The 55,805-nt window shown below is 71.0% G+C and carries 61 protein-coding genes, 1 other RNA gene and 1 pseudogene; 41 read left to right on the top strand and 22 right to left on the bottom strand.

The genetic code is table 11. The annotated features are described in order from the left end of the window. Positions 1-271: 271 nt before the first annotated feature. Positions 272-1,144, top strand: a complete 873-nt coding sequence (locus H7X46_RS00310; protein WP_186357482.1) for a thermonuclease family protein — start codon at positions 272-274, stop codon at positions 1,142-1,144. A 567-nt stretch (positions 1,145-1,711) separates the two neighbouring features. On the opposite strand, the gene H7X46_RS00305 is transcribed toward H7X46_RS00310, so the two are convergent. The 4 genes from H7X46_RS00305 to H7X46_RS00290 form a co-directional block, all read right to left on the bottom strand. Beyond that, positions 1,712-2,098, bottom strand: a complete 387-nt coding sequence (locus tag H7X46_RS00305; protein ID WP_186357481.1) for a hypothetical protein — start codon at positions 2,096-2,098, stop codon at positions 1,712-1,714. A gap of 78 nt (positions 2,099-2,176) precedes the next feature. After that, positions 2,177-3,238 carry a site-specific integrase gene (locus H7X46_RS00300; RefSeq protein WP_186357480.1) on the bottom strand — a complete coding sequence of 354 codons (1,062 nt, stop codon included), beginning with the start codon at positions 3,236-3,238 and terminating at the stop codon, positions 2,177-2,179. A 298-nt stretch (positions 3,239-3,536) separates the two neighbouring features. Beyond that, a complete protein-coding gene (locus H7X46_RS00295; protein ID WP_186357479.1) occupies positions 3,537-3,926 on the bottom strand; it encodes a type II toxin-antitoxin system VapC family toxin in 390 nt (129 codons plus the stop codon). A gap of 47 nt (positions 3,927-3,973) precedes the next feature. Further along, positions 3,974-4,261, bottom strand: coding sequence for an AbrB/MazE/SpoVT family DNA-binding domain-containing protein (locus H7X46_RS00290; RefSeq protein ID WP_186357478.1), 288 nt, complete (start codon positions 4,259-4,261; stop codon positions 3,974-3,976). A gap of 237 nt (positions 4,262-4,498) precedes the next feature. Here H7X46_RS00290 and H7X46_RS00285 point away from each other — a divergent pair, with 237 nt between their 5' ends. Next, complete coding sequence (locus H7X46_RS00285; protein ID WP_186357477.1) at positions 4,499-5,074, top strand: hypothetical protein; 576 nt, start codon at positions 4,499-4,501, stop codon at positions 5,072-5,074. Between the two features lie 391 nt (positions 5,075-5,465). Here the strand turns inward: H7X46_RS00285 and H7X46_RS00280 are convergent, their stop codons facing one another. Beyond that, the gene (locus H7X46_RS00280) at positions 5,466-5,678 is read right to left on the bottom strand and encodes a hypothetical protein (RefSeq protein ID WP_186357476.1); all 213 of its coding nucleotides are present in this window, start codon (positions 5,676-5,678) and stop codon (positions 5,466-5,468) included. A 32-nt stretch (positions 5,679-5,710) separates the two neighbouring features. Between H7X46_RS00280 and H7X46_RS00275 the strand changes: the two genes are divergently transcribed. After that, the gene (locus H7X46_RS00275) at positions 5,711-5,911 is read left to right on the top strand and encodes a hypothetical protein (RefSeq protein ID WP_186357475.1); all 201 of its coding nucleotides are present in this window, start codon (positions 5,711-5,713) and stop codon (positions 5,909-5,911) included. Positions 5,912-6,190: 279 nt separating this feature from the next. Here H7X46_RS00275 and H7X46_RS00270 read toward each other — a convergent pair whose 3' ends face one another. The 6 genes from H7X46_RS00270 to H7X46_RS00245 all read right to left on the bottom strand — a co-directional run bounded on the left by H7X46_RS00270 (position 6,191) and on the right by H7X46_RS00245 (position 14,097). Then, positions 6,191-7,030: an ATP-binding protein gene (locus H7X46_RS00270; RefSeq protein ID WP_186357474.1), complete on the bottom strand. Its 840-nt coding sequence runs from the start codon at positions 7,028-7,030 to the stop codon at positions 6,191-6,193. Then, complete coding sequence (gene istA / locus H7X46_RS00265; RefSeq protein WP_186357473.1) at positions 7,027-8,643, bottom strand: IS21 family transposase; 1,617 nt, start codon at positions 8,641-8,643, stop codon at positions 7,027-7,029. The genes H7X46_RS00270 and istA overlap by 4 nt, the downstream gene beginning before the upstream one ends. Before the next feature lie 1,767 nt (positions 8,644-10,410). Next, the gene (locus H7X46_RS00260) at positions 10,411-11,697 is read right to left on the bottom strand and encodes a cytochrome P450 (RefSeq protein WP_222131137.1); all 1,287 of its coding nucleotides are present in this window, start codon (positions 11,695-11,697) and stop codon (positions 10,411-10,413) included. A gap of 154 nt (positions 11,698-11,851) precedes the next feature. Beyond that, positions 11,852-13,162: an NAD(P)/FAD-dependent oxidoreductase gene (locus H7X46_RS00255; protein ID WP_186357472.1), complete on the bottom strand. Its 1,311-nt coding sequence runs from the start codon at positions 13,160-13,162 to the stop codon at positions 11,852-11,854. Beyond that, the gene (locus H7X46_RS00250) at positions 13,159-13,395 is read right to left on the bottom strand and encodes a ferredoxin (RefSeq protein ID WP_186357471.1); all 237 of its coding nucleotides are present in this window, start codon (positions 13,393-13,395) and stop codon (positions 13,159-13,161) included. The genes H7X46_RS00255 and H7X46_RS00250 overlap by 4 nt, the downstream gene beginning before the upstream one ends. Positions 13,396-13,443: 48 nt before the next feature. Then, positions 13,444-14,097 (bottom strand): TetR/AcrR family transcriptional regulator, encoded by a 654-nt coding sequence (locus H7X46_RS00245; protein ID WP_186357470.1) that lies wholly within the window; start codon positions 14,095-14,097, stop codon positions 13,444-13,446. A gap of 434 nt (positions 14,098-14,531) precedes the next feature. On the opposite strand from H7X46_RS00245, the gene H7X46_RS00240 reads away from it, so the two are divergent. The 7 genes from H7X46_RS00240 (at position 14,532) to H7X46_RS00210 (ending at position 20,186) form a co-directional block, all read left to right on the top strand. Beyond that, positions 14,532-14,687 (top strand): hypothetical protein, encoded by a 156-nt coding sequence (locus H7X46_RS00240; RefSeq protein WP_186357469.1) that lies wholly within the window; start codon positions 14,532-14,534, stop codon positions 14,685-14,687. Then, a complete protein-coding gene (locus H7X46_RS00235) occupies positions 14,684-14,905 on the top strand; it encodes a hypothetical protein (RefSeq protein ID WP_186357468.1) in 222 nt (73 codons plus the stop codon). The genes H7X46_RS00240 and H7X46_RS00235 overlap by 4 nt, the downstream gene beginning before the upstream one ends. A 156-nt stretch (positions 14,906-15,061) precedes the next feature. Further along, entirely contained in the window at positions 15,062-15,265 is a 204-nt protein-coding gene (locus tag H7X46_RS00230; protein ID WP_186357467.1) for a hypothetical protein, read from the top strand. 561 nt (positions 15,266-15,826) lie between these two features. After that, positions 15,827-16,852 (top strand): hypothetical protein, encoded by a 1,026-nt coding sequence (locus H7X46_RS00225; RefSeq protein WP_186357466.1) that lies wholly within the window; start codon positions 15,827-15,829, stop codon positions 16,850-16,852. Continuing rightward, positions 16,849-17,871 carry a non-homologous end-joining DNA ligase gene (gene ligD, locus H7X46_RS00220; protein WP_255426038.1) on the top strand — a complete coding sequence of 341 codons (1,023 nt, stop codon included), beginning with the start codon at positions 16,849-16,851 and terminating at the stop codon, positions 17,869-17,871. Before H7X46_RS00225 ends, ligD begins: the two co-directional genes overlap by 4 nt. Positions 17,872-18,069: 198 nt before the next feature. After that, positions 18,070-19,299 carry a hypothetical protein gene (locus H7X46_RS00215; protein ID WP_186357465.1) on the top strand — a complete coding sequence of 410 codons (1,230 nt, stop codon included), beginning with the start codon at positions 18,070-18,072 and terminating at the stop codon, positions 19,297-19,299. 431 nt (positions 19,300-19,730) lie between these two features. Beyond that, positions 19,731-20,186 (top strand): hypothetical protein, encoded by a 456-nt coding sequence (locus tag H7X46_RS00210; protein WP_186357464.1) that lies wholly within the window; start codon positions 19,731-19,733, stop codon positions 20,184-20,186. A 364-nt stretch (positions 20,187-20,550) separates the two neighbouring features. Here H7X46_RS00210 and H7X46_RS00205 read toward each other — a convergent pair whose 3' ends face one another. From H7X46_RS00205 to H7X46_RS00190, 4 genes are read right to left on the bottom strand one after another with little or no spacing between them, the layout of a single operon-like run. After that, on the bottom strand, positions 20,551-21,465 hold the full coding sequence (locus tag H7X46_RS00205; protein ID WP_186357463.1) for a hypothetical protein: 915 nt from the start codon (positions 21,463-21,465) through the stop codon (positions 20,551-20,553). 50 nt (positions 21,466-21,515) lie between these two features. Then, positions 21,516-23,600: a TraM recognition domain-containing protein gene (locus H7X46_RS30320; RefSeq protein ID WP_186357462.1), complete on the bottom strand. Its 2,085-nt coding sequence runs from the start codon at positions 23,598-23,600 to the stop codon at positions 21,516-21,518. Then, the gene (locus tag H7X46_RS00195; RefSeq protein ID WP_186357461.1) at positions 23,597-24,577 is read right to left on the bottom strand and encodes a hypothetical protein; all 981 of its coding nucleotides are present in this window, start codon (positions 24,575-24,577) and stop codon (positions 23,597-23,599) included. Before H7X46_RS00195 ends, H7X46_RS30320 begins: the two co-directional genes overlap by 4 nt. Next, on the bottom strand, positions 24,564-24,836 hold the full coding sequence (locus H7X46_RS00190) for a hypothetical protein (RefSeq protein WP_186357460.1): 273 nt from the start codon (positions 24,834-24,836) through the stop codon (positions 24,564-24,566). The genes H7X46_RS00195 and H7X46_RS00190 overlap by 14 nt, the downstream gene beginning before the upstream one ends. 402 nt (positions 24,837-25,238) lie before the next feature. On the opposite strand from H7X46_RS00190, the gene H7X46_RS00185 reads away from it, so the two are divergent. The 7 genes from H7X46_RS00185 (at position 25,239) to H7X46_RS00155 (ending at position 31,488) form a co-directional block, all read left to right on the top strand. After that, on the top strand, positions 25,239-25,646 hold the full coding sequence (locus H7X46_RS00185) for a hypothetical protein (RefSeq protein WP_186357459.1): 408 nt from the start codon (positions 25,239-25,241) through the stop codon (positions 25,644-25,646). Beyond that, complete coding sequence (locus H7X46_RS00180) at positions 25,643-26,212, top strand: DUF6879 family protein (RefSeq protein WP_186357458.1); 570 nt, start codon at positions 25,643-25,645, stop codon at positions 26,210-26,212. The genes H7X46_RS00185 and H7X46_RS00180 overlap by 4 nt, the downstream gene beginning before the upstream one ends. A 4-nt stretch (positions 26,213-26,216) precedes the next feature. Next, a complete protein-coding gene (locus tag H7X46_RS00175) occupies positions 26,217-27,089 on the top strand; it encodes a helix-turn-helix transcriptional regulator (RefSeq protein ID WP_186357457.1) in 873 nt (290 codons plus the stop codon). Positions 27,090-27,742: 653 nt separating this feature from the next. Continuing rightward, positions 27,743-28,354 (top strand): hypothetical protein, encoded by a 612-nt coding sequence (locus H7X46_RS00170; RefSeq protein WP_186357456.1) that lies wholly within the window; start codon positions 27,743-27,745, stop codon positions 28,352-28,354. Between the two features lie 84 nt (positions 28,355-28,438). Next, positions 28,439-29,581: a pentapeptide repeat-containing protein gene (locus tag H7X46_RS00165; RefSeq protein ID WP_186357455.1), complete on the top strand. Its 1,143-nt coding sequence runs from the start codon at positions 28,439-28,441 to the stop codon at positions 29,579-29,581. 1,167 nt (positions 29,582-30,748) lie between these two features. Continuing rightward, positions 30,749-30,958, top strand: a complete 210-nt coding sequence (locus H7X46_RS30455; protein ID WP_222131147.1) for an amidase family protein — start codon at positions 30,749-30,751, stop codon at positions 30,956-30,958. A gap of 5 nt (positions 30,959-30,963) precedes the next feature. Then, positions 30,964-31,488 carry a hypothetical protein gene (locus H7X46_RS00155; protein ID WP_186357454.1) on the top strand — a complete coding sequence of 175 codons (525 nt, stop codon included), beginning with the start codon at positions 30,964-30,966 and terminating at the stop codon, positions 31,486-31,488. 64 nt (positions 31,489-31,552) lie between these two features. Here H7X46_RS00155 and H7X46_RS29255 read toward each other — a convergent pair whose 3' ends face one another. Then, positions 31,553-32,149, bottom strand: a complete 597-nt coding sequence (locus H7X46_RS29255; RefSeq protein WP_255426036.1) for a hypothetical protein — start codon at positions 32,147-32,149, stop codon at positions 31,553-31,555. Positions 32,150-32,277: 128 nt separating this feature from the next. On the opposite strand from H7X46_RS29255, the gene H7X46_RS00145 reads away from it, so the two are divergent. Next, positions 32,278-32,526 carry a hypothetical protein gene (locus tag H7X46_RS00145; protein ID WP_186357536.1) on the top strand — a complete coding sequence of 83 codons (249 nt, stop codon included), beginning with the start codon at positions 32,278-32,280 and terminating at the stop codon, positions 32,524-32,526. 168 nt (positions 32,527-32,694) lie between these two features. On the opposite strand, the gene H7X46_RS00140 is transcribed toward H7X46_RS00145, so the two are convergent. From H7X46_RS00140 to H7X46_RS00120, 5 genes are all read right to left on the bottom strand, one after another. Continuing rightward, positions 32,695-33,087 (bottom strand): hypothetical protein, encoded by a 393-nt coding sequence (locus H7X46_RS00140; RefSeq protein ID WP_186357452.1) that lies wholly within the window; start codon positions 33,085-33,087, stop codon positions 32,695-32,697. A 147-nt stretch (positions 33,088-33,234) separates the two neighbouring features. Continuing rightward, positions 33,235-34,038 (bottom strand): thermonuclease family protein, encoded by an 804-nt coding sequence (locus H7X46_RS00135; RefSeq protein ID WP_222131135.1) that lies wholly within the window; start codon positions 34,036-34,038, stop codon positions 33,235-33,237. A gap of 914 nt (positions 34,039-34,952) precedes the next feature. Then, on the bottom strand, positions 34,953-35,243 hold the full coding sequence (locus tag H7X46_RS00130) for a hypothetical protein (protein ID WP_186357450.1): 291 nt from the start codon (positions 35,241-35,243) through the stop codon (positions 34,953-34,955). Beyond that, on the bottom strand, positions 35,243-35,527 hold the full coding sequence (locus H7X46_RS00125; protein ID WP_186357449.1) for a hypothetical protein: 285 nt from the start codon (positions 35,525-35,527) through the stop codon (positions 35,243-35,245). Before H7X46_RS00125 ends, H7X46_RS00130 begins: the two co-directional genes overlap by 1 nt. A gap of 169 nt (positions 35,528-35,696) precedes the next feature. Further along, positions 35,697-35,945, bottom strand: a complete 249-nt coding sequence (locus tag H7X46_RS00120) for a hypothetical protein (protein WP_186357448.1) — start codon at positions 35,943-35,945, stop codon at positions 35,697-35,699. 129 nt (positions 35,946-36,074) lie between these two features. Between H7X46_RS00120 and H7X46_RS00115 the strand changes: the two genes are divergently transcribed. From H7X46_RS00115 to H7X46_RS00010, 23 genes and pseudogenes are all read left to right on the top strand, one after another. After that, positions 36,075-36,221, top strand: a complete 147-nt coding sequence (locus tag H7X46_RS00115) for a hypothetical protein (RefSeq protein WP_186357447.1) — start codon at positions 36,075-36,077, stop codon at positions 36,219-36,221. Positions 36,222-36,586: 365 nt separating this feature from the next. Beyond that, positions 36,587-37,717: a hypothetical protein gene (locus tag H7X46_RS00110; protein WP_186357446.1), complete on the top strand. Its 1,131-nt coding sequence runs from the start codon at positions 36,587-36,589 to the stop codon at positions 37,715-37,717. After that, a complete protein-coding gene (locus H7X46_RS00105; RefSeq protein ID WP_186357445.1) occupies positions 37,714-38,367 on the top strand; it encodes a hypothetical protein in 654 nt (217 codons plus the stop codon). The genes H7X46_RS00110 and H7X46_RS00105 overlap by 4 nt, the downstream gene beginning before the upstream one ends. 204 nt (positions 38,368-38,571) lie before the next feature. After that, complete coding sequence (locus H7X46_RS00100; RefSeq protein WP_186357444.1) at positions 38,572-39,342, top strand: hypothetical protein; 771 nt, start codon at positions 38,572-38,574, stop codon at positions 39,340-39,342. Then, positions 39,339-39,800 (top strand): hypothetical protein, encoded by a 462-nt coding sequence (locus H7X46_RS00095; protein WP_186357443.1) that lies wholly within the window; start codon positions 39,339-39,341, stop codon positions 39,798-39,800. The genes H7X46_RS00100 and H7X46_RS00095 overlap by 4 nt, the downstream gene beginning before the upstream one ends. A gap of 610 nt (positions 39,801-40,410) precedes the next feature. Next, entirely contained in the window at positions 40,411-42,114 is a 1,704-nt protein-coding gene (locus H7X46_RS00090) for a ParB/RepB/Spo0J family partition protein (protein WP_186357442.1), read from the top strand. An 85-nt stretch (positions 42,115-42,199) separates the two neighbouring features. Next, entirely contained in the window at positions 42,200-42,736 is a 537-nt protein-coding gene (locus H7X46_RS00085) for a hypothetical protein (protein ID WP_186357441.1), read from the top strand. A gap of 62 nt (positions 42,737-42,798) precedes the next feature. Then, a complete protein-coding gene (locus H7X46_RS00080) occupies positions 42,799-43,371 on the top strand; it encodes a hypothetical protein (RefSeq protein WP_186357528.1) in 573 nt (190 codons plus the stop codon). 479 nt (positions 43,372-43,850) lie between these two features. Next, positions 43,851-44,258 carry a single-stranded DNA-binding protein gene (locus tag H7X46_RS00075; protein ID WP_186357440.1) on the top strand — a complete coding sequence of 136 codons (408 nt, stop codon included), beginning with the start codon at positions 43,851-43,853 and terminating at the stop codon, positions 44,256-44,258. A 121-nt stretch (positions 44,259-44,379) separates the two neighbouring features. Then, positions 44,380-44,641 (top strand): annotated as a pseudogene (locus H7X46_RS29250) (WhiB family transcriptional regulator); the annotation flags it as partial. Positions 44,642-44,656: 15 nt separating this feature from the next. Further along, complete coding sequence (locus H7X46_RS30315) at positions 44,657-44,755, top strand: helix-turn-helix domain-containing protein (RefSeq protein WP_370588546.1); 99 nt, start codon at positions 44,657-44,659, stop codon at positions 44,753-44,755. Positions 44,756-44,817: 62 nt separating this feature from the next. Then, an RNA gene (locus tag H7X46_RS00065) (hammerhead ribozyme type II) lies at positions 44,818-44,884 on the top strand. A gap of 18 nt (positions 44,885-44,902) precedes the next feature. Beyond that, entirely contained in the window at positions 44,903-45,514 is a 612-nt protein-coding gene (locus H7X46_RS00060; RefSeq protein ID WP_186357439.1) for a hypothetical protein, read from the top strand. A 393-nt stretch (positions 45,515-45,907) separates the two neighbouring features. Further along, complete coding sequence (locus H7X46_RS00055; protein ID WP_186357438.1) at positions 45,908-46,015, top strand: albusnodin family lasso peptide; 108 nt, start codon at positions 45,908-45,910, stop codon at positions 46,013-46,015. Positions 46,016-46,119: 104 nt separating this feature from the next. Next, entirely contained in the window at positions 46,120-47,880 is a 1,761-nt protein-coding gene (locus H7X46_RS00050) for an albusnodin/ikarugamycin family macrolactam cyclase (RefSeq protein WP_186357437.1), read from the top strand. A 56-nt stretch (positions 47,881-47,936) separates the two neighbouring features. Next, positions 47,937-48,641, top strand: coding sequence for a lasso peptide biosynthesis B2 protein (locus H7X46_RS00045; RefSeq protein WP_222131134.1), 705 nt, complete (start codon positions 47,937-47,939; stop codon positions 48,639-48,641). Next, the gene (locus H7X46_RS00040; protein ID WP_186357435.1) at positions 48,638-49,243 is read left to right on the top strand and encodes a GNAT family N-acetyltransferase; all 606 of its coding nucleotides are present in this window, start codon (positions 48,638-48,640) and stop codon (positions 49,241-49,243) included. Before H7X46_RS00045 ends, H7X46_RS00040 begins: the two co-directional genes overlap by 4 nt. Positions 49,244-49,646: 403 nt before the next feature. Beyond that, positions 49,647-50,681, top strand: a complete 1,035-nt coding sequence (locus tag H7X46_RS00035) for a bifunctional DNA primase/polymerase (RefSeq protein WP_186357434.1) — start codon at positions 49,647-49,649, stop codon at positions 50,679-50,681. A 46-nt stretch (positions 50,682-50,727) separates the two neighbouring features. Next, positions 50,728-51,831, top strand: coding sequence for a hypothetical protein (locus H7X46_RS00030; protein WP_255426035.1), 1,104 nt, complete (start codon positions 50,728-50,730; stop codon positions 51,829-51,831). Between the two features lie 303 nt (positions 51,832-52,134). After that, positions 52,135-52,386: a hypothetical protein gene (locus tag H7X46_RS00025; RefSeq protein ID WP_186357433.1), complete on the top strand. Its 252-nt coding sequence runs from the start codon at positions 52,135-52,137 to the stop codon at positions 52,384-52,386. A gap of 381 nt (positions 52,387-52,767) precedes the next feature. Further along, positions 52,768-52,956, top strand: coding sequence for a hypothetical protein (locus H7X46_RS00020; RefSeq protein WP_186357432.1), 189 nt, complete (start codon positions 52,768-52,770; stop codon positions 52,954-52,956). A 149-nt stretch (positions 52,957-53,105) separates the two neighbouring features. Continuing rightward, the gene (locus H7X46_RS00015) at positions 53,106-53,456 is read left to right on the top strand and encodes a hypothetical protein (RefSeq protein WP_186357431.1); all 351 of its coding nucleotides are present in this window, start codon (positions 53,106-53,108) and stop codon (positions 53,454-53,456) included. Positions 53,457-53,825: 369 nt separating this feature from the next. Further along, positions 53,826-54,644, top strand: a complete 819-nt coding sequence (locus tag H7X46_RS00010) for a hypothetical protein (protein WP_186357430.1) — start codon at positions 53,826-53,828, stop codon at positions 54,642-54,644. A 258-nt stretch (positions 54,645-54,902) separates the two neighbouring features. Here H7X46_RS00010 and H7X46_RS00005 read toward each other — a convergent pair whose 3' ends face one another. Then, complete coding sequence (locus H7X46_RS00005; protein ID WP_186357429.1) at positions 54,903-55,409, bottom strand: translation initiation factor IF-2; 507 nt, start codon at positions 55,407-55,409, stop codon at positions 54,903-54,905. Positions 55,410-55,805: the final 396 nt, after the last annotated feature.

Here is a 55,805-nt window from a genome sequence, read left to right as displayed (position 1 = left end):
GCCAGCGACCCGGCCAGCGACCCGGCCAGCGACACTGCAGAGCAGGCGAGTCACCCCCAACTATCCCGGCGTCGAGCGCCTGACCCTGACGATCACGCGGACGCCGTCACACACCACGCCACGGGCCTTGACCGGGAACGGTCGCGCGCTTGGCCAAGTCCCGCAGGCGGCGATCAACAGTTGTGACGACGCACACGAGCTCACGGTTCTCTACGTTGGTCGCGGCTGACCCGCACGAACCTGGCGCTCGGACGCGGAAGACGGTGCCCCCATGGCTGAGATCGCGTTCGGTTTCCGGCCCGTCACCCGGCGGGTCTACGACGCGCCCCTGCTGCGCGGTATCGACGGCGACACGGTCAACATTGACCAGTCGGTGCGGATGGTCTCGATCGATACCCCCGAGACCCATGTCGGTGGCAGCGCGCCGACCGCACAGGCGACCTTGGATCGGTGCCGGCAGCGGCTCGCCGACGGCGTCTACGACGCGATCGAGCCGGGCCTGCGCGCGCATCTGCTCGACCGGCTCACCCCGGACGCGGCGGCCCGACACCTGAGTGCCGGGGCCCGGGCCGGGCAGGAGTTCGCCCGGATGCGCGCCGAACGCCTGGTCGTCGACCCGGCCACCGGTGTGGGGAAGGTCGGGATCGTGGTGACCGGTGAGGTCATCGAGGAGAACGGGCGGCTGCTGGCCTATGTCACCCCATGGCTCACGGCGCCGCTTCCTGCGCCGGATGACCCGCGGCGGCGGACGTTCAACCTGCAGCTGGTCGAAACCGGCTGGGCGGTGCTGTTCCCGATCTACCCGTCGCTGCCGCGCGACGCGGACCTCGCCCGCGCCGTCCACGCCGCCGAGTCCGCGTGGGAGAACAAGCTCGGCGCGTGGGCCGAGTTCGGCGCGGATCTGCTGCTCGGCTACGAGTACCGCGCCTGTATCAAGCTCGGCGCCGCCGACCGGCCGAACGAGGCCCCGGTCCCGCCGGGCGCGCGGATTGATCAAGCCTTCCGGCGGGTCTGTATCGACGTCCGTACCCGGACGATCCTCGGGCGCTTCGGCTACCACCAGATCGAACCGCCGTACCGGCTCTGGGTCTGGCAGGACGACCTCGACGACGCCCGCAAAGTCCTGCAGCTCGTCGAGCCCTGAGCCGGGCCGAAGTGTCGAGCAGCGGTGGTTCGTCGGCGCCCACTCCGGCGCCGGTGGCGGAGAGCGATCGCGCGAGCGCGCCCCGCTCGGCGCTCGCCCACGAGTGGATCGCGGACGAGGCCCAAGAGGCGGGTCCGGGTGTCCACGCAGCGTCGACGCGGCTCACCTGCGACGAGCCGGGGTCCGGAGGAAAGTGGCGCGGCGAGGGAATGCGGCCTGGACGGCCGGGGGTCGGAGCCGAGCTCGACGGGTCCCGCCGCGCCGCGAGCCTGCCCAAAGTGTGCTCGCAGGTGAGCCGCTACTCCCGGCGACGAGCTGTACCGCGCACGGGGCGTGTTGTCCCGACTCGGCTCGCCGCGATGAGACAAAACCATGGATTGGGCGGTCATTGCGGTCACTGGCTGGCCGCCACGTGGATCCGTGTTCCACTCGGCGCCGGTGTCTCAAGGTCGGTCACAACCTCACCGTCGAGCCGGAGCGTGCCCCGCTCCAGGTGCTCGACGAGTCGCCCTTCGGGCACACCGCTGGCGAGCGCGCGGCTACGAACGGTCGGGGCGGGGTCGTCCGTCACGGAACCAGTCCTTCCTCTGCTTCGGTGTGGGCAGCAGCCCAGCGAAGCGCTTTCGCATGTAACTCCCTGGCCTCCCGGCCGAGCGCCAGCGGCTTCGGCTGGGTGTACGGCCGAGCAGAGCGGGCCGCCTGCTCGTTTCTGCGTCTCTCGTCCCGCACTGCCTGGTCACGCGGCAACATCCGCCGCGGTGCGTCGAGCCGGTCGACGTGCTGCTCGCAGGCGAACGACAACCAGACCTCTTGTCGACGCTCGGTGGCAAACATGACCAGCCCGGCGTACGTCGCACCCCCGGTGCAGCGGCTCGGGGGCCCTCCGGACCCGCTGACCATCGCCCCGCACCCGGAGCCGCCGGCATAGAACGGCTCGCGCCGTTGCTGGTTCATGTCGACCCCCTCCCCGGGCGAGACCAGCGGTCAGATCGCCCGGCCAGCCGAGAGAATCGTACAACTGTTCGAGGCTGCTTACAGTCCCAGGTCAGTCGCGGCGTTCTTGTCCCAGGCCGTGGCGACCCGCACGTATCCGCCGACAGAGGCCAGGGACCGATGCCGGGTCTGCGCAGCGATCTCCCGATCCGAGGCTCCGCGGAGATGAGCCCAGGTGACGAAACCCGCGCGCAGCGAGTGCGGGCTGTAGTTCGGCTTCTTCGGGAGCTGGTCGAGCCCGGCAGCCGACACGAGCGCGGTGATCCGCCGGTGCACTGAGGCCCGATGCAGACCGCCCGGAGTGGCCCGGTTCCCCGTGGAGACGCGTCGCAGCACCGGCCCGTCGGTGACGCCGGCCAGCTCGAGCCAGGTGTCAAGAGCCCTCACCGGACACGCCTCGGGATGCGTGGCGTAGGGCAGGATCACGAGCTCGGCCTGATCGCCACGCTGATTGGTCTTCGACCGCGGGACGACCAGAGTTCGGCCCCGGTCATGCGGCAGCACATCGTCCACGGTGAGGGCACACAGCTCCGAGCAGCGCAGCGCCGAGAAGAACCCGATCAGCAGCAGGGCACGGTCCCGAGCACCGGCCAGATCCGGCTCGTCCGGGCGGGTTCGGAAGCTACGGGTGGTCGCGGTCGCGGCGACCAGGTCGAACAGGTGCGGCGGCATCAGCGGGTCGGCCTGATCCGGTGGGGCGCCGTGCTTGCGGCGGATCCCTTCCCACACTGCCGCGACCCGGGCCGGGCTGGTCGGATCGGGCAGGTCCCCCAGGCCGTGAAAGAACCGGATCGCGGCCATGCGCCGGCTCATGGTCGAGACCTTCGCCCCCGCGCGGGCCAACGTCGTCAGGTAACCGGACACCGCGGCCGGGGGAGCGGGCAGCTGCCGGTGACCCTCGCGGGTGCACCAGTCACCGAACTCCGCCCAGTCCGACCGGTACGCCGCTACCGTCGCCGGCGCCTTGGAAGCTCCCACATAGGCCGCCTCGTCGTCCGGCAGCGGCCCGTCGCCCGCGCCGACGTCGAGCAGTCCGTTCTCGCCCGGAGCGAGCGGCGCGACGCCACCAGTGGCACGCGCAACGGCAGGGCTGTCGGTCACGGTCTCCGACGCTAGTCCGTCGCACCGACCGGACCCGGGATCTACACGGCTGCCGTCACGTTGCCACGATTCAGGACCGCCCACGACAGTCGGTGAGGCGTGTGCTTCCGACGTCACGCAGAGGATTTGTACAAGTTGGACGGTCGGGCGCCGGAGCGCAGCTCAACAGGTCCCGACCGCACCAGGAGAATATCCGCGTCCGCCACGAGGCGGGGCACACTCTGAGGTTTCCGCACGAGCCTATGCGGCGCTCGTTCCTCATCCATCGCCGTCTGCGGCCAGTTCGTGGGTTCATGCTCTACCGGACGGGTACGACACTCACGCCGACGTCGAGCGCGGTCCACGCTTTGTCGGCGGTGACGGCGGGGGCGTCCAGCCGGGCGGCCAGAGCCAGGCAACACCGGTCGCCGAGTGACAGGCCGGCGGGGCGGGTGGCCGGCCAGAGCCGGGAGGCGGCGAGCGCGTCGGCGGTATCAAAGGGTCGGACGCCGACGCCGAGGCTGCGCAGCTGGCGGATGGTGCGGTCGGCGTCGACGCCGTGCTGGGCGAGCTTCTGGTGGACCTCGGAGAGGTTCACCGCCGAGATCACCGCGGCGTCGAGGTAGTCGGTGACCACCGCGGCGCCCGGTTCGTCGCGCAGCCAGGCCAGCACCGCGGACGCATCGAGCACCGCGGACGCTTCGCGCACCGCCGGACGGTCACCGCCGGCCGCGGGCGTATCGGGGGTCGGGTGGCTCACTGCTGCTGGTCCTCGGCGGCGGCTTCGGCTCGCCGGTCGGCGATCAGCTCGTCCGCGGCGGAGGTGTCGGCGGACCCGGTCCAGGACTCGGCCACTTCGCGTCGGATCCGGGCCATCAGCTGCTCCCGACTCTCCATCACCACACGCCCGTCCTCCACCGACAACACCAGCGTCGACCCAGGGGTCAGGCGGAGATCCCGACGGACCTGCGCAGGGATCAGCACTCGGCCGTCCCGATTGACGACTACCTCCGCATGTTCGGACTCTCCCACATCATCCGGCATGGTGAGAGACTACCCGCAGTTCGGCCCATAGGTCTGTCAGATTGCTCCTCAGATGGCGGATAGTGTCGCTCTCTAGCAGGTACGAGCTACGCAACATAAGTGTGCTTCTGTTGCGTAGCACGACCACGCCGACAGGCCGGTAGTCGCGCGTTACACGGTTACTGCCAATCCCGGGAACGCAGTGTTAGACTCGTACCAGTCGGTGCCGGGTACGCCACCGTAGGTTGGAGACTCGTCATGGCCCTCGTCGTGCGCATCGGCTCCTACAAGGCCCTCGACGTGCCGGACGCGCTGGGCCGGAACTGGCACGGCTGGTTCCCCCGCATGACCGAGACCGAGGCCTACGAAGCCGGCCGCGGGGCCTGGAAGCTCGGCCCCCGCGCCGACACCGAGACCTTCGCCCTCGTCGTCGCCGGCACCGGCGACCCCCACCGCACCGTCCTGGCCGTGATCGAGATCGACGCCCTCACCGGGCCCGCCCCGGACGGGCGTCGCAGCTTCACCGGCCGAGTCCTCGAACCCGGCCATCCCGTCCGCGACACCTACCTCGGCCGCCCCGCCCCCCTCGAAACCGTCTCCCGCAACCCCGTCGGCTACGTCGACCTGCCCGAAGAAGAGCCCTACCGGATCCGAGCCTGCGCCTGCGGCTGCGGCACCCAGACCCGCCGCGACTTCGCCCCCGGCCACGACCAGAAGGCCATCCACGACCGCATCCGGCGCCACTTTGACGGCTCTACCGTGGAGTTCCTGCACTGGATCGACCAGCACGGCCCTGGAGCCGAGGCTGCCGCAGGCGAACTTCCATCTGCCTGACTGGGTCCCCGTGCCGGCCTCGAAGTGCGTGTTGCCGAACTCGCGCCAGCGGCCTGAGTCCGTCCACTAGCGGTCTCGGTCCCTCGTGGCGATCTCCCCCGTCGGGCGACAGCTTCGACGTGGCCATGACCGCCCAGGGGTGCCCTCGGCACGAGGCCGTATCGCGGAGCTTCGGAGCGCTCGGCGCAGCTTTGGCGGCAGGGCTAGATGGGTGGGGATATATGACCGAGCTTCCGGCGGATCCTCAACTTTGATGAAACGACCGAGGGGGCGCCGACAAGTAGGGACGCGACGAGCGCGGCTCCTGCCGCGGCGCGTTTCATGCGCGGCCACTCGCGCCCGCACCAGCGGGCGTTACGCCCGGGAAGCGCGGCGGCAGTCCCCAGCCGGGTCATCGTGTGCTGGCCCTCGAAAGCAGGCCGTCCCGCTGGAGCCCCTCGTAGCAGTAGCGGCGGATCAGTTCGGACCGGTCGCGGCCCTGCCGGGCGCCGGCGGTGTCCAGGAGATCACGGGACGACTCCACGGTGCGGAAGCTGACCGGGACCCCGGCCCGGCCGCCCGGGGCGCGCGACCCGGGCGGCTTACGGCGGCCCTTCGCCGTCATCGCCTGCCCCGCAGTGACGTACGCTCCCCGGCATGTCGTCCCCCGAGGTGGAACGCCGGCTCAGGCAGCAGGGCGCCGACGTTGACTCCCTGTACGAGATCAGCGCCCGCATCGAGGGCAAGGTCGACGCTCTGGATGCGAAGCTCGATCAGGTCGCGGAGAGCACAGCAGCCCGGTTCGACTCGCTGGAGCAGACCCTCGCCCGGATCGCAGAGCGACTCGACCGCGGCTGACCGGGCCGGTCTCGTCTCGGGTGTCATCCGGCCGGCCCCTCGGCCGCTGTGAGCGGCGACCGGCCAGGACGGGGGGTCGATGGACCGCCGGCACGGCTGTACGGCCTCCGAGCGTCCCAGCGGGCCTGAGTGCGCGGTCGCGGGGTCGTCGGCCGGAGCACCTTCGGTGACAAAGGTGTCGCGTGCCAGCAAGAAGGGACCACCGGTCTGCCACGAGCTAGGGACCACGTCGGCGGTCGCGGGCCGTGTGATGCAGGGTGGCCGTGGCGGGTCGGGAGGTCAACTCTGCTCGGCGGTTTCGTCGGCCGCGGAGCGGCCGGCGGGGACGGGTTTCTGGCGTTGCCGGTAGCTCTCGCCCTCGACGACGAGCTCGTAGGCGGCCGACTGGAGCCGGTCGATGGCGGACTGGGCCAGCAGCGGATCGGCCATCATGGTGACCATCTCGCTGGGGTCGCGGTTGCTGGTGGTGATCGTCGAGGCGTGCCGGTGGCGTTCGACGACGAGTTCGTAGAAGTCGCTGGTGTCGGTGCTCCCGAGCGGGTGCAGGGCGAAGTCGTCGAGGATGAGCAGCTCGACGCGGTGCAGCTTGCGCAGCTCGTCGTCGTGGGTGCCGTCCAGGCGGGCCGCGCGCAGGCGTTTGAACAGCTTGTCGGCGCGCTCGAAGTGCACCGAGTAGCGGCGGCGGACCGCGGCGTGCCCGAGCGCGGTGGCCAGGAACGTCTTCCCGACCCCGACCGGGCCCATGATCAGCGCGTTGTGGGCGTCGGTGAGGAAGCGCAGCGAGCACAGCTCCGACCACAGCTGTCGGTCGAAGGCGACCGGGCTGGTGTCGTCCCAGGCTTCGAGCACCATGTTCGGGTCGAGCCCGGCGCGCGCGGCGCGCAGAGTGGTGGCCTGGCGGTCACGGCGGCCGACCTCGTCGGCGAGCAGCATCTCCAGGAAGTCGTGGTGGGCCAGATGCTGGGTGCGGGCCAGGGCGAGGCGCTCCGGGAGGGTGTCGAGCAGGCGGCCGAGCTTGAGCCGGCGCATCAACTCCTTGAGCTCGGCCGAGACCTCCACCCGTTGTGGCGCCCCGCTGCCGGCGGCGCGGGTGGCTGGCTTCGGGGTTCGGCTGGTCATGAGGGCCGCCGGCTGCTGGAGTTGGTGCTGAACTCGTCGGCGTCGCGGACGAACCGGCCCGCGGCCGGCACCACCGAACCGGTCGCGCCCGCATCGCCGGTGGCCGCTGGGCCGGCCCCCTCGCGGTGCTGGTCGTCGCCTTGCTGGTGGTGGAGTCCGCGGGCGAGCATGCGCTCGATGAGCCCGACGTTGATCACCTCGACCTCCAGCGCCCGAGCGCAGGCCGTGTCCAGATCCTGAGCGCCGTGGCGGCGGGCCAGCCCGAGCAGCCGGTAGACCTGCCGCATCTTCGTCCAGGGCAGCGGGTGCTCGAGCACCGCGGCGGCGAAGGCGCCGACGTTCGGCCCGTAGGTCTCGGCCCGGCGGGCGAGCCCGTCCAGATCACGCAGCGCGTAGGCGGACACCTCGGTGGGCAGATCGGCCGGGTCGGTGTGCCGCCGTCCCGGTGCTTGGCGGGGATGGACCTTGAGCAGCTGCCCGCGGTGGTAGAGCTTGACCGTGTTCGCGTCCGCGCGGGCCAGAATCCGCTGCCCGATCAGCTCGCCGGGCACCGAATAGAGCCCGCGGGCCACCTCGACGTGGCGGTCCCGGGCGACCTTGGGGCGAGTGAAGCTCGGGACCGCGAACGGCGCGCTCGGCGCCGGGCCCAGCAGCGGGGCCTCCTCGGCGGCGAACACCTCCCCGGGACGCGCCCGGGTGCTGCCGTGGATCCTCCTGCCGGCCACGTGGGTACACCAGTGGACGGCGCGTGCCCGGCAGTCGGCCAGGTCGACGAACTGTTCGCCGGCGAAGAAGTTGCCGCGCACGTACTGCACCGCCCGCTCGACACGGGGCTTGTCCTGCGGGTGTCGCACCCGGGTCGGGTCGATCGCGAACCCGCGGTGCTGGGCGTACTCCCGGAACGCGTCGTTGAACCGCGGGAACAGCGCATCCGCACGATCCACTACCGGGGCCAGGTTGTCCGGGATGACCACGGCGAACACTCCACCGAAGAACGCCCACGCGGCGTCGAACCCGGCGATCACCTCGTCCTGGGTCTGTCGGTGGGCGGGGAACACGAACAGGTGCCGCGAGTAGACCGCAGTGAAGATCAACCCGTGGGTCACTCGCCGGTTGCCGCGGGCCGGGTCCGGGATCAGCCCGAGCCGTCCGAAGTCGACCTGCACCTCCACGCCCGGCTCGCCGTCGACCACCGGGACGGTCGCGCGACGGCGACCGAATCCCAGCTCGGCGACCGCGAAGCGGTGCAGCGTGCGATACGGCACCGTCACCCCGCGGCGTTCGAGCAGCACGTGCACCTTGACCAAGCTCAGCCCGTCGCCCAGCCAGCCGGCGATCCGTTCTCGCTCACCGGCGATGATCTCCCAGGAGGTTCCGGTGCCCCGCGGTCGCGCCGGGCGCACGGCGGCCACCACCGTCCCGAGCAGCTCGTCGGTGAGTTGGCCCGGCCCGCCGTCGCGGTCGAGTCCGGCGGCCTTGCCGGCCTCGACGTAGCGGCGGACCGTCTTGCGGTCCACCCCGGCCAGCGTGGTCACCGCCCGCAGCGACTGGCCGTCCAGCCATAGCCGCAGGATCTCCTTGACTTCGATCACGGACACCTCCCGGTAGCTCATGCGGTCGACCACAGCGGCCGCACGACCTACCGGAGGGGAGCCACGCCGAGGTGGTCCCATCACTGGCAAACAGGTGGTCCCATGCTCGTGGCAGAACTACGCCTCAGCCGGTCCCATGATCGTGGCAAGCGACAACAAAGGGCGTCTCGGCAACCAACGCGCAGAGTTGAAATGTTCTCCGTCCGTCTCAGTGGCAGTGAGCTTTGGTGGCACGTCCAAGCTCAGCGGCGGGGCGGCGTGATGGCCATAGTCGACCGGCAGCCGGATCGGCGGTCGCATGCCACACCCGGACACGCACGCCTGAGCTCAGCGCCCACCGATGTCGGTGTAGGAGTGAGGCCGACGGCGCGCTCGGCAAGCGTGCCCGGCGCCGGAGCCGGGAGCGGCATGCGGTCGGCCGCGGCCAGTGGTCCGAGGTCGAGGCCGGTCAGCTCGGCGATCCTGGCGACCGGCACCTGGAAGGTCCGGAACGGTCCCAGCGGCGGCGGCTCGCCCTCGGCCCGCAGCTCGCCCAGCTGGGGGTCTGGTCGAGCAGGTAGCCGGTGGTGCCTGGGCGCCGACAGGTGATCGAAGAGTGGGCTCTGGGCTCGACCCGGGCCGAGCGCCCGCGCGGGATAGGCACCGACGAAGCCGCATTGGACCCGCTACAGCGGAAGTGACGGGGCACCCGCCCCGTCCGGCCAAGTCCGCGGACACTCCGAAGTCCGAAGGTGACGTCCCCAGTAGTGGTGTAATCCCGGGCTCGGTAACGGGCGGAGCCTCGTGTAGGACGGCCGGCCACCGCGTGACGCTTCTTGAAGCCCTGGACACAGAGCATCGCGTTCCGTGCTGGTCGATCGCCAACCGATCAGTCTGACAAGCTCCACAGTAAGACTCGGTGTGGCAAGATGTCCGACCTGGTGAGCACCATTGTCCGGATCACGTGCTGTGGTCGAAGCTGGGTCGGGCCGGACCGCGCGCACTGCTGTCGCCGCCATGGCGGCTGTGGGCACGTGTTCGACGACCCCGACCTGTGGGATGCCCACCGCGCCAACGGAGTGTGCCGGGACCCGCGCCAGCTGAGTCTGGCTCAGACCAAGAACGGGATCTGGCGCCGCAGCTGATACCTCGAGACCCTGCCTCCTTGTCGCGGTGGCATAGTCGCTGCCGGCCGACACCGGCCGCGGCCCTCGCACGCCAGCCGGCCGGCCGCGATCGTTCAGAGCAGGCTCAGTGCGGCGTGGACCACGGAGTCGGCGTCCAGGCTGTGGTGGGCGTAGACCGAGTTGAGGTCGCCGGACTGGCCGAACCGGGTGACGCCCAGATGGATTGCCGGAACCTGGTTGATCCCGGCCAGGAACGCGAGCGTGTGGGCGATGCCCGTCGAGCAGGGTCACCAACGGCGCGGTCCGCCAGGACGGGAACGCCGAGTCCAGGATCCACGGCTCGGCCTGCGGTGCAGCGGGCCGCCCGGCCCGGGCCTCACGGCGTCGAACAGCAGCCCCGGACTCTGGTGACGCAGACGACGTCCACGGCGTGCACGAGCGCGGCGAGCCGGTCGCAGGTACGCCGAGCATCCGTCCGGACCGCACTTCCGACCTGTCCTGCTATCGGCTGGGCTGTCGCGTCAGTCAGCTGAATCGCGAGATCGCCGCGTTGACCGGTCCTGGGTTCGCAACGGGTCCTGCTCAGCTGAACCCCACCCCAGCGCTTCTGAGCCAGTGCCGCAGAGATCGGACACTCCCCCGCGATTTGGTGGCGTCGCGGATAATGGCCCTGGCTTTGCTCTTACGGTCTGTCAGGGGCGAGAAGCTGATCGAAGGCGATTGGCAGCCGATCTGGGCCGCGGAGGGCGGCGTTGGCTCGATAGGGCGGTGGATCCATCACTAGGCGGGGATTCTCGAGCCTGCGGGCGACCGCGCTCAGGGCAATCTGGGCCTCGGCTCGGGCCAAGGTGGCGCCGATGCAGTAATGGATGCCGCCGCCGAAAGCGAGGTGTGCGTTGTTCGGTCGCTCGGGCCAGAAGAAGTCGGGTTCGGTGAACCGGTCAGGATCGCGATTACCCGCCGCAAGTAGCAGGCTCACGCGGTCGCCTTGCGGAATGGTGACGCCTGCGATCTCGATATCGGCCAACGTGCTACGCCCGGACATCTGGACCGGTGGGTCGTAACGCAGCACCTCCTCGACGAGTGAGGTGGCCAAGGCGGGGTTGTCGCGCAACCGCTCAAGGACCTCGGGGTGACGCATCAGCGCCAGGGTGCCATTCGCGATCAGATTGACCGTGGTCTCGTGACCAGCGATAAGCAACAACGCAAGCGTGGCGCCCACGTCTACCAGCTCCATCGACCCAGCGGGGTCGCCGCCGGCGAGCAGACCGGACAGCAGGTCGTCACCGGGATGCGCCATGCGCTTCTGGATCAGATCCACCAGGTAGTCGCGGAACTCCATCGCGGTCGCCTGCATCTCATGCTGCTCGTCATCAGTGAGGGACTCGATGGGGTCGAGGCTCCGGGTCAGGATGCGGGCAAACTCTCGGAAGCTCGGCTCATCCTCCTGAGGCACGCCCAAGATCTCGCAGATGATGGTGACCGGTAGCGGATACGCAAGGTCGGCCACGATGTCGAGCTGGCCTGCTTCCTGGGTGGCATGAACATCGAGGGAGCGCTGAACCAGGTCATCGATGTGGTCACGCATCCCCATGGTTCGTGGCACGAATTGATGCATCACCAAGCGGCGGAGCCGGTCATGGTCTGGTGGGTCCTGGCGCTGGAAATCCTGGCGGATGAATGGAACGGTACGGGGCGTGCCATCCGTTCTCGGCGGTTGGCTGCTCGCCGCATCTTCGAGGCGTCGGTCGGCGCTGATGCGGGGGTCACGGAGTAACCGGGTGATCTCACGATGGGTGCTGACTACCCACGCGTGCTCGTCGATCTGCGTCACCGGCTGATCGCGGAGACGGGCGTAGAATGGGTATGGATCGGGACGATTCGCAGCATCGAGGATCTGGGCGAAAACGTTCGTGGCGTTAATTGATGCAGGGTTTGCCATGGAACCCGTCATCGCGCGACCGATCATTGCTCCTCCGCAATAAATGATAGTCAAAGTGCCTGAGAATTGGTCGGGGTTTGCGCGGGTCGTCGAGCACGGCGACGGCGACCTCCCGACCAGCAGGGTGGTTAACTGGGCCCCGCCCAGCGGTGGCGACGGCTGCAGAGCGGCGGTGGCCGCGTCAGCTGTACTCGGGGAAACCCGCCTCAACAACATGGGGCTGTGGGGGGCCATCGGGAGCATTGAGCACCGGTGGGAACGACGTCCGAGCCTCGATCAATGAGGCGTAGCCGTCGAGCACGCGGGGGGAATTGATCGCTACAGCCCCCACCAACCGGCCGTGGCGGCCGTACGCTGCGACGAAGCATCGCGCGTCGAGGGTCCCTTGTGCGATCACGACTTGGTCGGCCAGGTTCGGAAGCCCGATGGATTTGATATTCAGTCCAAACTGGTCAGACCAGAATGCGGGCAGCGATTGATGGGCCCGGCGAGCCGCGGGTGAGCATAGCATGTTGTGGGCTGCGATCGCCGCCTGATCGACCGCGTTACTCCAGTGCTCGATTGAGATCAGCTCGCCGGTGTAGAGCGGGTGCGGCCAACGGGCGATGTCCCCGGCGGCGAACAGGTCATCGGTGATCACGCCTTCGGCATCGAAGACGCGGCAGGCCGCGTCGCAGACCACCCCGCGGTGGTCGGCGGCGAGCCCGGCACCATCCAGCCATTCGATATTGCGTATCGAACCGAGCGCTACAACGGCCACATCGACCTCCAGCACGTGGCCGTCGGACAGAGTGGCCCGACATAGCCGGCCTGATTGGTCCCCCTCTAACCGTGTGGCGGTCGTGTGGAGCCGCAGATCGACCCCGGCCTCGCGCATCTGCTCGGCGACAAATCCTCCGACGACACTTCCGACTGCGCTGATCAGTGGGGCACCGCTGCGTTGAATTAGCGTGACGGACAGCCCAAGCTCCTTGCACGAGGATGCGACCTCACAGCCGATGAAGCCACCGCCGATGACCAGCACCCGTCGCGGCCCGGCTGCCAGCTCAGCGCGTAGCCGGTGGGCGTCGTCACGGCCTCGCAAGACGTGCACGCCGGTCAATGAGTTCTCGACTTGCTGCGGCCAGGGCCGCGCACGGGTTCCCGTGGCCATCAACATCCGATCGAACCCGATTCGACGCCCGTCGGCGAGGAGAACCTCGCGCCGCGGCACGTCCAGTCCGGCGGCCCGGGTACCAAGTAACCACCGCGCATCGAGGTCACGGGATTGCGGCAGCCAGATCTGGTCGGTGGTCAGCCATCCGGACAGCACCGCTTTCGACAACGGTGGCCGGTCGTAGGGCTCGTCGGGCTCGTCTCCGATCAACGTCAGCTCACCGTCAAAGCCGTTGTCGCGCAGCACCTCCGCGGCACGAAGCCCAGCGAGCGAGGCACCGACCACTACCACTCGTCTTGAGGGCGCGGAGACTGCTGAACAGTATGCGGGAGTCATGACCGGCCCTCCCCCTGCCTGGCGGGCGCGACAGCATGCTCGCCCACTCGATCGCTCCTGATCGCCTGAACGGGACAGGCCGCAACCGCACGCTGCACGTCCTCGCGGTTCGTCTCGTCGGGCACATGGTCGTACTCGAGTGATTCCTCGCCGCGGAATCGGAACACCTCCGGTGCCGCAAAGACGCACTGACCATAGCTCTGACAGCGATTTAGATCGACGACAAGTCTCATTTATACTCCCCATCGGGTGAAGAGGCGAGGGCGTGAGCTGTCTTATCGTTAGTCACACCCGTCTGTGAGGTGCTGAGGCAAGCGCGAGGGGGGCGTGCTCGTGGCTGGCGGCTGCTGGTGTCGGGAGCCGGGCTCGGGCGTCATCAGGCCCTTGAGTACCGCGGCGAGCGCCTGAGCGAATGTGTCGCGATCGATTAGGTCTGGATCCGCGGAATGCTGGAGGACTAGCCCGTCCCTGGTTGCAAGGAAGGCCACTGCGGCGACGTCGGCGTCGACCACCAATCGCAGTCCAAGCCGTTCCGCTTCGTCGGTCAAGACTTTGGCGACTCGCCTGTGCCATTCACGCGAGTGCGGGATGAAGGCATCTCGCACCTCATGATCGCGACCGGCGCGGGAGGTAAACTCCACGACCAACTGGTGCCAGCGCAGGTTGTCCACCACCTGGTCGGCGAGGATTTCGGCAGCACGTACACCGGTCGCGTGTGGTCCGGGCTCGCCCTTGACGAGATCGGGAACCGCGACGACCTGCTCAGCGGCATGGCGGGCTAGCAACGCCGAGAACAGACCGTGCTTGCTGCCGAAGTTTGAGTAGACCGCGCCAGTAGTGAAACCGGCCAACCGTGCGATATCGGCCAGCCGGCTCCTGTCATAGCCGCGCTCGGCGAACACACTTGCCGCAGCGTCCAGCAGCGACTCGCGCACCTGTTCGCGAACGGCGCGTGGTACTGGCGGGGGCGCGTCGTGTGCCCGACTCGGCTTCACGTCCGTGCCCCGCTCCCGGATGCCAGCCCCGCGCCACGTGAAGGCTCTGACGGTGAGACAGACCCACCGATTGCCCACACCAGCAGTGCCGCGTCGCGGGTGCGTAGAGAGCTGACGCACCGGCCGGCCTCTGCCTGCGCCCCCCACCGGCGAAGTGGGCCGTTGCCTGCGCCCAAGCGCCTCCGTCCCTCAACCATGCCCTCAGATAATCATGATTATTCAGTAACCGCAACTATCCCGTGAGCTCTAGTCCGAAGTTGCGCCTGCAGTTCGGTCCCCAGCTGCCGTCCTCGGCGCCCGTGGACGGGAGGATGACGGCCGCGCACCGGCGCGGATCGCGGCAGATCGTCGGTGGCGTGTGCCAGGCTCGCGTCGTGAGCTGGATGCAGCGCCTCTATCACGCGGTGACCTGCACGGACACCACCTGCGACCCATCCTGCGAGATCGCCGACCCGGCACAGCCCGCCGGACGGTTCTGCCCGCGCGTCGCCGATGAAATCGGCGTGGCCGAGAGCACACTGGCGCCATGAGCCAGGAAGTCGACCAGCAGGTCGTCGCCCGCTCCCTGTGTGCCGGGCGCCCCGTGCTGTCCCGCCTGAAGCGCCACCACCTCGCCGACGACGTCACCTGGGTCCTGCCCCCGGACCTCTTGCCCGAGTACGACGAACTCGACGGCGTACCGATCGTCCACGCCGACGTCCCCGGTCCACTGCTCGCCCACTGGGTGCGCCGGCAAGGAGACGCCTGAACCGCGTCCCATCGCGTCAAACAGGGGCAGGACGCGACTGCCACACCCGAGTGAACTCGGCGCGCAAAGCGGAATCGGATTCGGCGTGCCGCACGCCACCCACGCGAGACGTGAGGTAGAAACACCCGCATGCCGCAGCCGCATCGTGGAGACCGGGTGGCCACCCACGTCCGTCTCCCCCGCCAGATGCGCGAGGCCGCCGAGGCCATCGCCGCACGTGATGGGATCGCTGTCGGCGACGCCGTCACCAAGGTGTTCGGCGAAGCCCTCGGCTTCCCCGTCCCCGACTACTGCCTGCCCAAGCACGACCGTAAGAAGCCGCAGGAGGAGCTGGAGCTGCCACTAGACAAGGCCTCATAACGAGAACGAGGCGGCCCCCTGGCCGGGGGGCCGCCTCCGTTCGTTCTCGCGTCACTCGGTCCAGCACCCGAGGCGACGCCGTAGCCCCGGCGAACCGGGGCGAAACCCCAACCGTCCAAGAAGGGGCGCTTTCGCGTGTCCAGGATACATCCTGGGCCGGAGCGCAGCCATCACAGACACGGGGCGAGTTCGTCGTGCCCAGAACCAGAGCGCTCGCCAGCGGCGGGCACCGGGTTCTGCGTGCGCTGCTACGAGCACGGCGCGTTCACCCTGGCCTCCGGCCCCTCCCAGCTCTGCCTGCTCCATCAGCTGCCCCTCGGGGAGCAGCCACCAACCGCGGCGTTCGGGATCCGCGGCACGGCCGCGGTACGGCGCGCCCCCCGCGGCCGCGCCGCCCGTCGCACGGCCACCGGACCGAGCAGCGGCCCCGGTCGGCCCAGCCACGCCAAGGCGCCCAGTACGCGGGCCCGCCGGGGCGGGATCGCCCGAGCCCGAGCCCGCCACCAGCGCGGCTTCACCCCGCACCCGGGGTGGCGGCACTTCATCGACCAGGAGTACCGCGTGCTGACCTCCCAGCGCGAGGCCCTCGACTACGTCGTACGCCTGGTCGACGAGGAAGACTGGCGCTCGGACAAACGCCGCAGCTGGTCGGCGATCCTGCGCCGGCTGATCTGCCACATGGACTGGGAAACCGGCCTGGTCACCGGCCTGACCACCGAGCTCCTCGCTGCCGCCGGAGCCCGCGCAACGCGCACCGTCAGCCGCGTGCTGGCCTGGGCCCGCGACCGCGGCCTACTCGTCGTGGTCGAGCCCGGCGCCAGCGCAGAGTTCCTCGGCACCGCCACTGGCCGCACTCCCACCTACGCCCTCGTGGCGCACAGCCCGCTACCGGTGCTCAAGCCCGCCCAGTCCAACCTCGAGCATCCGCACGGCGCTGCTGGTCAGTGCACTGTGGATGGAAGTGGCGACCTCCCCACTTCTCACGTGAGTTCTAAGCCCTTGACGGGCGGCAGACGGACACCACTCACCACAACCCGTAACTGGCACCCCTACGACGTCCCCGACACCCCCGGCGCCAGAAACACAGCCACCCTCACCTTCCTCTCACATCTCGGCCTAGGAGGCCGACAAGGTGGCAAGATCGAGATTTGGCGGGCCCGGGCTCTACTCAAACCGTGGTGGGACGCTGGTGCCACCGTCGCCGGCCTGCTCCACGCACTCGAGTACCACCCGGACCGCCCCGAGCTGCGCCGCGGCGACATCAGCTCCGGCGCGCGCGATCCGCTACGCGTCATCGGCGCGCGGCTGCGACCGTGGCACGGTCGCCTGCACGAGATCCGCGCCGTGCAGATCGGCCAGATGCGCGCCGGCCACGCCGGTTCGCAGCCTGAGGGTGTGCGGCGCGAGGTCGGGTTCGACCGGGCCCTGCTCGACCGGCCGGCCGGGCGCGGCGCGCGGCGAGCCGCTCAGGAGGCGCTCAGCGAGCACCTGCGCCGCGTCCGCGAGACCCGGGGACAACAACAACCGACCGGGCGGACCGGGACCGTGCTGCCACGCCGGCTGCGGCGGTCCAGGATCAAGCCATGAGCGCCGCAGCCCACGGGATCCGGCCCATGCTGGCCACCACCGGGCCGCTCCCCCACGACGACCGGTGGGCGGTCGAGCTGAAATACGACGGCGTCCGCGCCATAGTGCACTGCCCGGAGGACCCCAAAGGCCCGTTGCGGCTGTGGTCGCGCAACGACCGCGACCTCGCCCGCAGCTACCCGGAACTGGCCACGCTGGAACTTGGCCGTGACGTCGTCGTCGACGCCGAGATTGTGGCCCTCGATAGTCGCGGCCGACCCGACTTCGAGCTGCTCCAGCGGCGCCTCGGCCACACCGCACCCCGTCCCGAGCTCGTGGCCGAGACTCCAGTGACCCTGGTCGTGTTCGATCTGCTCGTCGAGAACGGCAGACGACTGCTGGACCTGCCCTACGACCAGCGCCGAGAACACCTGCACGCTCTGAACCTCGCTGGCCCTTCTCATCTTCATGTGCCACCGAACTGGCCCGGTACCGGCATGCAGGACCTGCTCACCGCTGCGGCCGCGCACGGGCTGGAAGGCGTCATCGCCAAGCGCCGGGCCAGTCGCTACGAATCCGGGCGCCGCAGCCGGGCCTGGGTCAAGCACCCCATCCGGCACAGCACCGACGTCGTCATCCTCGGCTGGTCCCCTGCCAGCGGTCGCAGCCAGAGCCTCGGCTCCCTGCACGTCGCCATCGGCGACGGCACCCGGCTCATCCCGGCCGGTGAGGTCGGGACCGGGTTCAGCCAGACCACTAGCCGCCACCTACTCACTCGCCTGATCCCCTTGCACAGGGACACTCCTGCGATCCCCACAGCCGCCACCTTGCCCAGCTCCCCCTTCGCCCGGCGACGGACCCCGCGCCCGCCCGTGCACTGGGTCGAGCCGATTCTCGTCGGACGAGTGCAGTACCGGCAGCTCACCCGGGCAGGGCAGCTCCGGCACGCGAGCTTTGTGGGCCTGCAAGACGACCGCAGCCCCTCCGATGTGGCTCTCCAGCAGCCCTTCTCCCCCTTGGGTGACAACGCCACGGGTTGACCAGCGTGACGGGTCACGTCGTCGCGACGGGGTTGGGTTCGTAGTCGCTACCGGGCTCGGGTTGGCGCTCCCAACCCGGACGTCGGCGACCGTAGACGGCCGGGCCACACCGAGGTGACGCCGCCGCTTTTTTGTATCGTTTCGTCTTACGTAACGATACGAATGGCTGATACGAAATAAAAGTGGTAAGCTGTCGGCATGGTCGAGCACGCCGGCAGCACCGCATCCGACGGCGACCGACAGCGCCTGGCGTGCCAGTGGCCCGTGGGGAGCTGCCCGAACCCCATCGAGTACGACGGCGCCGGCCGACCGCCGAGCTACTGCGGCGAAGTCGTCGACGGTGTCCGCCACAACCGGCTCAACGCGCAGAAGGCGCGTGAGGGCCGGCTTCGGCCCCGCTACGTCGAGCAGGAGTCGGCCGCCGTCGAGCGGCCAGTTTCGTTGGCGCGCGCCGGGCTGGAAGCACTCCGCGACGACATCCGCAGCACCGTCGAGCGACACGAGCGAGCCATGCGGGAGTACGTCGAACGCGCTGCGGCCCTGATGGGTGAGGCCACCGATCCGGACGCGGCCGCGGCCGAGATCGCCGCTGTCCAGCGCGAAGCCCGCACCCAGATCGACGCCGCCGAGGAACGGGTCGAGTCCGAGCAAGCGGGACGCCGACGGGCAGAAGCCGCTGCGCAGGAAGCCGAGGCTGACCGGGCTGAGGCCGAGCGGATTGCCGAGACCGCGCTCGTCGAGCGTGACGAGGCACAGGCCCGGGCCGACGATCTGGGCGAGCAACTGGCCGCCCAGCAGGCCCAGCTGGCGGAAACGCGCCGCCAACTGGCCGAGACGACCCAGGACCGCGACCAGCTCCAGCGACGCGCCGATCGCCTCGACGAGCAGCTCGTCACAGCGACCGTCGACCGCGACGAGGCGCGCCGCGAACGCGATCACGCGCAGCAGGTCGCCGACGAGCACGTCGAACTGGCGCGCGCTGAGACGCGGCGTGCCGACGAGGCACAACAGACGGTCGAACGCCAGGAACGGGCCATCGAAACGATCACCGCAGAGCGTGACCGGGTCGGGCAGCAGGCCGATGAGCTGCGGACCGACGTCGCCAACGCCAAGACCACGATCGAGCGGCTCACCGCGGAGGTCAACGAAGCCCGCACTGGGCAGGCCGTTGCGGCCGCCGAGGTCGCACAGGCGTGGCGCCACCTCGAGACTGCAGTGCAAGTCGAGCGTGACCACGCCGAGCAGCGGATCGCTGATGCCCGGCGGCAGCACGGGCGCGAGCTCGAGGAGCTACGCGACGAGCACCGCCAGGAGCTCGCCGCACTCCGGGACGACGACCACGAGACGGCCCAGCCGACACCGACCGGGCGCGCCGGGGCTCCGGCCGGAGGTGGTCTGCGCCGCACCCGACGTCGTCCTCGCGCGTGAACCCCGCCAAGGGGAGGGGCGGCCGACCGCGGCTGCTCACGGCCATGAGCTGCATGGACGGGACACACGCACACCCGGGGGTGCTACTGATCGCATGAGATCCGCGGATCTGCGTCTGGTCCTCCGGGTACCCGACTTCCGATGCGGCGCAGCGACATCAACCCGCGTGGCGCCCACCACGGGCCCTGCTCGCACCGCGGCCACGATGGGCCGATGACCATCACACCTTCGACCTGCTGGAGCACACAAAGCGGCCGCCGTCGTGTGCCGGGCGCAACCGCCCGTGCTCTGCTCGACCACACGGCCGAGCCCCTCGCCCTCGTTTGTCGCCGAACGCCCCCGTCGTCCCACACGCCACACCGTACGGGCGTGCCGGGACCTCACCGGCGAGACCGGCTGGACCGGCCGGCCGTTCAGCGGACGGAGAGCAAATGAGCGACGAGCCGCTGCCCTTCCTCTGGGACGTCGACTCGCGGGTGCTCACCGCGATCGTGCGCGCGACCGAAGTAGACGGCGAGGACTTCCTGAACGCGCAGGCGATCTTCACGCAACTCGGAGTCACCGCGGCCGACGGCGCACGCTCAGTCCGGCGACTGGTGGACAACGGCTATGTCAAGACGGCCGGGGACGCCCCGGGGCGCAACGCCGTGGGACTGATCTCCGGCGTCACCGAGCGCGGCCTTGTCCGCTCCGGAGCATGGCCGAGCGATGCGGACCGACTCGCCGACCAGATCATTGCCGCGCTGGCCGAGGCCGCGGAGAACGAGCCCGAGCCCGAACGGCGCTCACGACTGCAACGCGCGGCGTCGGGCGTCGCGGGCGTCGGTCGGGACGTCCTGGCCGAGACGCTAGCCGCGATCGCCACCCGCTCCATGGGGATGGGCTAGTTGGCGTCTCGCCCCCGCGCATGAGCCGGCCCGGCCGCGTGCGAGGCCACCCCATCGGACCGGGCAAACCGCGGCACGCGGTCTGGTGCGCCCCACACTGACGCCTGATCCGCCGACTCCACACGGCCGCGGGCGGTGTCGCCGACCCAGCCGGGTTGGGCCGGACGGCGCCAGCGGGTCTCCTCCCGGAGCCGCCGGAGATTGGCGGAGCCGAGCATGTCGTGCGCGACCAGCTCGGCGAACGCCGCCGCCCCGGGAACCGGGACCGGCGCAGCGCCCGCCCGTCGGGTGATCTCGAGGGCCTCGCAGACCGGCCTCCGGTGCGCCGTCCCCGGTGACCAGGTGGTCGGTACCGCATCGCCGCTCACCTCACTGCGTGCCCGGTTCCCGGGGCGTCGTCCTCCGTGCCACCGATGTCGGCCATGCGCGCGTCGAGGAAGTACTGCCACCAGCAGTCCGGGGTGCTCGGCGGGGCCGGAGTGTCCTTGTCGAGCAGCCGGGGCCCGCTCCGATCGGGATCGTAGGTGGGGTCGTCGTCGTAGCTGCGCCGCGGCGGGAACCGCTCCGGCAGGTAGCGCGGACGGTCCGGACTCCGTTCCGCGCTCAGCTCCGGTACCGCCTGACCCGCCTGCCGGGCCTCATCGCACCGCTGGTGGTACTGGTGCCGTTCCTCCTCGGTCAGCCGGTGCTTGCCCGGGGCGCACTCCCGCGGATCGATCGCCGACGCCAGATTGGTCAGGGCCGCCGGCAGCCACCGCACATGCCACTCGGCCACCAGATCCGGGCGAACCCCCGGGGCGCTGGAATCGACATGCAGGGCCCGCAGCCACGCCAGCTCCCGCACCGCACGCGGATGCGCCGGCCAGCAGTCCGGCAGCTCCGCGCGAGTCAGCCGGTACTCGGCATTCAGTACCTGCGACACGAACCCGGCCAGCGCATCCCAGGCAGCGTGCCGGTCTCCGGGCCCGAGCTGGGACCACCGCACCGCAGGCGTCAGCGACAACGCCTCGTCGTCGGCGCCCTCGCCCCCGGGAGCGGCGGCCTCGATGGCGCCGGCCAGGCCGGCCACGCTGCGCTCGAGGTCATCGACCCGCGGGCTCAGCCGCGACAGGTGATCGGCGATCTCGGCGACGTGCCCAGCAGTCTCCCTGAGCTGGCGGGCGTGCTCTCCGGTCTCCCGACGCAGCGCCAGCAGCTCCTCGCCCAGCTGGACGGTGTGCGGCCGCGGTCGCCCGCCACCCGGGGCGGCCGGCGGCGGCCCCGGCCCGTCACTGCTCACCGCTGGACTCCCTTCGCCTCACCACTGGTCGTCGCCTCCACCGGTTCCGCTCAGGCGGCCTGCTGACCGCTCGCGGGCTCGGTACCACTCTCCACGGTGGACGCCGCACGCTCCAGCGCGGCAGGCACCGTCGGCGGCGGGAGCAGATCCTTGCGCGACCACACCGGAGTGATCCGCACGATCGTGGCCGGAGTCGCCCGGTGGATCAGCACCGCGTGCCACTGCGGCAACTGCCGCAGTCGATCCGGCGGGCACACCCGCACCCGCTCGTAGCGCTCGTTGCCGTCGGCCGACGGCGTCGGTTCATAGCGGTGCCCGCACAGCGTCGAGACCTTCTCCAGATCGTCGTCGAGGGTCAGTCCGCCGTAGACGAGCTTGGCGTTCGTGGCGTTCCAGATCGTGTCCGCGCCCCGAGCGCCCCACCGCTGAGCCAGCTGCGAGGGCGACTGCACCGCCCACTCGATGTGGATCCCACGGCCCCCGGCATCAGCGACCCACCGATCCAGCGGCACGGGGGTGATCAGCGCGGCCTCGTCCAAGAACAACCCCAGCGGAGGATCCAGCCGCCCCTTCCGCCGAGTGGCGGCGACCCGCTTCGCCGTCTCGAACACGTGCCCGGTCAGCGCCGCCAGCAGCGGCGCGATCGAGGCATGCTCGCGATCCGAGCCCACCAGAAACAGCGCCCCCCGCCCGCACACGAACTCCACGGCATCGAACTCGTTGGCCCCCGGCGACGGTGACGCCACCGCAGCGATCTGCGGATCGGTCATGAACTTCACCGCCTCCGACAGCGTCATGAAAATCGAGTCGCGGGTCTTGCGGGCGTCGGTAGCCAGGATCTGGCGCAGCGCATCCACCGTCCCGGCCGGCACCCGTCCCGCAGGGGCGCCGCTCAGCAGCGCCAGCGCCTCCCCCGCCCCGCCGGTGCGAGGATCAGCCGACGGCGAGAACACCCAGCGCGCGACCGTTGCCATGTCCCGCCCGGACAGATCCGCCGCCATCAACAGCGCCGCCAGCACGCTGACCGACCACTGATCCCAACGATCCCCGCCGTCGTCACCGGTCTCGATCGCGCCCACCATCAGCCCGGCCCGCGCCGCCGCGACCTGCGGATCAGCGCAGCCAGCCACAGGAGACCACCACACCGTCGATCCGACATCACCCAGACCCTCCGGATTGAACAGATGCACCGGCCCATGCTCGGCCCGACCTCCGGCGCAATTCTCGAACAGATCGATCTTCGTCGAGGTCGCCAGCACCGGTCCGCAGTGATCGAGGATGTGGTGCCCCAGCAGCGCGGTCTTGCCGGTCTGCGGGGGAGCGACCTGCCCGACCACGTCCCGGTGCGCGGCATAGCAGTCCAGGCCCAGCACCGGCCCGACCACCGAGCGGCCCAGCCAGGTTCCGCACCTCGATACCGGCACCCGCTCCACCCGACCCGGCGCCGGCCGCGGGCTCGTCCCGGGGCGGGTCACTTCGGCCGCCACACTCGGCCGGGTCGCCACCGCCGCTGCCCGCACCGCGTGCGCCGACAGGTGCCGGTGCAGATCCCACCAACCGGCCCACCCGTCCGTACCGAACGCGGTCCGGACCCGCCCCCGCACACTGTGCGGATACACCGCACGCGCCACCGGCAGCGCCACCACCAGGGCCCCGACGACGACTGCGACCGACCCCACGATCACCGCGATCGTCGGCAGACACCACAGGCCCAGGCCCACCACCACCCCGGCTGCAGCGAGCGCGGCGCCCAGACCGCTGCGGATGCCCAGCACCGCGCCGGTGGCGACCAGGACGCCGCCCGTCGCGAACGCCGCCGGCGAGGGCCAGCACACCAGCGCCGTACCTATCGCCAGCCAGACGAGCGCAGCGACCTGTGCCCGGCCCCGGCACAACACCGGTGCGGCGCGCTCGACCAAGTGCGCCCACCCCACCGAGGACACCCCTGCACGCAGCGCCGGCCACGCGGCCCACCACCACACCGCCGCGACGAAACGGGTCACCGCGGCTCGGAACGCGGCCGCGCGGCTGAGACTCTGGCCTACCGCCGTGGGTAGGGCGGAGTCCTCGAGGCGCTCCGGATCGCGGCCCGACGGCTCAACCGAGTTCACACTGCGCAGCTCCGTCGCGCTCACGCTCCCACCTCCAGGTGGCGGTTCGCTCCGGGACCGAGCAGGACCAACCCATTGCACCCGGGCGCCACGTCCGCCGCGTCCTCGAGGTCGAGCCGACGGCGGGCCTCCTTTAGATCCCGGCGGCCCGTCCGCTGCGACTGCCCAAAGATCACACCGATCTGCTCGCCGGTGAGGTCCTGAGCCGGCACCAAACCGGCGCGGAGCAAGTCCATCACCTGCGCCACCCGCGTCTCCGGGCTGGCGTCCAGTAGCTCCTCGCGCTCCCACCGCCGCGACGAAGGCCCCAGACCGGCTGCCCCCAGGCGGTGCGGGCCCTCGGACTCCGGCGGCGCGACAGCACCCCCGCCATTCTTGATCTCAGGGGGCGCGGCGTCGAACTGCTCAGTGGCCGCCAGCGCCTCACCCACCGTCACCGCCCCGGTGCGCAGCACCGACGCATCCGCTGCCGCCGCGGCATGCACCGCCGCCGTCAGACGATCCCGCAGACCCGGGGCCGCCTCAGATGCCACGAATACCGCCAGCGGCGGCACCGAATGCAGCAAGATCATCGCCAGGTCGACCTCTGACCACGCCACCCAGGTGTTCATCGCATACGTCGCACCCAGCGTGGTCCACCGCGCCCGCCGCGCCCACGGCGTGCTGGCCACCTGCCAGCGTGCCGTGACCTGCTCCGCACGGATGACCGCGATCAACACCAGCGAGACCATCGGGTCCAGCAACCACGCCGCCAGCCATTCCGGCGACCACGCGACCGCGTCACGCGCGGCGAACTTCTGCACGTTGGTCATGCAGAACGCCAGGCCGAGGACGATCCCCGTCCACATCAGAACATCAACCTGCGAGCGCACCCGCTCGACCTGCAGCGCGATCACATCGGGATTGGTCGACAACGCCCGGACCCGGGCGGCCCGCTGCGCCTCCAGCGCCAGCTGCTCGGCCTGCCCCGGCATCGACTCGGCGGTCTTACGCGGCGACATCGCCGCCCTCCCCCGCACCGGCCGGGCTCGCGTCCCGGCGCGCGGTGCGTGCCCGCAGCCCCCGCAGCCACGCCGCCGTGGCTCGCCGCGACCGGCGCGCGTCGCTCACCCGCGACTCCGGGGCCGGATCCACCTCCACCGCGCAGCACCGGCACGCGACCCCCGCCGGCACCGTCAGCGCCACCGGTCCGATCACCGCGCCGCACAACGCCCGGTACCGACCGAACACGCTGCCCGCGCGCAGCTCCTCCGCGGCCACCTCGTGCTCGAGGCCGTCCTCGATCGCCGTGATCGGCGTCGTCTCGCCTGGCCCGTCGGGTACCGCCCGCAGGGGCGCGGCTGGCCGAACGGCCGCCGGCCGCGGTGCTGGGGGGAACGCAGGGCGCTCGGGACTCCTTGGGATCCTGTACATGGGTCGTACTCCTCGGAGGTCGAAGTCTGGTGCGTGCGATCCATGAGGTCCCGGCAGATGTGGCTGCATCTGCCGGGGCCGCCCACTGCACTGGTCGCGGACGAACCGTGAACCATGCTATCCAGTGATACGATGGATAACAAGCGACAGTAGAACAGCCGGACCTGTCGGTTATCCAGCGACCGATTGACTAGCCTGTGGGCCCCGCCGGACACTGACCCGGTCACACCCTGACCGGGAGGGAAGCCGATGACCCAGCACGCGCACCACCTCGAGATCCGCACGCTCGTCACGACCGCGCACGAGTGCGGCGAAGGCCGCGTCTGTCCATCCGTCCATGAAGTCGTCGGCGCACCCGACCGCCTGTGGGTCGTCTCCAAGCGCCCCACCACGCACGAGCACGCAGCCTTCGCCCACCTGCTCGACGACGGCGAGATCCTCGGATGGATGCCGCCTGGCCTGCTCCCGGACGCCTGTGAAGCGGTCGCCCGGACGCGCGGTACGGCTCGCCCTGGCGTGCATCCCGATCGGGTGTACGTGATCTCATCCCAGGTTATCGATGAGGTCGAGCTCATCGCGTTCGCCAACCTGTGGGACCCCGAGCGCGAGCAGCTCGGCACCGTGCGAGCCCGAGCACTTGAGGGGGTAGGAGCATGATCGACGAGAAGCAGCTCGAAGCTGCCATCGACCGTCACTTCCAGCGCGCGGGGGACCAGCTCTTCCGCATGGAATGCCTCCCCCGCTACATGGCCAGCGCCGGAGAGGAGAGCGACTTCCAGCGGTTCCTCGCCGGCGCGGACGGCCCGGACATGGAACGCAAGGAGCAGTGGCTCGCGATCCTGCGGGCCGAAGAGCAGCGTGGGCTCGTCTCGTACCGGGTTCGGGTCTTCTCCGAGGCGATGACCGAGTACGAGCGGTACGAAGCCGAGTGGTGCTACGTCCACAACGCCGTCGCCGGCGAGGACATCTACGTGCTCCGCGACGGTGAGCACGAGATGCCCGACAGCGTGATCCGCGAAGACTTCTGGCTCGTCAACGACGTCCTGCTCATCCCGATGCGCTACGACGAGCACGGACGTTTCCTCGGGGCCGACCTCGTCACCGACCCGACCACGATCGCGCCGTACCTGCATGCGCGCGACGACGCCCACTCCGCTGCCGAGCCGTTTGCCACCTGGTGGGATCGGCACCCCGAGCTGCACCAGCGGCGGCGGGCGGCCTGAACCCGTGACAGGTGCGCGGGCGAGCAGCTCCCCGGACACCCTGTCCGGGGAGCTGCTGCGCGCGCTGCGCGAGGAGACAGGGCTCAGTCAGAACCAGGCCCGCAAGGCAGCCGGGGTCGGCCAATCCTCCCTCTCGCGCACAGAGGCAGGTGAATCCCGGCCCACACCACGGCTGGTGCGCGCCGTGCTCGAGGTCTACGCCCAACACGAACACAGCACCCTCACCCCAGAACGCATCGACGACCTCGTCGCACAGGCGCGCGCGTTGGAGACCGAGCGCGTCGATGCCCGTCTCGTCCTCCAGGCCGGCAGCGCACACCGGTTCCAGTGGCGCATCCACGAGGCCGAACGCACGGCGCAGCTCGTGCGCTCCTACCACCCATCTGTGATCATCGGGCCGCTGCAGACCCGGGACTACGCAGCCGCCGTCTTCACCCCCGATGCGCAGCTCGACGCCCAAGACGCCGCGCAATCGGTCGACGCACGCATGGAGCGAGCACAACTACTCGCAGACCCGTGGCGCCGCTGGCACCTGATCCAGAACGAGCAGGCGCTGCGCTGGCCGGTCCGAAGCTTCGCCTATCAGGCCGCCCAGCTGGAGAGCATTGCGCGCGTCGCCGCCCAGCCCAACGTGAGCTTCCGCGTCCTGGCGCTCGACCGCGTCGCGCCCCGACCCGCCCCCGTGTCCGGCTTTCACCTCTACGACGACTCCCAGGCCCTCGTCGGAACCGAGTCCGGTAGCACCCTCATCCAGGACGCGGACTCCATCGCGATGTATGAGCAGCTCCACGCCGAGCTCACCGACCTCGCGCTCTCCGAGGAAGACTCCCTCGAGATGCTTCGCGACCTCGCGAACCGATACCGAAAGAGCCAGTAGCCCAGCATCCTGAGAATCCCCTCCGTCATGCGCCGTGGATGCGCGCTACCAGAGGAGAGCGTGCAGGCAGTGGACACATCCCTGCACCCGCGGGTCAGATACTTGCTGACCTGCGGCGCTGCGCCCCCGGTGGCGCGTTCAACGGCTCACGTTTGCGAGGGACCGGAATTGGCTCAGATTAGCCCTGGTGATTCACGTCGACGTGGATTGATCTTGGTTGAGGCGGGTTCACGCGCCCGTGGGTTGGGGGGCATGGCGGAGTGTCCGGCCTGCTGTTCTGCCGGGTGCTCCGTCCTGGTCGTTGCTGCGGTGGTGTGAGGTCAGCCCGCGGCCCCCGTCACGAGGGTGTCGCCGTCGGTGTCGATCGCGGCGGTCCAGATGCGTTTGCCGAGGGCGGTTGTGATCGCGGCGCGTTCCCGGTAAGTGATCGACCACGATCAGCCTTCAAGATCGTGAAGAGACAGGGCAACGCCGCTTGCGGACACGACCGGCCAGCGTGCAAGCATCGGGATTCCAGGAAGCCTGGGCAACGTGGTGGTCCGGCCGCAGCAGCCACAGAACACAAATCCCCAATAGTGACGACGGCGAGACCGTTACGGGTATCTAGATCACCCCGAGGACATGACGCACCGACGGCTACGGAAGGTGAGGTCATGGATACGCAGAGGATACCGACTGAGTCGCAAGCTAGTAGCGACGACGAGGCTGGATGGAAGACCCTCAAAACTATAGTCAGGGTTGTAGGCTCCATATTCGGTGCGGCATTGGCGCTCGCCGGCGCGACCGCATTGATCAGTTTGTTGTTTGACACAGGTCCCAAAATTGCAACCGCACCGTTGGTCGGGGCAGAGACCGTCCTAAAAACACCCGGGCAAGCAGACATGGTCAGTGGCCAACTGATTGCAATTGCTGAGCGCCGTGGTTCGGCAGCGATAGTTCAGGGCAAGTATGCCCAGATCAGAATCACGGCCGAAAGGGGACTAGTGAAGTCGACAGACACGGCACAGAAATTCCAAAACGAGGCCCGGATGATTCCACCGCATATCGAATTGCCAACAACGCAGTGCCCGCAGAACCCGGGAAAAATGACAACGCTAAAGCTCTATCTGATAGGTGAGAACGTCGGGTCTGACAATATAGGCTACCGAGGGCGCAATACCGTTTCCGTCGAGGGGGCGTATGAACTATCTAACCTGAAGAAGCCGGAAGCAGGAAGTAGGTCGACATACTGCTGGATTGATGCCTACGAGACTGCCATGGACTGAGGTCTTGCTCGCCCGTCGCAACGACCGGGCGCAAGGTAAGCCAAGGACTCCCAAAAGAGCACGGAGCTATGTCAAGATCGGCGAATGCCGCTAGGGCGACGTCAGAAGCTCGCAGACACCGACAACAAGCCGTCGCCGGTGGACGAGTCACTACGACCACTGTCCGCCTGGTACGTCGTCCTGGCCGTGGTAGCCGTCGTCCTCGTGGCAGCACCGTTGACGTGGTGGCTCTACACGATCGCCGGTGACGACCCGGGTAGGAAGATCGACGCCATCCGGACCGGCCTGACGACGGCGGCCGGCACCGGAGGTGTGTTCGCCTTACTACTGGCCTTTCACCGTCAGAGGATCACGGAGAGGATCGCAGAGAACACCCGCTTAGCGTCCAAGCGGGACCATGATCAGCGAGACCGCGTAGCCGAGCAGGCGGAGAAGGACGCCTTAGCCCGCAGGATCACGGAGCAGCACGCCAAGGCCGCAGAGCAGCTCGGTAGTGACAAGGCGCCCGTGAGACTTGCTGGCCTCTATACTCTCGAACGCATTGGGCAGGATAACAGGTCGGAACAGCAGACTGTCGTAAATCTAATCTGTGCATACCTCCGTATGCCATACGATAAGCCTGTTGCCCCCAGTGCAGATGGTCCGGAGACTGACTGCGAGGAGAACAGGCGCCGAAGCGAAGAGTTAGAAGTGCGGAAGACGGCCCAGCAAATCCTTCATCTGCATGCGGTAAGGTCGGGGCGCGAAGGTGGCCCAGACTCGATGCACTGGCCAAACCTGCTGATCAATTTGGCGAATTCATGCCTATTTGACATGCGCTTTGACAGGTGGAACGTGCAGTTTCTCAAGCTCGACGGCGCTGACGTAGAAGGCGACGCTCATTTTGAACTGTCCGAATTCCAGCAGTTCGCTGACTTCTCCGGGGCCCACTTTTGGGGTGGCGCCAACTTCTCGGACACAAGTTTCAAGTTCTTTGCGAACTTCGATCGTACCCGCGTTGTGGGCTCCGCAAAGTTCACCAATACAATCTTCGGTGACGTTGTCAACTTTCGGAACGCGAGATTCGACGGCGGTGCCCAATTCTATGCGCGATTCGAAGGCGATATTGCTGCTACCTCTGGCCTCTGGCCTCCCGAGGTAACAATATCACATAACGCGGGAGCGATGCTAGTTGCGAATGACGAGGGGCAGTCTGTCCGAGGGAAACAATCGCTTGCTCAGGGGTAAGGATCATCAACCCAATGGAGGAATCAGGTAGCTCTCCGGCGATCTGGAGGGAAGTCACCCGTCGCCGTTCCGAGTGCTGTCATCGCCTCCGGCGACCGGAATCCCGGAGCGTTGGCACTGAGCCACGCCTCTAGGCGGCCTCTCACGGATCTTGGTCGACAGGGTCGCGGAGCCAAGATCTGGGTCGAGGCGACATTCACGGTGCCCTGGAACATGTACTCGCGTTTATCGGTGCGCAGGGTGATCGCGCGGAACACCTTGAGCTTGTTGAAGGCGCTCGGCGGTGTTGCGGCCCTTGTAGGACTCGGGGTCGAATGCCGATGCTCGGCCACCGCCGGCGCCCTTCGCGGCGCGGGTGTTCTGTTGGTCGCTCTTCTCCGGGATCGTCGTGATGGTCCGGCGTCGCCGCAGGTGAGAGTGGAAGGTGCGGTTCGAGTACGCCTTGTCACCCAGCAGGTTGCCGGGTCGGGTGCCTGGCCGGCCCGCCCGCGCCGGCGGATCCGGAGCCGCCCCATCAGCGGCTCGAACGCGACCGAGTCGTGGCGCTGTCCGGCGGTGAGCACCCGGGCCAGCGGTCGGCACCGGGCGTCGGCCAGCAGGTGAATCTTGGTGCTCAGCCCGCCGCGCGAGCGCCCGAGCGCCTCCCGATCAGCGCGTGCGGGCGCTGGATTCTTGTCATTCGACCCAGCCCCCTGTGTCACCGGCAGGGTCCATGGCGGCCGACCGGCCCAGTGTTCCCGGTTCACGGTCCACTACCGCCTCGGCACGCAGCCCCACCAGCCTCTCAGCCGGGATGTCGGTAGGCGGCGCGTGCCGGGCACCCGCGGCGTGCTGGTGCCCGCGAGCCACGGTCGCGTCGATCCCGACCGTCCACTCCGAACTCGAGTCCAAGTCGCATCCCACCCGCAGCCGGTCGAAGATCCGTTCCCACGTGCCATCCCCCGACCAGCGGCGATGCCGTGAATAGACGTCTTCGAGTTCCCGTAGGCCGACGGCAGATCCCGCCACGGCGACCCCGACCGGGCCCGGGCAGCCTCGCGCGATGGCCGGCCGCGACAACGAGGCCATCCTGGCCGCCCTGTTCGAGGCACCGACTGCTGATGACCGGGACCACCCCCGGTCGCCCGCACGGGCACGACGGCCCCCGGAACCCACCTCAGCGTCGCCCTGACCTGGGCGTTCAACCTCACCGGGCACCCCGCGGTGAGCATCCCCGCCGGGTTCACCAGCGACGGCTGCCCGGTCGGGCTGCAGCTCGTCGCCGCTCCGGGCCACGACGGGCTGCTGCTGCGGCTGCTCGAGGAACACGTGCCACCCACCCCCCCCCCGATCCCCCGCCGCCGAGGGCGACAGAAGCGAGCTGGTGATCCACGATGACACCCATGAACCGCGTCCCCACCACACCCGGCCTCGCCCTGGCCGGTGACGCGATCCTGAGCTGGCAGCACCGCTACGGGGCCGAGACCAGCTGCCTCGCCCGACTCCGCGGAACCCGCGACCCACACAGCCCCGACCGGATGCGGCTCACCGTGGTGCTCAGTGAGCTCTCCGGACACCCGCGCGGCCACTACGTCCTCTCCGACATCGCCGGCGCAGCCACCACCGCAGTGCGCCAGCTCGTGCCCGGCAGCGTCGATCCCGCCGCCATCACCTGGCTGGTCCACCACGGGCCGTTCTCCACACCGGACCCCAGCGGACCCGAGACCCTCACCCGCGTCGAGCTCGACTGGTCCATCGACCGCTACCGGACCCCGGGCTGGGACAGCACCGTCCTCCTCGACCCTGGTCAGACACAGGCCCTAAGCGATGAGCTGCACCTGCAGCCGGTCGACGAGGTCCTCGCAGCACTGCCCTGGGACCTGCCCCAGCCCCGCAGAGCCTTGGCCAAGGACACCGCCCGCCCCTGATGCCACCCGCATCCGAGTACCGCCACATCCCTGGCCGAGCGATCCTGCGAGAAGTCCGCGACAGCTACCAGCGTGCCTTCGCCGACGAGCTCCACGACCGGCACACCCAGGTCGTGATCGTCCGCTTCACACCGGGCACCGAGAACGACCTCGAGTGGAACGCCCGGATGGAGGCCTCCCGGATCTCGGCAGAGCAGAAACTCCGGCTGTTCGAGCACCTCGGAGCTCGGCCGGTGCTGCACACCGTCCCCGACAGCATTGGCCTCGACAGCATGGCCACGCTGATCACCGAGGCGAATCGCGACGAGCACGTCGCCGGCGTCATCGTCCAGACTCCCGCGCCGCAGCGCTCCGGGCCCTGCTCAACGAGATCGACCCCAGCAAGGACCTCGACTCCCTCGGCATCTTCGCGCCCCGGCTGGCGTGCGCGACCGCCGACGGCATCGTCCGCATCGCCGAGCCCTACCTCGACCGCACCCAGCAGGTCGCCGTGGTGGGAAGCAGCGGATTCGTCGGCTCGGGCGTCGTTGCGCTCCTCCGAGACGCAGGCCACGACCCGATCCTGCTCAACGCCGGAGACGACCTGCACCGCGTCCGCGACGCCGACGTCGTCCTGTCCACCACCGGCGTACCGGGCCTGCTCACCGGCGAGCATCTGCACTCCGAACACCGGCTCGTCGTCGACTCTTCTACCCCACCCCACACGGCCCGCGCGGCGACCTGGCGGCCGAGGCCACCTCACTCCCCCAGCGCCTCACCCCCGTACCCGGCGGGATCGGGCCGGTCGAGATGGCCGTCCTCGCCGAACGCCTCGTCCAGCAGACCGTGGCACCCGAGCTCGCAGGGTGGCGATACCTCCGACATGAAGACCCACGACCCACTCTGACCAGCGTCGAGCGGGACGTCACGCTCGCGCTCGCCGCCCGCGAACAGACCGTCGAAGCACCTGAGCACGGCTACGAGCTCGACGACGAACTCGGGGATCGACCCGTGACTCACTTGGCGTACCCGGTGCTGGCGCGAGCAATGCCGGCGTGACCCATCGCGGGGCGGGCGGCCCCGCCACGCCCGATCTGGGCAGGGGGTCGAGCGGCGGCGATCCGCCGGTCATCCACGGTCATCAGCCGGGCGGCGGCTCACCTTACGCACTGCTCGCACACCTAGAGTCGGCTCACGTGGCCGGGGGATGCTGCCCCGAGGGCGGAGCTACTCGGCGGCCTTCTTGTCCCATGGCGCGACCATGTTCGAAAGCTCCAGATTCAGCTCGCCCATCCGCAGCTTGTAGGCGACTGACGCCCACCAGATCACCCCAGCCATGATCGGGAGGAACAGCCACCCGGTGGCGTTCACCGCGATCATGCAGGCCACGACGAATCCGACCAGCACGATCGTGAACGCGCGCAGGCTCGCCGCCGACTCCCCCGCCTTACGGGTCCGCTCGACCTCCAGCACGAAGTCGGCTTCCGCCCGCTGCTCGGGGGTCATCATCGCGCGCCGCTGCACCTCGGCGCGGTGGTGGAGCTCGTTGGCCCGAGCCAGCTCCCGCGCGGACGCCTCACTGGCGTACCGCGCGGCGCGGATATTCGCTCTCTTGCCCATGACGGGGCTCCGTTCCCTGAGTTCTTGCGCCACAGATGGTGCCCAGCCCGGACGCGTACATCAGACAGATCGTCGGACATGGGATCGCATTAGCACGCCCGGACCACGCTCGACACATTTGATGACGCCCGGGTGCGACGCCTCGGATCACTCACACCCTTCCCCGTCGTTGTTGCCGTCCAGGTTGTGCGGGTCCGAGCCGGTCACCACGTACGGGCCGGCGAGGTCAGGGCAGTCCAGATCCGGCGGATAGGACGGAACGCACGGGGAGTAGCCCGGTTCGCATCCCCCCGACAGGGTTCCCCACTCCTCAGCGGGCTCCCGCGGCCGGTGCCGGTCGGGGTCGGGGTCGGGCGCGGACCTGTTGGGTTGCGGCTCGGGCGTCAGGTCCGGCCCGTCACAGTCGCGCGCCGCGCCGTCCAAGGCCTCGAGCCTGCTCAGATACGCCGCCGAGGCGTCGTTGTCGCCCTGATAGATGCCGGTGTGGGTGGCAGGCACCATCGCCTCGCCGAAGTCGCTGCCGTCGAGCAGCGTCACGTACCGCAACAGCCGTCCGAACCGGTCACGGTCCGGCGCACCGGGCTCGGTCCGCAGCGTCACCATCACCTGGATCAGGCTCTTGGCGGCGATCGTCGCGGATTCACCACCATGGGTTCCGGCCTCGCACGCATCGATCCCGAGAACGCGCACTTCCTCGCCGTCGGCGAGCTTGATCGTGTCGCCGTCGATGACCCGCGAGACGAGACGCTGCTGGCCGTCTCGATGGGGCTCCGCGTCGTCCGGATCCGGCGGTGGTGCCACGGCGAACGCCGGCGCCGACGCCCCGGTCGGCGGGATCGCCTGCACGGTCGAGGTGGCCGTGCTCTCGCTGCTGGTGCTGGCGCCCTCAGTCGCCGCCTCGTCCGAGCCGCTCTTGACGGCGCTCGCGATCACGAGGATGCCGACGAACATCGCGCCGGCGACGATCTGTGATCGGGTCAGTGGGGGACGCTGGCCGCGACGGCTGCGGTTACTGCGGGTCATGGGTGGCGCACGCTCCAACCTAAGAAGTCTTTGCGGGAGTCGGTCGCCAGCTGCGGCGCGTTTCTCTGTGGATGTTGCGGTCAGACCACGGTCCCCACGCGGACCTCCGACTTCTCAGGCCAGGAGACCGACGACAAAACTCAGGACTGACCCGTGATCCACTTGGCGGCCTGGCCCCCGGAATCGCCCGCTGGCCTGGCCCGGGCAGCCGGGCCGTCTGCCTGGCTCGGAATGTCGCCGTGCAACATCAACCTCCGTTCTGCGGAGACGTCTAAGCGGTAGTCGACCGACTACGCAGGGAGAGCAACTGTGCGATGCCGCACGCCGTTCCGGGCCGTTCGAGCCGGCGCTACCGCCGTCGTGGTGATCGCAGCAGGGACGCTACTCACCGCGTGCGATACCGCCGAGGCAAGCCCACCTCGGCCGACGCGGCCGACGGCCGACTCACCCACCCAGAGCGGCCCGCCACCGGGCAGCTCCAGGGGCGGGTTCTGGATGTACTGCACGCCGATCCCGCGGGCACCCGGCTACTACTGCACTCCCGAAGGCAGGAGCGCACCACCGGTGCCGCCCTCATCCGTGCCACCGCTCCCAACGACGCCGCCCGCGCCGACGTCACCGCCCCCGATGCCGCCCGAACCGACCTGGGACCCTGTCCCGACACCGTCGCCCACGCCTGGCGGCGATGAGGGCTCACCCCACCCAGCACCGCAGCCGACGGCGGCCGCGCCGCCGACCGAGCCGGCACCGTCGGAGGCGCCACCAAGCGACCCCGGACGTGGTTGAGCCTCCATCCCTGATCGAACCAGCGAGGCTGACGGAGCACCCCCGCAGATGCCAGCTCACGGCCGGAGCAGACCGCCCCTGGCTGCCCGCGGATCGTTGGGGCCATCCGGGCCGTCCCGGTCGCGGCGGGCGGCGGCAACGGCGTCGCGACGAACCTGGTCGGGGACCTCGTCCAGGGCCAAGGAGATGCTGTCGAGCAGCGCGGCCATCGCCAGGCTCACGTCTTGGCCGCGGAGGCCGGCGTAGCTGTCCCTGATGGCCTGGTGGCGCAGTCGGCGGGCGAAGGCGGCGACCAGGGCTCGCTCGTCGCGGAGGCGGGCTGCGGCCCGTTCCCGCTCGGCGCGCATCAGCCCGATCCGCCGGTACGACGACGGGGATCGAGCAATCCGCGGGCCGCGTCCGCGGCCCGCCGGACAGTGCGCCGCACCTGCAGCGGCACCGGTCGGCCCCCGGACAACTCCGCCGCCGTCGCCCGGAAGATCGCCGCAATCCGGGCCGCCAGCTGGCGATCTGGGATCAGCGCGGTGCCACCTTCAAGGAGACCGGCGATCGTGCGCAACGCGGACGCCTCCTCCTCGATCTCCGGGTCGACCGGGCGCGCGTAGCGCTCGTACCGACGGTTCTCGCCCACCACGACCAACGCCTCTCGCGATGTTCTGGCACGAACGGCTCCGCAGGGTGTGCTTCCCCCACACCCTGCGGCACCGGTGACCACCATACCCGAATATCGAACGTCAGTTCGAAATGGTCTCGTGCGTGGTGTGGTCGCCTGCCCCACATCGGGTGGCGGCGTGAGGCGGCTACTCGCCGCCGAACCGCACGCGGACCTGGCCGGCCACCAGGCGGCCCGCTAGTAAGGCCTGGCGGGTCTGCTCCCCGCGGTCGGGGCGGTGCAGATCGAGCTGGGTGGCTGTCAGGATGGTGAGCCGGCCGAGGGCCCGCGCCGTGTCATACCAACCTTCCGGGACCGCAGGGCCGAGGTCACCGTCGTAGAACAGCTCACCGGGCGCGGTGATCTGTATCCGCCCCCGGTGGCCGAGATCGACCACCAGCCCGCGAGCGCCGGCGCAGGCTGCAGCGCGGGTGGGTCGTGGCCGGTCAGCAGCGTGAACCCCCGGCCGAGCAGGCCCGCAGTGATCGCATCGCCCGGATCTGCGCCAGGGCGGGGATCCGCGGTGGTGACGGTGATCGAGAACGTCACCGTCACGAAAGGCGACGCGGGTGGGCGGAATCGTGTCGTTGTCGGTGGTCAGGCCTGGACTCGCCCAAGCCGTGATCGCGTCGATGACAAAACCTTCCTGCTCAGCCCCGGACAGCCGGTCTGAGTGTCGCGCATCCCGGCGGGGGTCCATCGCGAACGGCACGACAGTCCATCGCCTCCCTAGCTGGCGCGGGCTGGCAGCCGCACGCGCCGAGGTGGGCCTGGCGACTCTGCAGGCCGGTGGACGACTTCCCGACGATGCCGCACCAGCCACACCCGACACGGGTGACACCACCGACTCGCCGACGATGCCTCGCTTCTGGGACGGCAGGGGTGGTGTCACGCCGGTCGGGCGAGCGCGCGGCCCCGCCGCGCCGCCCACCGGCCTGCCGGCGAGTCACGTCCCACCGCGGCCCGCGGTGGGGCTCCCGCCGGCCCCACTTCCCCGGGGCCGGCGGGAGCGGTTGATCCGTCTGATCGGAGCCCGCCATGGGACAGACCACCCGCACCCGCACGCTGGCGAAGGGCCGCAAGCGCAGGCGTCCGGCGCCGACCGAGGAGCAGCAGCAGGCCCGCCAGGAGGCGATGCAGGCCGCGCACGAGGACATGCTGGCCCGCCTCGAAGGCTTGGCGGCCGACCCGGTCGAGTGGCTGGAGTTCATCGAGACCGTGGCCGCGTGGGGCGCACGCTACTCGCTGGGCAACCAGATCCTGCTCATGACCCAGGCCAGCGCCCGCGGGATCGAGCCCCGGATGTTCATGGCCTACGGCGCCCGAGACGGGAGCTCGGGCTGGCGCAAGCACAAGCGCACCGTGATGGCCGGCCAGACCGGGTTCAACATCTGGGCACCGGTCAAGCGGCGACTGCGCGAGGACGAGCGCGAGGATTACGAGAAACGCACCGGCCGACGGGTGGTGCGCGACGCGCAGGGCCGGCTGCCGGTCATCGTCGCGGGGTGGAAGTTCGAGCGGACCTTCGAGCTGTCCCAGACCGCACCGATCGTGCCCTGGGCGGACAACTACCAGGTGCCCACCGTGCAGGTGCGGCGCCAGGTGAAGTTGCACGGCGGCAAGCAGGCCGTCCTGCTCGACGGTGACGACCCGACCGGGGTCTACGAGGACGTGGTCGCGATGATCCGCGCTGAGGGCTACGAGTACGCCCTGGCCGAGCCCGGCAGCGAGTATCTGGGCCGGGCCAACGGCGTGACCGTGGCCGGGCCGGCGACGCGGCTGGTGCGGGTGCGCGACGACGTGAGCGATGCCCAGCGGATCAAGACCGCCATCCACGAGCTGGCCCACATCCGGTGCGGGCACCTCGCGGGCCAGCTCAGCTACGTGACGCCGGTGCAGCACCGCGGACGCCAGGAGACCGAGGCCGAGTCGGTGGCCCACATCGTGTGCAAGGCGTTCGGGCTGGACTCCGAGCCCTACACCGACGCCTACGTGATGGGCTGGGCCGACGGCGACACGGACGTCGTGCGAGCCGCCGCGACCACCGTGCTGCAGGTGGCGCGCGACATCGTCGACCAGCTCGCCCCGATCGCACCGTTCGACGGCAAACGCGACCCGCAGCCCGAGGACCACACGCCCACCACGACGCTGCAGGCGGTGGCGGCATGAGCGCGCGGGAGTTCGCCGTGACCGTGGCCGAGCTCCCGCCCAGCGAGGCGACCCCGCTGGCCGTCGTGTTCGACGAGCACGAGCTGGCCTGCGTCGACGACGACCCGCGCGGAGACCGGGCCGGGATCTACCTCGGCGCCACCTACACCAGCACCTGGGGACACGGGGCCGTGACCGATGACCACCTCCCGACGCTGCTGCGCCAGGTCGTGCCGGGCGCGACCTGGCTGGCCTGGGACGATCCGCACGAGAGCTACCTCGGCACCGCCGCGCTGTATGCCCCCGACCTGGGACTCTGGACCGGCGAGTGCGACAGCTCCGGCGAGGTCTACGTCCCGGCCTCCGCCCTGCCCCGACCAGAGACCCTGCTGGCCGACCCGGCCACGGTGGCCGCCGTGACCGGGCTGGCCTGGCGGGACCGGATCAGCCAGTGCTGCTCGCGGATCGCCGCCACCCCGTCGGTCGGGTTCGTCCCCACCGGCCGCCCGGTGTGGGCGGAGTGGAACCGGCCGACCGGGCTGATCTACATCGACGACCCGGTCGAGGGCACACAGGTCGTGCACGCCCCACCGGGCCGGCCCGCGGTGAGATCAGCGAGCCGACCGCTCGCGCCGCGGAGGCCGCGCTGGGCCGAGCCGGATGGCAGCTGATGCCCACCGCGATCTCGGGCGAGCCGTGGCAGCGGGCCGGCCATGCCACGCACGTCGCACAGCTCTACCGGCCGGCGTTCCAGGCCACCCCGGCCGCGTCCTGACCGCGAACCACCTCTTGGTGCCCCGAGCCCAGAACCGGGCTCGGGGCACCGCTGCCTCCCACCCCACCGACCGCTGCAGAGATTGGACGAACGAACTCCGATGACGACCCTGGCTGACCTTCGCCGCATCTTCGCCGTCCGCGGCATCGACCCGGACCGGATCACCCAGCCGCCCGCCCCGGGCGAGGCTTCGTTCTTGTTCACCACTGCCCTCGGCGGGCAGGTGTGGTTCGCCCCGACCGAGCAGGACGGGCGGCGGACCGGATGGGCCTACAGCGGATGGAACCGCCACGGCGAGCTGACCGAGGCCGGGCACACCGACACCACCGCCCCGGAGGGCTTGCTGCCGGTGCTGCACCGCCACCAGAACTTGAGGACCGCACCGGCCAGCCTCCGCCAGCGCGACACCCTGCTCGCACTGGCCACCCCGGACGAGCACACGCCGTGGGAGATGCGCACCAGTGGGGCGGCAGACCGGTGGATCCTGGGGCTGTTCGTGGCCTGGACGCGGCTGCAGGACGGCGACGGCGGCATCTGTGGCAGCGACCTGATCGAGCATGTCGGGCGGGCGTTCGAGGCGATCGGGCTCACCGACGTCGAGTTCGACGACGAGATCGAGGCCCCCCACGACGAGCTGCTCGACGAGCTCGCTGCCCGGGTCGACCCCGGGCCTGACCCGGCGGGCGACGATCCGACACTACCGGTGCTCACGTCCCATCTCGAACAGGCCTTGGACAAGGCTCTCGACGAGGCGCTGGTCCTCGGCCGGCAGCTTGGCGTGCTGACCCTGGGAGGTCTGGCCGCGGAGATGGCCGCTGGCCTGCGCCGTAGCGGGTTGCTTGCTCCGGCGGCCGGGGCGGTGACCGCGTGAACCGCCCCGAGTGCAGCGTCGGTGCGATCGGCGCGCGAGTCGCGGCCGCGCTGAGCACCATCGATCAGCAAACCTGGCGGGTCACCGAGCACGATCGGGTCCGGTTGATCAGCGCGGGCGGGGACCGCCTGGAGCTGCACATCCGCGGCTACGGCGCACAGGCGGGACGGATGATCGTGCGCTGCAGCGACCCCGACGACGCCCGCGATGTGCCGATGCGCGAGCTGGGCGCGACGATCACGGTGTCCCCGGCCCGCCCGGCCGAGCACATCGCTGCTGACGTGTGCCGGCGACTGCTGCGGGCCTACCGGGCGGTGCGGCCCGTCGCCCGGGAGTGGCGGGCCGCCGCCGACGCCTCTCCGCTGCCGAGGGAGCTCTCCTCGATGAGGCCGAGCAGCATCTATCGCGGCTGCCCGGCACCGTCGAGAGGTCCGGCTCGCCACATCTGCCCGAGCTGACGCTGGCCACCGAGCACCCCTGTCGAGGCGCGGTCGAGCACGTACAGATCAGCGACGTCCAGCTCGGTCACGAGGTGACCGACCCTCCCGAGCAGGAGATTCGGCTCGGCGGTGGGGGCCGCTGGCCGACCTATGCGCGCGTGCGGCTGCGGGTCCATCCCCGGCTGCTGCCCGCTCTGGCACGTGCTCTCGCCGACGTCGCGGCCACCACCGATGTGGAGGTGGTGCCAGCGCGTCAGTGCCCGCACACCCACCAGCCGGTCTGCCCGCACGGTCACGACCACCTGACAGACCACGGTTCGGGGTAGGAAGCCAGCGGGGTGTCCGCCCCGCCGGCCACGGGGCGGACACACGCTGGCAGCCGGGTCCCCGGGCCCTGGCGATGAACCTGCCGTGGGATCCCCCCGGGTGAACCCGCCACAGCGCACCAATCGGTCGGCGGCAACAGCAGGGCGGGTCCACGCCGCGGTGACCACGGCAGAACCCCCGCCGGCCCAGGCACCCCGGCCGCCCGAGCCACGTGGTGCGCCCCCGGGCTTCGCGGGGCGCACCGCCCCTCGTCGTGTGTGCACGTGGCCAGGGGCGGGTCGCACCACTGTGGGAGGTCTTGATGACCGCAGAACCGACCCCTGCCCTCGAATCGGCCGTGGCGGACGCGGCGGCGTTCGGCCGGCTGGCCCTGGTCGATCCGGGCACGCTCGAGCTGGAGGGCAACACTCGCCTCGACGCGAACCTCGACGCGCATTTCTGCGCCTCGATCCGCGACCGCGGCGTACGGGAACCGATCACCGTTCGCCGCCGCGCCAGCGACGGGACGCTGGTGGTCCGCAAGGGTCAGCGCCGCACCCTGGCCGCAGTCCGGGTCGGCCTGACCCAGGTGCCGGTGATCATTGCCCCCGAACCGGCCCCCGAACACGGCGACACGGCCGACACCGACAGCGACGATTACCGGGCAGCGCAGGCCGAGCGGATCGTCGACCAGCTCGTCGAGAACCAGCACCGCCGCAGCATCACCGACGCCGAGGAAGTCGCGGCACACCAGCAGCTGCTCGGGCTCAACTTCAAGCCCTCCGACATCGCCAAGGTCGTCCGCACCAAGGCCGACCGGGTCCGCCAGACCACCCAGGCCGCCCAGAGCCAGCGGGCGGTCGCGATCGGGTCCCGCTACGAGCTGGACCTGATGCAGATGTCGGTGATCGCCGAGTTCGAGGACGACGACGAGGCGGTCAAGCTGCTCACCACCGTCGCGGTGCGCGAGCCGGAGCGGTTCCGCCACTTCACCCAGCGGCTGCGCGACGACCGCGCCGAGAAGCAGGTGCACGCGGCTGCGGTCGCAGAGCTGACCGCGGCCGGCGTGACCGTCATCGACCGCGACGACCACCGCCACGCCGACGCGACCGAGCTCTACCGGCTGCGGCCCAACCCTGAGGCCCCCGAAGACACCGCGCTTGAGGAGGAGACCCACCGCAGCTGCCCCGGCCACGCCGCCGCAGTGATCACCGTCCGCCCCTACGGCCAAGACCACCAGGCCCGGGTCCACTGGCTGTGCCTGGACCCGACCGCCCACGGACACGCCCCCCTCCGCGACAGCATGCGCCTCCCCGCTGGTGGCGGCAGTGACGTTGCGGGTGAGAGCGAGGAGGAGCGAGCCGCCCGGGCGGCCGCGGAGAAGGAGGCCCAGCGCGCCGAACGCCGTCGGGTGATCGAGAACAACAAGGCGTGGGCCTCCGCGGAGACCGTGCGCCGCGAGTGGCTGGCCGAGCTGCTGGCCAAGAAGGCGGCGCCGAAGGGCGCGGCGATCTATGTCGCCGCCGAGCTCGGCCAAGGCGCCCACCCCCTGCGCAAGGCGATGGAGTCGGGCAACGCGCTGGCCTGCCAGCTGCTCGGGCTCGACACCCCGCACGGGGGTGGCTACTACAGCGGTCGGGTCAACCCGCTCGCCGCGGCCGCCCGCTCGACCAGCGCGGCCCGGGCGACGCTGCTGTCGCTGGCCATGGTGCTGGGCGCCTTCGAGGCCAGCACCCACCGGGGCAACTGGCGCAACGCCGACCCGGCCACGCAGCGCTACCTCGCCCAGCTGCACGAGTGGGGCTACCCGCTGTCCGAGGTCGAACAGCTCGCCCTCGACCCCGCCGCCGACCACACCTCCCCGGACGTCGACTCCAACGTCGACTCCAACGTCGACTCCGACGGCGGCGCCGGCGGGGACGACGAGGCCGGTACCACCGACCCAGTCGACGAGGACGACGCAGCCGACGACGAGTCGGACCCGGCGGACCCCGACACCGACACCGGCGCCGACGAGTCCGACTGACCCAGGCACTCATCGCTCGGGCCGGGGCGGTCATGCCGCCCCGCCCCGAGCGGTGTCGACGCACCCGGCACGAAGGAGATCCCTGATGACGCAGACCCAGACCCACACCCGACAGGGGCACGACCGGCTCAACCGCGAGGCCCAGTTCCTGCCCCAGACCAGCGACGACGAACGCCCTGCGCTGCGCGTCGGCGGTGTCCTGGTCAGCGTCTACTGGACCCCCGGCCCGCAGCTGCGGGTCGCGATCGACACCAGCGACCTGGCCGAGCAGTTCCCGGACAACCCGCCACTGCAGGTCGCGCTCAACGACGGCATCGTCTACCGGCGCCCCGGCCCCGGACGCGGCGGCGGCCCATCGGCGCGCGAGCTCGGTGACCACACCCTGTTCCAACAGCTGGCCCTGGCCGAGTACGCCGAGCTCTACGGCGGCCACGGGTTCGACTACCCGATCGACGACCTGGTCGGCGAGATCGAACGCCGGGTCCCCGGCGGTCTCGAACGCCTCGCGGCCCGGTTCGACAAGCACGACACCACCGACGTCGTACGCGCCTGGTTCACCGACCCGGACGCGCTGCTGGCCATCGCCCGCGGCGCCGCGCCGGCCCGACCGGCGACCCACTGACCAACAGCCCCCGGCCGGGCCGGGGTGCTCGCCCACTCGATCGAAAGGACGGCGTGAACCTGATGGGTGTCACCTTCATGCCCGCTCCCCCGCCCGGCGGCCCGGTGGAGCAGGGCGCGAGCATCCTGTGTGCGGCGCATCCGCCCCAGGACCGGCGCTACTTCGCCGACCACGAGACCGCCCTCGCCGGGTTGGCCGACCATCGCCGGTTCTGCAGCGACCCCGACTGCGGTGAGCACGCCTACCGCCCGTTCGTGGTCGTCCACTACAGCACCGACTCCGAACCGCGCCTGGACGTCGGTATCCGGAACGCGATGCTGCTCCTGCGCGCGCTCGGTCTGGTCGCAGAGCTCGGCGCCGACGACGTCCACACGTCCCCGCCCGGTGCCGGCCCGGCCCCGGACGAGGACACCCCCCTGGTCGGGGAACTACCGGCCGAGCAGCTGCTCGGCCGCGTCGAGCTGGCCCTTGCTCTGGCGCCCGCCGATCCCGGCGTCCCGACCCACGCCCTCAACGCCGCCGGCACGGTCGTGGACTGCGGCCGCCCCGCGGGCTACCTACAGGACCGACTCGGCGACCTACGCGAGGTCGCCCTGTTCGCCCGCGACCAGGACCGCGACGTCATCTGGCACTGACCTCTAGCACGGACCATCACACCACTCTCATCGTCGTCTGCGAAGGCCGGTACGCGGTGAGGGCTGGGCCGCGGTCGAAGCCTGCTGCGGCATCTACGGCATCGAGGCCCGCGATCAGCCACGACAGGACCGCGCAGGCAGAGGCGGCACCCCGCGCTAGCGCGACCGCACGACCACCAGCGGCAACGGCCGACGGACCGCGCGGTGACCCTGCCCGCTGGCGGGGCCTCTCGGGAAGGGTGTCGGTGCTCGGTGTGGAGACGCCCGCAGGTCAGCACACCGCGGTGGGGGTCGCGGCGATGAACCGGCGCCGACGCCGAGCGGGTGGGACAGGCCTCGCCGAGGGCTCGGACCGCTGACGCGGTTCCCACCCGTTCGGGCCAGCGCGAACCCCCGCCGCCCCTGACGGGCCCCACCCCGGCGCGCTGAGGCAGAGCCGCGTCACCAACCAGCCCGACACCCCCTTCAGGAGGCACCCCATGAACGAGATCACCCTGGCCGGAAACCTCGGCAAGACCCCCGAGCTGGTCTTCAGCGAGCGCACCGGCGAGGCGGTGCTGCGGTTCTCCATCGCCTGCAACGACCGCTACTTCGACCGCCAGAGCGGCGAGTGGCGCGACGCCAAGCCGGTCTGGACCGACGTGGTCGCCTTCGGGGCCCTGGCCGAGAACGCCGCCAACTCCCTCGCGGCCGGCGACGCCGTGGTCGTGATCGGCAAGCTCGCCGACAACTCCTTCACCCCCGAGGGGGCCGACTACCCGGTCCGGCGCACCGAGTTGCGGGCCCAGACCATCGCCCCGGACCTGCGGCGCGCGCCCGCCACGCTCACCCGCCGGACCCGTCGCGAGCCCAGCGGTTCGACCACCGCTCCCCAGCCGGCCGGCTGACCCCGGCGGCTGCCGGGCGGGGCGCCCTTGCCGCACGGCGGCGCCCCGCCCGGTCTCCACACCGGCCCCGTTCGCTGCGGGGCTGCGCCCTGTTCGAGCCCGAGATGCGAGGTGAACAGTGATGGATTTCCTGGACCACGACCTACCCTGCCGGGCCGAAGACCCGGAGCAGTTCTTTCCCGGTCGGCACCGGCGGCCCGGCCGACCGGCAGGTCGCGGAGGCCAAGGCCGTGTGCCGGCGCTGCCCGATGACCGCGGCCTGCCTGGCACGGGCGCTCGAGCTCGGCGCGGACGGGGTGTGGGGCGCCACGACCGCCGCAGAGCGCCGGCGCATGCGGGCGGGCGGCCCCCGCCGGGCCGCCGGGCACAGCCCGAGGCAGGCCCGGCGGGCTGCCGCGGTGGCCGTCGTCCGCAAGGGCGCCCGACGCGTGGCGGTGGCCGCGCAGTACGGCATCAGCCCACGCACCCTCGACCGCTGGCTCGCTGCCAGCGCCTGACCGGCGGTCCCGCCCCGCGAATCCCGCGGTCGCTCTCTTCGGCACAAGCCGACCGACTCCACAGCCGAAACGCCGCCTTTCGCGGCTTCCGCCGAGGACTGATCCCCGGCGCTGACGAGGCAGATCCATCCACCCGGGAGGTACCCGATGGCGATCACCGTGTGCGGGCCCGCCTGCACCACCGAGATCAAGAACAGCGGCCGGGCCTGTGGCGACCCCCAGCGCTCCTACGTGGGCGCGGTGCTGGCCACCTACGAGCGCAACGGCTACGACGACAGCGACTTCATCGCCGTGGTCTGGGACGGCGAACAGGTCACCGCTCGGGAGTACGCCAGCACCCGGGGCTGGACCTACCACAACTTCGCCACGATCGACGCCACGCCCCAGGCCCGCGACGCGGCCCTGGCCTGGTACCGGGAGCGGCTGCTGCCCCACCTGATCGCAGCTGAGCAAGCCCGCACCACCGCACCCCGTGTGGGACGCCGGGTGCGGTCACTGACCCAGCGCGGCAAGAACGTCGGCATCACCGGTGAAGTCCGCTGGATCGGGCCGGACCGCTACGCCCGCGACGGCCGCGAGCGTGTCGGCATCCAGGTCACCGGCGAGGACGCGCTGCGGTTCCTGCCCGCCGGCAGCGTCACCGTGCTCGACCCGGAACCGGTCGACGAACAGGCGCTGCGCGCCTTCACCGAGGCCACCCGCCCCGACTGGCGCCACGCACTCAACGACCTGGCCTCGCCCGGACCGGCCACCCACTGATCCAAGGGAACTGAGCTCGTGACCCCCACCAGAACAGCACCGGCCACGACGACGTGCACCCGCCTTCGATCGCCCCGCGCATCGACACGGCTCGCGGGCCCTCCGCCCGCGGAGGGCCCGTGGTGACTCTGCACCCGCCCGCCGCCTTCCCACCGATGCCGCGCATGCCGGCACCCGACACGGGTGACACCACCGACTTCGCTCTCCAGCTTCCTGACTGTGCGACGAGGTGGTGTCACGCCGGTCGGGCGAGCACGCGGCCCCGGTTCGGCGGCCCGCGGGTGCGGGCGAGTCACGTCCCACCGCGACCGGCGGTGGGCCCCGCACCGGCCGGTACGGCCGGGCAGGAGACCGAGCGCCCGCCACGAACACCTCGAAAGGGGGTGATCTTGCATGTCGCAGCACAACGAGACCGAGCTGGTCGAGCTGGGTGACGCCGCGGTCCTGACCGAGGGCGGCGGTTCCGGCACGTCGGAGGACAAGCGCTACGTCTACGCCTGAGTCAGGCGAGCGGCGCGAGGGCCCGGTGAACGACACGTTCACCGGGCCCTCGTCGTTCGGTGCACCACCCGGTGCGTCGAGAACCCGATCGGGGAGGTCAGCAGATGAACATTCGATGGTTCGGCGGCCGAGGCGCCGGCCACCCCACCATCCGATTCCCGGCCGCGGCTCGCGCCCTGGCCGGGGACGTCCGGGCCGCGTGGCTGTGCGGCGACTGGCCAGAACCGCAGGTCACGACCGTGCGTCATGCCGGCAGGACCGTGGCCGTGCTGGGCCGCGCCCGCTGCGAGCCGCACCTGCTGCAGCAGTGGGCTCGCCGCGGTGTTCCCGACTACGCCATCACGGCGTTCGCCGGGGCCTACACCGTCGTCGAAGTGACCCAGCACGCCACGGTGGTGCTCACCGACCCGGGCTGGGTCCAGCCCGTCTACACCGCAACCGCGGCGGACGGGACCCCGTTGTGGGGGTCGAGCTCGCTCGCACTGGCCGCCCTGAGCGGCGCCGACGTCGACCACACGTGGCTACACGAGCACCTGCACCCCGGGCACACTGACGAGCCGGGCGCCACCTTCGGGCAGCGCTCGGCGTTCGCCGGGGTCACCGCAGTGCCTCCCGAGACGAGGCTGACGATCACCTCGTCCTCGATCACGAGCCGGCCACTTGCCACAGACGCCGGCGACCCGCCGGCCCGGCCCGCTGCCCGCCTCCGGCACGCTCTGCAGGACGCGGTCGCCGGGATCGCCGAGGCCGACACGAGCGGCCGCGGGGTCGCGGCGGACTGCTCGGGCGGGATGGACTCGACATCGCTGGCCATGCTGCTCGCCCACCACCGCCCCGCTCGCGGCGACACCGTTGCCGGAGACGTTCTCGCGGTGACGGTGCACCCGGCCGGGATCACCGCCGGCGGCGATCTGGACTGCGCCCGCGCGGCCGTCGACTACGCCCGCGCGGGGCTGACCGGGCGGACCCGGTCGCTGGAGCACCTGCGCTGCCCGCTCACCGACCGGCACGTCCCGTACGGGCGAATGCTCGACCTCGTCCCGGCAACCGATGAACCAGCGCCGTCGACGATCGCGATCGCCCGCTTCGACGCCGAACTCAGCCTGCTGGCCGGACACTCGGTGACCGACCTGGTGACCGGCGACGGGGGCGACACCCTGCTCGGGCCGCAGCCCGGGTATCTGCCCGACCTCGCCGCCACAGCAACGCTGCGCTCGCAGACGATGCTGGTCCGACACGCGTTGGGCTGGGCCCGGCTGCGCCGAACGGCGGTCTGGCCGCTGCTCGCCCGGGCCCGCGCGGCCGCCCGCCGCCGCGAGCCGGGCGAGGCCGCCCGGACCCGCACGGCGATGCGGACCGTGGCCCGCACCGCACGCGCCGACGCACAGATCACCGAACAGCGCCACGGGATCAGCCTTCACAACCCGTTCACCGACCCCAGCGTGGTCAACGCCGCGCTGGCGGTACCCGGACCGCTGCGTGCGGGACCGGGCGACTACAAGCCGCTGCTGCGCCAGGCCATGACCGGCTTGCTGCCCGAGACAGTGACGACCCGGCGCACGAAGGGGGACTTCACCCCCGACCAGTACCGGGGCCTACGCGCCCACCTCGAGGCCCTCACCGGGCTCGTCGACGGCGCGCTGGCCGCCCGCGGCCTGATCGACCCCGCCCGCTACCGCGCGCTGCTCACCCGAGCCGCGGCCGGCGCCCCAGGCATCGGCTTCCACCAGCTCAACCCCGTGCTGGCCGCCGAGGTGTGGCTGCGCGCCATCGACCAAGCACCCGCGGCCGCCCGCTGGGCCACACCCCCCGACGACCCACCGTCGCGGGCCACGGCCCGTTCAGGATCGGAGGCACAACGATGACCACGCCCCTCGGCCGGCCGTCCGAGGTCCGGGCCGCGGACCTCGGACACACCATCGTGCTGCTGCACGAGCGCACCGGCGCAGTGCGCGCACTCATCGGGGCACAGCGCACGGCATTCCTCGCCCTCGACGCCACCGGTGCCCAGGCACCGGGCACCGAGGCCGAGGCACTGGCCGCCAGCCTGTCGTGCACGGGGTTCCTGCGCCCGGTCAGACCGGACGACACGACACCACCGGTCGTCCCGGTTCCGGCGCCCGGGCCCAGCTGGGGCACCCAGGAAGCGCCCGGCGCGCTGCACGAACGCGGACAGCTCGCACCGACCTGGACACCCATCGCCGTACTCGCGCTGGCGACGGTGCTGCTCGTGCGCGCGACCGGTCGGCGGGCTCACGCGTTCTCACGGCTACTGCGCCTCGTCCGCGCCGCCTCCCGGGTCGCGCGCCGTCCGGCGCGCGACACCCAGGTCACGCAGGTCCTAGACTGTGTGCGCGTCATCGGGCGCCTCTCTCCGTTCCGGACAGCGTGCTTGGAGGAAACCGTCGCGGCGATGCTCGCCCTCGCCCTCACCGGGCGGCGAGCTGGGTGGTGCCACGGGATCGCCGCGGATCCGATCAGGCTGCACGCCTGGCTCAGCCTCGACGGCTGCCCCGTCGGCGAGCCCACCTCCACGCTGCGTTTCACACCACTGATCCAGCTGCCCGAACCCGCTCCCGTGCCTGCGCACGGCCACGGACGGGTGGCGAGAGGAGCCACCCCATGACCACCTCCACCGATACCCACGCCGACACCGCCGCTGCCGACCCGATCCCGGGTGCACCGCTGCTGTGGATGCGCGGTGACCGGGCCGCGCTCGGCCCGTTCACCCGTGAGCTGGCCGAGCTGTACTGGCAGTGGGAGAACGAGCCCACCGTCATCGCCGGCATGGGCCGCCAGACCCCTGAATCGCTCGAAGCGCGCCTGACCGGCTACGATGCCCAGGCCCGCAGCATGGGCACCATCCCGAGGTTCACCATCTACGACCTCACCCGGGACGGCGGACCCGTCCCGGTCGGGACCAGCGCGCTGCGCATCGACCACTACGTACGCACCGCGGAGTTCATCATCCTGCTCGGCGCCGACGGCCGCGGTCGCGGCTTGGCCACCGAGGCGACCCGGCTGACGCTGGACTACGCGTTCACCATCAGCGCGCTGCGCTCGGTGTGGCTCAAGGTCCTCGCGCCGAACACCGGCGCGATCACCGCCTACGAAAAGGCCGGGTTCTGCCACGCCGGGCGGCTGCGCCGCGCCGGCTACTGGCACGGCGCCGAGACCGACGAACTGATCATGGACGCCGTCGCCGACGACCACCTGGCCACCAGCTGACCCGTCCGGCACGCCGGGCATCAGCCGCGGGGACGACGCGCCGCCAGGCCCCGTGGAGCGGCTGCGCCGCACGGCGATACCAGAGGGATCCGGGGCGATCCTGCGGGCGCGCTCCTCACGCCTCAAGGGCGCTACCGCGTCGCTACGCGACAGCCCTCCGGGCTGCCCTGGACGCATGAGCCTCTGCACGCCCGCGGGGCAAGGCCCCCGAGGGGCAGGCGCACCGCCTGCCCCCGAGATGGCCGACCCGGATCCCACCCGGCCTGACACGGGGTCCACGGACGACGGGAGGAGCACCCTCATGACGCTCACGACCAGCACCAACCGCCCCCACCCTGCCGGCCCGCGGTGCGATGCTGTCGGCGACAGCAGCGCCCAAACCGGGAGGAAGGAGGCAGCGCGCATGCCGCGACGTGCCCGGCCGCGGCTGGACCGTGAGGTGGCACGCCTGCGCCGGGTCGCGCTCGACGCCGCCGCCGCCGGGCTGTACGTGTTCCCGGTCCAGCCCGGAGGCAAGCTCCCGGCAGTGCCCCGACACAGCGCCGAGCGCTGCCGCCGGCGCGGGATCTGCGCCGAGGGACATCAGGGCTGGGAGCAGCGCGCCACCCGCGACCGCGCCCAGATCTGCCGCTGGTGGTCCGGCGACGAATCGGCCCGGTTCAACGTCGGGATCGCCTGCGGCCCGTCCGGCATCGTGGTCATCGACCTCGACACCAGCACCGAACCCGTGGCCGACTGGGGCGGGGCGACCACCGGCCGCGAGGTCCTCGACCAGCTCGCCGCGCGCCACGGCGAAACACTGACCGACACCTACTCAGTCCGTACGCCAACGGATGGGGAGCACGTCTATTACCGGATGCCCGAGGGCCTGCAGCTGCGCAACACCCACGGCGGGCACGGGCACAGCCTCGGCCCACTGATCGACACTCGCGCCGGCGGCGGGTTCGTCGTCGGCGCCGGCAGCGTCCGCCCCGAGGGCGCCTACCTGGTCGCCGAGCACGGCCAGATCGCCGCTCTCCCCGCCTGGCTTGCCACACTGCTCACCCCACCACCGGCACCCCAGCGCCCGACCACGACGCGCAGCGCCCTGTCCACCAAGCGCGCGAATGCCTACATCGCCGCAATCCTGCGCGACGAGACCGACAAGGTCACCCGCGCCGCGAAGGGCCGCCGCCAGATCACCCTGCTCGACGCCGCACGGGTGTTCGGTCAGCTCGTCGGAGGCGGGGAACTCGACGCCGACAACGCCCAGGCCGTCCTGCTCGAGGCTGCCGCCGCGCACATCGGCATCGACGGGTTCACCCGCGCCGAAGCCGAACGCACCGTCACCCGTGGGATGAACTACGGCATGCAGGCCCCGCGAACTATCGGCCACCGCGACGATCCGCGCTCTGAGATCGGAGATCCGGACAACGACGGTGAGGAGATCAGGAGCTGACCCGCGGACGGCAGCGATCGGTGTCGTCCAGTACAGGAGGCGCGTGATGTCGCTGAGCTCGCAGTTGCAGCAGGGCGTGCTCGCGCGGTGGTGTGCCACGAATCTTCCCGGCACCGGTGCTGTGGTCGACCGGATCCGCGCGGCCGCGGCCCCGGCGCCGGTGCTGCGGCCGGCGGGCCGGGTCGGGGCGGGGCACTGGCCCACGGTGGGCGGGGTGGTCAGTGCGCGGCTTGCCGCGCTGGTGCAGGACGCCGCCCCGTACGCGGCCCTGTACGGGCTGGTCGCGGCCGAGGTGGTCTCGGCGCAGGCCAGCAACGCGATCGCGGCCACCTACTCGGCCCAGCGGGCCGTGCTCGCCCAGGAACCCGATCTGACCGAGGTCGCGGTCGGGCTGCGCCCCTCCCCCAGCGACGTCGTGGCGCTGCTCGCGCCGCGCCCGGACACGCACGGCCCACGGGCCGGCGACACCGTCTTCACCGAGCTGGCCCAGCGCGGGCGTGTCTTTCACAGCAGCCACGCCCCGACCGGGACGGTCGGGACGCACGGTGCCGAGACCGCGCTCGCGCGTACCTACGCGGCATGGACCCTCGGCGAGGACCGCTACCGGTCCGGGACTACCCCGCCGGCCCTCGCGCACATCGTGGAGACCAGCGCGGCACCGACGGTGGAGCAGCTGCGTGAGCTGGCACCACAGGCAGTCGTCGAGGACACCGCCGCGCTCGTCCGACTCGGCGAATCGTCCGGCACGCTCGCGACCTGGCGAGGATGGGCCGGTGACCCGCGCTCCGGCCAGACTCTCGGCTTCGCCTCGCCGGTGCTGGTCCCGCACTGGGCGGAAGCGGATCTTCTGGTCGGCGACACCTTGGTGGAGGTCAAGACCGTGCTGCGGGCCGATCAGCCCGCGCGGATCGCGCGGTGGGTGTGGCAGCTACTCGGCTACGCCTGGCTCGACCACGGTGACCGGTGGCAGATCCGGTATCTCGCGTTTTACCTGGCCCGCCACGGCGTCACGGTCCGGTGGCCGGTCACGGAGCTGGAGGCGCTGTTGGTCGGTGACCCGGCCCGCGTCCCGGGCGTCCGGGCCGAGTTCCGTCGGCTGACCGAGCAGGCCGCGGTGAGCGAGGGCGCCACCCTGCTGCCCATGCCCTGACCGGCACCCGGGCCCGATGGGAGCCCGCCCCGCCACGCACCCCGGACCTCGCCGCGGGCCTGGGGTGGTACCGCTGGATCGCCCGGAGGTCAGCACACCCCGGGTGGGTCCACGGCGATGACCGGCGCCGACACCGCACGGGTGGGACGAGCTCGCTGTCGCTCGTCGGCCTGGCGGCCGATCCCACCCCGTGCGGGCCAGCACCTCAAGCCTCGCCGCCCCTGACGGGCCCACCCGGGCCGTGCTGAGGCAGCGCCGCGTTCCAGCCGCACCACCCCAGGCACACAGCGAGGAGGACGCGTGATGAGCGAGCACTTCCCCATCGTCAACCCCCGGATCGAGGACGGCCTGGCGCTGAGCGACGCGACCGTGGTCGAGTTCCGCGACGGGTGCACCGACGCGATGAGCATCGTGCCCGGCGAGCACGAGGCCGGCGAGAGCGTGCCGTGCCCTCGCTGCGCGGGTGAACACGAGATCAGCTCGGCCCTGTCGGTGCCGATCGCCCACAACATCGAGATCAGCGAGGTCGAGCCGGAGGCCGAGCCCGGAGTCTGAGGCCTCGGGCACGACCGGGCCGGGTGCCAGCACGTGCGCGGGTCACCAGCCCGGTGCCGGTGGGCATGGCCGGGTCACCAGCCCGGTGTCGGTCGGGCACGCAGGGTGCGGTCCACGGCAGCAGGTAGTGGGGGTGGGCCTCCGGTGCTCGGCACGTCTGGATCGCCCGAAGGTCAGCACACCCGGGGCAGGGCAAGCGCCGACGAACCCGGCCGACCCATCCCGGTGAGACCCCGTCACCCCGGGGAGCGCCGGGCAGCGTCGCGTACAGGGTCACACCGGGATGGGCCAGCCAGAACCGCCGCCGGCCCTACGGGCCCCACCCCGGGCGTGCTGAGGCTGCGCCGCGTTCCAGCCGCACCGAGCACCGGAGGCCCACAGATGAACAGCACCAGCGTTACCCGCCGCGTCAGCGTCGACCCCGAAACCGGCTTCTGGACCCTCGACGGGGCCATCCCCACCCAGCTCAGCATCAGCGAGCAGCGGCTGCTCGAGGACCTCCTCGTCGACCTGTACGGGCCGACCGAGATCAGCGATAACGAGCCCGGCGACAACGAGCCGCCCTTCTGACGGCGGCGACGCAGGGGCCCCGCCGCCGGGTGGGGCCCTTCGCGCAGGAACAGACCCGTCGCAGAGCGTGACCGGCCTCCCTCCGGCGCCGCAGCACCGCGGCCGAGACCGGCCCGGTCACCAAACCACGAGCACGTCCAGGAGAGATCATGAGCGAGAACACCGACGACCTGACCCAAAAGCAGGACCCTCGCAACGCTAGCCTGGACACCGCGCTGCGCACCCGGGACCACCGGGCGGCGGACCTGGCCGCTGCCACCGCCCGCCTCGGCCAGGTGCTCTGCGACCAGCACAACGCGCGTGTGCGGCGCAACGGCGCCGACAACCCCACCCTCGCCGACTACCTCGCCGTGTGCGAAGCGAACGTGGCAGTCCACCAGGCTCAGGCCGAACAGCGTGCCGCGGACAACGCAATGTGGGACGCCGAAAACGCGGCGCTCGACATCAGCGAGGAGCTCGAGTACGCGCGCCGCTTTGGCGGCGACGAGGCAGGCCCGTGATCCGGGTTCCTCGCCGCCACTCTCGGGTGATCACCGCAACCCCACGCGGGGCAGACGGATGGTCCCTGCCCTCCGGCGGCCGCCCGTGTCGTAGGGCCGCTCAAGGCCGCGGCGGGCCCAGGAACCGATGGACCCGCCTGCCGGCGGGGTAGGTGGACCTTCCGGCCCTAAAGCTGAGCACGGTCTCACTCAACATCAAGGGCGCTCCGCGTCGCCTTCGGCGACAGCCCTCCGGGCTGCCCTTGACGTCGAGCCTCGGAGACCGTGCGACCGCCGCGAAGCGGCAGCGGGGACGACGCCCGCTGCCCCTCACGGGCCGCAAGGCCCACCCACTTCTGATCACCGGCCACGTTAGGGAGTGCAGTCGCGATGGACACCATGACCGACACGACGACGGTGGACGCAGCCGAGGAGCTGGGCCAGGTTGCTGACCTGATCGCCCGGGGGGCGACCCGTGAGGCGCGGCGCCGGACCGCCCGGATCGCCGACGCAGCCGACACCGAGACCCGCGCCCTGCTGGGCCAGATCCTCGCCGCCCTCGAGAAGCACCCGGCCGTCATGCTCGATGAGCTGCGGAACCTGTGGAAGATCAGCGATGCCGCCGGGCGGGAGCTGGTGGAGGCGTGCGCACCCCGGGCGGAGCGTCGCGCCGAGGCCGCGAAGGAGACCGAGCGCGCCGTCCGGGCCACGCGCGCGGAGCGGCGCGAGTACGCCCGCCGCAGGCCGGGCGAGGTGGCCACCCGCCAGGGCACCCCGCAGCCGCGGCGCAGCCAGCGCGCCACGGACAACGACACCGCGACGCGCCGCTACTTCGACGAGCGCGACGACCCGGCCGCGGTCACCGACGAGCAGTCCGATTACGACCAGCTCGACTACGACCGCGCGGCGGTGCCGCCCATGAAGGGACTGCCGTGCGTGGCGTGTGGGGTGGAGCGGTCGACCCGTGACCAGCAGCGCACCCACGACGACGGGCTGTGCGAGGACTGCCGCGAAAGCGGTACCGCGGGTGTGCCGATCCTGCCCGCGACCGCCACCCGCGCGGATGTGCTGATCGCCCGCTGCGACCACATCGCCGCCACCTCTGCCAACGCCGACGAGCGGAACGCGCGGCTCAATCGTGACTGGCGCTGCCTGAAGGCCACCGACCGGTTCACCGTGTCGGACTGGCACGCCCGCCAGCCCGCCTGACCGCCCACCGCAGGAAGGGCCCCGCCAAAGGGCGGGGCCCTTCTTCGTGCGCTCACCCGACCCCGGACCGGTACCGCGAGCGAGGGAGCGCCACGAGGCGGCCCGTCCGCCAGCGTCGGTGGCGCCGGCAGATCGGCGCGGCCGGCGCGCGAGGCGCTCAGGGCCCGCGCCGGGCCGAGCGTTCGGCGGACCCGCCTACGGCGGCACAGTCCTTCCGCGCGGCCAGCATCGCGGCCGGCGGAGTGCCGCGGCATCCGGTCAGGCGCTCGCCCGCTCGGCCGGGGGCGCGGCCACCGTGGTCTCGGTGTCGGCCACCGGGATGGCCGGGTAAGCGGGATCGCTGCCGGCGCCCGCCTGCGGCGTGGCCGCCGGTTCGGCAGACCCGGACGGGGGCCGTGCCTGCCGCAGCAAAGTACGGACCCGCTTGACCGGAAGCCCGAACATCGCGGCCAAGTCGTCGGCCTTGCGGCCGCCGCGGTGGAGCTCGGCGAGGATCTCGCGCTGCCGCTGCTCGATCTCGCCGAGCCGGGCATCGGCATCGTCGCGCACGCGCCGCGCCTGCGCCTCGAGATCGGCGAGCGTCCGGTCGCGCTCCGCGACGACCTGGACGGCGTCGGCGTCCGCGCGGGCGTATCGCTCGAACGCCTCGTCCTCACGCCGGCGGCGTTCAGCCTCCTCAGCGTCGAGGCGATCCCGGGCCGCCGCCAGCTCGGCGATCCGGTCCCGGACCTGTCGGTCGTTCTTGGTTCTGCTCTTCCCCGCCACCGTGGGCCACCCCCGAGGTTGTCCGTTGCTTCCGGCCCGACCGTTCGGCGCCCGCTCGGCGGTCGCTGATCTCGTCGTCGGGCCATCCGATGGTGACCCAGATGCCACAGTGAAGGCCACCATTCGGTGTCCCCGAACCACAGCCTGGCGGCAGCCTCCGGCTGCCCCGTGCAGCTGCCCCACCTGCTACCCGATCACTGCCCCCTGCCCAGTTCTTCCTGGTCATGATCTTCCAGTCCACCCTGTCCTCTGTCTGCTCAGTCCACCACGTCTCTTTACCCCTTCTAGATCATCTTCTTGCTTCCTCTTGTCCTCATCCTAGATCCTCCCTCGATCCCACTGAAGACCTCCACACCTATGCATCAAATGATCTTGCTGGTGGCGGGTGACCTGTCG

This window comes from Pseudonocardia sp. C8, assembly GCF_014267175.1.
In the GTDB taxonomy this organism is placed as follows: Bacteria; Actinomycetota; Actinomycetes; order Mycobacteriales; family Pseudonocardiaceae; genus Pseudonocardia.
This window is presented reverse-complemented; position numbering and strand designations above follow the sequence as displayed.

Excerpts from the sequence above, each read along its gene's own strand:
- H7X46_RS00310 (WP_186357482.1), top strand. The coding sequence starts at position 272 with ATGGCTGAGATCGCGTTCGGTTTCCGGCCCGTCACCCGGCGGGTCTAC.
- H7X46_RS00305 (WP_186357481.1), bottom strand. The coding sequence starts at position 2,098 with ATGAACCAGCAACGGCGCGAGCCGTTCTATGCCGGCGGCTCCGGGTGC.
- H7X46_RS00290 (WP_186357478.1), bottom strand. The coding sequence starts at position 4,261 with ATGCCGGATGATGTGGGAGAGTCCGAACATGCGGAGGTAGTCGTCAAT.
- H7X46_RS00285 (WP_186357477.1), top strand. The coding sequence starts at position 4,499 with ATGGCCCTCGTCGTGCGCATCGGCTCCTACAAGGCCCTCGACGTGCCG.
- H7X46_RS00280 (WP_186357476.1), bottom strand. The coding sequence starts at position 5,678 with ATGACGGCGAAGGGCCGCCGTAAGCCGCCCGGGTCGCGCGCCCCGGGC.
- H7X46_RS00275 (WP_186357475.1), top strand. The coding sequence starts at position 5,711 with ATGTCGTCCCCCGAGGTGGAACGCCGGCTCAGGCAGCAGGGCGCCGAC.
- H7X46_RS00270 (WP_186357474.1), bottom strand. The coding sequence starts at position 7,030 with ATGACCAGCCGAACCCCGAAGCCAGCCACCCGCGCCGCCGGCAGCGGG.
- istA (WP_186357473.1), bottom strand. The coding sequence starts at position 8,643 with ATGAGCTACCGGGAGGTGTCCGTGATCGAAGTCAAGGAGATCCTGCGG.
- H7X46_RS00260 (WP_222131137.1), bottom strand. The coding sequence starts at position 11,697 with ATGATCGGTCGCGCGATGACGGGTTCCATGGCAAACCCTGCATCAATT.
- H7X46_RS00255 (WP_186357472.1), bottom strand. The coding sequence starts at position 13,162 with ATGACTCCCGCATACTGTTCAGCAGTCTCCGCGCCCTCAAGACGAGTG.
- H7X46_RS00250 (WP_186357471.1), bottom strand. The coding sequence starts at position 13,395 with ATGAGACTTGTCGTCGATCTAAATCGCTGTCAGAGCTATGGTCAGTGC.
- H7X46_RS00235 (WP_186357468.1), top strand. The coding sequence starts at position 14,684 with ATGAGCCAGGAAGTCGACCAGCAGGTCGTCGCCCGCTCCCTGTGTGCC.
- ligD (WP_255426038.1), top strand. The coding sequence starts at position 16,849 with ATGAGCGCCGCAGCCCACGGGATCCGGCCCATGCTGGCCACCACCGGG.
- H7X46_RS00215 (WP_186357465.1), top strand. The coding sequence starts at position 18,070 with ATGGTCGAGCACGCCGGCAGCACCGCATCCGACGGCGACCGACAGCGC.
- H7X46_RS00210 (WP_186357464.1), top strand. The coding sequence starts at position 19,731 with ATGAGCGACGAGCCGCTGCCCTTCCTCTGGGACGTCGACTCGCGGGTG.
- H7X46_RS00195 (WP_186357461.1), bottom strand. The coding sequence starts at position 24,577 with ATGTCGCCGCGTAAGACCGCCGAGTCGATGCCGGGGCAGGCCGAGCAG.
- H7X46_RS00185 (WP_186357459.1), top strand. The coding sequence starts at position 25,239 with ATGACCCAGCACGCGCACCACCTCGAGATCCGCACGCTCGTCACGACC.
- H7X46_RS00180 (WP_186357458.1), top strand. The coding sequence starts at position 25,643 with ATGATCGACGAGAAGCAGCTCGAAGCTGCCATCGACCGTCACTTCCAG.
- H7X46_RS00170 (WP_186357456.1), top strand. The coding sequence starts at position 27,743 with ATGGATACGCAGAGGATACCGACTGAGTCGCAAGCTAGTAGCGACGAC.
- H7X46_RS00165 (WP_186357455.1), top strand. The coding sequence starts at position 28,439 with ATGCCGCTAGGGCGACGTCAGAAGCTCGCAGACACCGACAACAAGCCG.
- H7X46_RS00155 (WP_186357454.1), top strand. The coding sequence starts at position 30,964 with ATGAACCGCGTCCCCACCACACCCGGCCTCGCCCTGGCCGGTGACGCG.
- H7X46_RS00145 (WP_186357536.1), top strand. The coding sequence starts at position 32,278 with ATGGCCGTCCTCGCCGAACGCCTCGTCCAGCAGACCGTGGCACCCGAG.
- H7X46_RS00140 (WP_186357452.1), bottom strand. The coding sequence starts at position 33,087 with ATGGGCAAGAGAGCGAATATCCGCGCCGCGCGGTACGCCAGTGAGGCG.
- H7X46_RS00135 (WP_222131135.1), bottom strand. The coding sequence starts at position 34,038 with ATGTTCGTCGGCATCCTCGTGATCGCGAGCGCCGTCAAGAGCGGCTCG.
- H7X46_RS00130 (WP_186357450.1), bottom strand. The coding sequence starts at position 35,243 with ATGCGCGCCGAGCGGGAACGGGCCGCAGCCCGCCTCCGCGACGAGCGA.
- H7X46_RS00110 (WP_186357446.1), top strand. The coding sequence starts at position 36,587 with ATGGGACAGACCACCCGCACCCGCACGCTGGCGAAGGGCCGCAAGCGC.
- H7X46_RS00105 (WP_186357445.1), top strand. The coding sequence starts at position 37,714 with ATGAGCGCGCGGGAGTTCGCCGTGACCGTGGCCGAGCTCCCGCCCAGC.
- H7X46_RS00100 (WP_186357444.1), top strand. The coding sequence starts at position 38,572 with ATGACGACCCTGGCTGACCTTCGCCGCATCTTCGCCGTCCGCGGCATC.
- H7X46_RS00090 (WP_186357442.1), top strand. The coding sequence starts at position 40,411 with ATGACCGCAGAACCGACCCCTGCCCTCGAATCGGCCGTGGCGGACGCG.
- H7X46_RS00085 (WP_186357441.1), top strand. The coding sequence starts at position 42,200 with ATGACGCAGACCCAGACCCACACCCGACAGGGGCACGACCGGCTCAAC.
- H7X46_RS00080 (WP_186357528.1), top strand. The coding sequence starts at position 42,799 with ATGGGTGTCACCTTCATGCCCGCTCCCCCGCCCGGCGGCCCGGTGGAG.
- H7X46_RS00075 (WP_186357440.1), top strand. The coding sequence starts at position 43,851 with ATGAACGAGATCACCCTGGCCGGAAACCTCGGCAAGACCCCCGAGCTG.
- H7X46_RS00060 (WP_186357439.1), top strand. The coding sequence starts at position 44,903 with ATGGCGATCACCGTGTGCGGGCCCGCCTGCACCACCGAGATCAAGAAC.
- H7X46_RS00055 (WP_186357438.1), top strand. The coding sequence starts at position 45,908 with ATGTCGCAGCACAACGAGACCGAGCTGGTCGAGCTGGGTGACGCCGCG.
- H7X46_RS00050 (WP_186357437.1), top strand. The coding sequence starts at position 46,120 with ATGAACATTCGATGGTTCGGCGGCCGAGGCGCCGGCCACCCCACCATC.
- H7X46_RS00040 (WP_186357435.1), top strand. The coding sequence starts at position 48,638 with ATGACCACCTCCACCGATACCCACGCCGACACCGCCGCTGCCGACCCG.
- H7X46_RS00035 (WP_186357434.1), top strand. The coding sequence starts at position 49,647 with ATGCCGCGACGTGCCCGGCCGCGGCTGGACCGTGAGGTGGCACGCCTG.
- H7X46_RS00030 (WP_255426035.1), top strand. The coding sequence starts at position 50,728 with ATGTCGCTGAGCTCGCAGTTGCAGCAGGGCGTGCTCGCGCGGTGGTGT.
- H7X46_RS00025 (WP_186357433.1), top strand. The coding sequence starts at position 52,135 with ATGAGCGAGCACTTCCCCATCGTCAACCCCCGGATCGAGGACGGCCTG.
- H7X46_RS00020 (WP_186357432.1), top strand. The coding sequence starts at position 52,768 with ATGAACAGCACCAGCGTTACCCGCCGCGTCAGCGTCGACCCCGAAACC.
- H7X46_RS00015 (WP_186357431.1), top strand. The coding sequence starts at position 53,106 with ATGAGCGAGAACACCGACGACCTGACCCAAAAGCAGGACCCTCGCAAC.
- H7X46_RS00010 (WP_186357430.1), top strand. The coding sequence starts at position 53,826 with ATGGACACCATGACCGACACGACGACGGTGGACGCAGCCGAGGAGCTG.